The organism is Streptomyces sp. NPDC057280, from assembly GCF_042668605.1.
Classification (GTDB): Bacteria; Actinomycetota; Actinomycetes; order Streptomycetales; family Streptomycetaceae; genus Streptomyces.
In genome coordinates this window covers 1-55,141 of record NZ_JBHUYR010000007.1, presented here as the reverse complement: position 1 = coordinate 55,141, position 55,141 = coordinate 1, and the positions used below count along the sequence as shown (strand labels likewise).

General features: G+C 70.1%; 53 protein-coding genes and 2 pseudogenes (1 of these 55 cut by a window edge). 32 read left to right on the top strand and 23 right to left on the bottom strand.

Annotation, left to right across the window (positions count from 1 at the left end; translation table 11 throughout):
- The 7 genes from ACFUO4_RS32625 to ACFUO4_RS32595 form a co-directional block, all read left to right on the top strand.
- On the top strand, window positions 1-507 hold the 3' portion of the coding sequence (locus ACFUO4_RS32625) for a TetR/AcrR family transcriptional regulator (RefSeq protein ID WP_079306016.1). Its footprint begins 96 nt before the window's first position; only the last 507 of its 603 coding nucleotides appear in the window; the start codon falls outside the window, past its left edge; it ends in the stop codon at window positions 505-507.
- Between the two features lie 254 nt (window positions 508-761).
- On the top strand, window positions 762-1,574 hold the full coding sequence (locus tag ACFUO4_RS32620; protein ID WP_383491669.1) for an SDR family NAD(P)-dependent oxidoreductase: 813 nt from the start codon (window positions 762-764) through the stop codon (window positions 1,572-1,574).
- 52 nt (window positions 1,575-1,626) lie between these two features.
- Window positions 1,627-1,857: a tautomerase family protein gene (locus ACFUO4_RS32615; protein ID WP_059194211.1), complete on the top strand. Its 231-nt coding sequence runs from the start codon at window positions 1,627-1,629 to the stop codon at window positions 1,855-1,857.
- Window positions 1,858-1,908: 51 nt separating this feature from the next.
- Window positions 1,909-3,345 carry an MFS transporter gene (locus ACFUO4_RS32610; RefSeq protein ID WP_383491667.1) on the top strand — a complete coding sequence of 479 codons (1,437 nt, stop codon included), beginning with the start codon at window positions 1,909-1,911 and terminating at the stop codon, window positions 3,343-3,345.
- Between the two features lie 248 nt (window positions 3,346-3,593).
- Entirely contained in the window at window positions 3,594-5,225 is a 1,632-nt protein-coding gene (locus ACFUO4_RS32605) for an acyl-CoA carboxylase subunit beta (RefSeq protein ID WP_383491665.1), read from the top strand.
- Window positions 5,222-5,425, top strand: coding sequence for an acyl-CoA carboxylase subunit epsilon (locus ACFUO4_RS32600; protein ID WP_079306014.1), 204 nt, complete (start codon window positions 5,222-5,224; stop codon window positions 5,423-5,425). The genes ACFUO4_RS32605 and ACFUO4_RS32600 overlap by 4 nt, the downstream gene beginning before the upstream one ends.
- A gap of 83 nt (window positions 5,426-5,508) precedes the next feature.
- On the top strand, window positions 5,509-5,979 hold the full coding sequence (locus ACFUO4_RS32595) for a MerR family transcriptional regulator (RefSeq protein WP_383491662.1): 471 nt from the start codon (window positions 5,509-5,511) through the stop codon (window positions 5,977-5,979).
- Here the strand turns inward: ACFUO4_RS32595 and ACFUO4_RS32590 are convergent.
- Window positions 5,919-7,040 carry an acyl-CoA dehydrogenase family protein gene (locus ACFUO4_RS32590; protein ID WP_383491660.1) on the bottom strand — a complete coding sequence of 374 codons (1,122 nt, stop codon included), beginning with the start codon at window positions 7,038-7,040 and terminating at the stop codon, window positions 5,919-5,921. The two genes, ACFUO4_RS32595 and ACFUO4_RS32590, sit on opposite strands and share 61 nt — an antisense overlap.
- Before the next feature lie 91 nt (window positions 7,041-7,131).
- On the opposite strand from ACFUO4_RS32590, the gene ACFUO4_RS32585 reads away from it, so the two are divergent.
- Window positions 7,132-7,677, top strand: a complete 546-nt coding sequence (locus ACFUO4_RS32585) for a TetR/AcrR family transcriptional regulator (protein ID WP_079306011.1) — start codon at window positions 7,132-7,134, stop codon at window positions 7,675-7,677.
- Here the strand turns inward: ACFUO4_RS32585 and ACFUO4_RS32580 are convergent.
- A complete protein-coding gene (locus ACFUO4_RS32580) occupies window positions 7,647-8,768 on the bottom strand; it encodes a ScbA/BarX family gamma-butyrolactone biosynthesis protein (RefSeq protein WP_383491658.1) in 1,122 nt (373 codons plus the stop codon). The genes ACFUO4_RS32585 and ACFUO4_RS32580 overlap by 31 nt on opposite strands.
- 138 nt (window positions 8,769-8,906) lie before the next feature.
- Between ACFUO4_RS32580 and ACFUO4_RS32575 the strand changes: the two genes are divergently transcribed.
- Together ACFUO4_RS32575 and ACFUO4_RS32570 are read left to right on the top strand one after the other, a co-directional pair.
- Window positions 8,907-9,578, top strand: a complete 672-nt coding sequence (locus ACFUO4_RS32575) for a ScbR family autoregulator-binding transcription factor (protein WP_383491656.1) — start codon at window positions 8,907-8,909, stop codon at window positions 9,576-9,578.
- Between the two features lies 1 nt (window position 9,579).
- A complete protein-coding gene (locus ACFUO4_RS32570; RefSeq protein WP_079306008.1) occupies window positions 9,580-10,365 on the top strand; it encodes an inositol monophosphatase in 786 nt (261 codons plus the stop codon).
- A 4-nt stretch (window positions 10,366-10,369) separates the two neighbouring features.
- On the opposite strand, the gene ACFUO4_RS32565 is transcribed toward ACFUO4_RS32570, so the two are convergent.
- Window positions 10,370-10,912, bottom strand: coding sequence for a hypothetical protein (locus tag ACFUO4_RS32565; RefSeq protein ID WP_383491653.1), 543 nt, complete (start codon window positions 10,910-10,912; stop codon window positions 10,370-10,372).
- Window positions 10,913-11,721: 809 nt separating this feature from the next.
- On the opposite strand from ACFUO4_RS32565, the gene ACFUO4_RS32560 reads away from it, so the two are divergent.
- The 4 genes and pseudogenes from ACFUO4_RS32560 to ACFUO4_RS32545 all read left to right on the top strand — a co-directional run bounded on the left by ACFUO4_RS32560 (window position 11,722) and on the right by ACFUO4_RS32545 (window position 13,729).
- Window positions 11,722-12,573, top strand: coding sequence for a helix-turn-helix transcriptional regulator (locus ACFUO4_RS32560; RefSeq protein WP_383491652.1), 852 nt, complete (start codon window positions 11,722-11,724; stop codon window positions 12,571-12,573).
- Complete coding sequence (locus ACFUO4_RS32555) at window positions 12,533-12,736, top strand: DUF397 domain-containing protein (protein ID WP_383491651.1); 204 nt, start codon at window positions 12,533-12,535, stop codon at window positions 12,734-12,736. The genes ACFUO4_RS32560 and ACFUO4_RS32555 overlap by 41 nt, the downstream gene beginning before the upstream one ends.
- Window positions 12,737-13,062: 326 nt before the next feature.
- Window positions 13,063-13,113: pseudogene (locus ACFUO4_RS32550) on the top strand (hypothetical protein); the annotation flags it as partial.
- 83 nt (window positions 13,114-13,196) lie between these two features.
- Window positions 13,197-13,729 (top strand): annotated as a pseudogene (locus tag ACFUO4_RS32545) (DUF3500 domain-containing protein).
- Here ACFUO4_RS32545 and ACFUO4_RS32540 read toward each other — a convergent pair.
- The gene (locus tag ACFUO4_RS32540) at window positions 13,730-15,067 is read right to left on the bottom strand and encodes a hypothetical protein (RefSeq protein ID WP_383491649.1); all 1,338 of its coding nucleotides are present in this window, start codon (window positions 15,065-15,067) and stop codon (window positions 13,730-13,732) included.
- A gap of 114 nt (window positions 15,068-15,181) precedes the next feature.
- Between ACFUO4_RS32540 and ACFUO4_RS32535 the strand changes: the two genes are divergently transcribed.
- Complete coding sequence (locus ACFUO4_RS32535; RefSeq protein WP_383491647.1) at window positions 15,182-16,423, top strand: molybdopterin-dependent oxidoreductase; 1,242 nt, start codon at window positions 15,182-15,184, stop codon at window positions 16,421-16,423.
- 310 nt (window positions 16,424-16,733) lie between these two features.
- Here ACFUO4_RS32535 and ACFUO4_RS32530 read toward each other — a convergent pair whose 3' ends face one another.
- From ACFUO4_RS32530 to ACFUO4_RS32520, 3 genes are read right to left on the bottom strand one after another with little or no spacing between them, the layout of a single operon-like run.
- Entirely contained in the window at window positions 16,734-17,480 is a 747-nt protein-coding gene (locus ACFUO4_RS32530; protein WP_079306001.1) for a bifunctional 2-polyprenyl-6-hydroxyphenol methylase/3-demethylubiquinol 3-O-methyltransferase UbiG, read from the bottom strand.
- Complete coding sequence (locus ACFUO4_RS32525) at window positions 17,477-18,202, bottom strand: DUF2064 domain-containing protein (protein ID WP_383491645.1); 726 nt, start codon at window positions 18,200-18,202, stop codon at window positions 17,477-17,479. The genes ACFUO4_RS32530 and ACFUO4_RS32525 overlap by 4 nt, the downstream gene beginning before the upstream one ends.
- The gene (locus ACFUO4_RS32520; RefSeq protein WP_383491643.1) at window positions 18,199-18,891 is read right to left on the bottom strand and encodes a glycosyltransferase family 2 protein; all 693 of its coding nucleotides are present in this window, start codon (window positions 18,889-18,891) and stop codon (window positions 18,199-18,201) included. The genes ACFUO4_RS32525 and ACFUO4_RS32520 overlap by 4 nt, the downstream gene beginning before the upstream one ends.
- 122 nt (window positions 18,892-19,013) lie before the next feature.
- Between ACFUO4_RS32520 and ACFUO4_RS32515 the strand changes: the two genes are divergently transcribed.
- The gene (locus ACFUO4_RS32515; protein ID WP_079305999.1) at window positions 19,014-19,733 is read left to right on the top strand and encodes a response regulator transcription factor; all 720 of its coding nucleotides are present in this window, start codon (window positions 19,014-19,016) and stop codon (window positions 19,731-19,733) included.
- On the top strand, window positions 19,730-20,845 hold the full coding sequence (locus ACFUO4_RS32510; protein WP_383491641.1) for a sensor histidine kinase: 1,116 nt from the start codon (window positions 19,730-19,732) through the stop codon (window positions 20,843-20,845). Before ACFUO4_RS32515 ends, ACFUO4_RS32510 begins: the two co-directional genes overlap by 4 nt.
- 79 nt (window positions 20,846-20,924) lie before the next feature.
- Here ACFUO4_RS32510 and ACFUO4_RS32505 read toward each other — a convergent pair whose 3' ends face one another.
- The 4 genes from ACFUO4_RS32505 to ACFUO4_RS32490 all read right to left on the bottom strand — a co-directional run bounded on the left by ACFUO4_RS32505 (window position 20,925) and on the right by ACFUO4_RS32490 (window position 25,905).
- Window positions 20,925-21,923 carry an NAD-dependent epimerase/dehydratase family protein gene (locus ACFUO4_RS32505; RefSeq protein WP_383491639.1) on the bottom strand — a complete coding sequence of 333 codons (999 nt, stop codon included), beginning with the start codon at window positions 21,921-21,923 and terminating at the stop codon, window positions 20,925-20,927.
- Between the two features lie 93 nt (window positions 21,924-22,016).
- Window positions 22,017-22,784 (bottom strand): polysaccharide deacetylase family protein, encoded by a 768-nt coding sequence (locus ACFUO4_RS32500; RefSeq protein ID WP_383491637.1) that lies wholly within the window; start codon window positions 22,782-22,784, stop codon window positions 22,017-22,019.
- A gap of 107 nt (window positions 22,785-22,891) precedes the next feature.
- Window positions 22,892-24,628, bottom strand: coding sequence for a methyltransferase (locus ACFUO4_RS32495; protein WP_383491635.1), 1,737 nt, complete (start codon window positions 24,626-24,628; stop codon window positions 22,892-22,894).
- 77 nt (window positions 24,629-24,705) lie between these two features.
- A complete protein-coding gene (locus tag ACFUO4_RS32490) occupies window positions 24,706-25,905 on the bottom strand; it encodes a 4-hydroxybenzoate 3-monooxygenase (protein ID WP_383491633.1) in 1,200 nt (399 codons plus the stop codon).
- Window positions 25,906-26,059: 154 nt separating this feature from the next.
- Between ACFUO4_RS32490 and ACFUO4_RS32485 the strand changes: the two genes are divergently transcribed.
- The 5 genes from ACFUO4_RS32485 (at window position 26,060) to ACFUO4_RS32465 (ending at window position 31,021) form a co-directional block, all read left to right on the top strand.
- Window positions 26,060-27,370 (top strand): NAD(P)/FAD-dependent oxidoreductase, encoded by a 1,311-nt coding sequence (locus ACFUO4_RS32485; RefSeq protein WP_383491631.1) that lies wholly within the window; start codon window positions 26,060-26,062, stop codon window positions 27,368-27,370.
- Window positions 27,371-27,411: 41 nt separating this feature from the next.
- The gene (locus ACFUO4_RS32480) at window positions 27,412-28,176 is read left to right on the top strand and encodes a DUF1365 domain-containing protein (protein WP_383492243.1); all 765 of its coding nucleotides are present in this window, start codon (window positions 27,412-27,414) and stop codon (window positions 28,174-28,176) included.
- Window positions 28,173-29,432, top strand: coding sequence for a class I SAM-dependent methyltransferase (locus tag ACFUO4_RS32475; RefSeq protein WP_383491629.1), 1,260 nt, complete (start codon window positions 28,173-28,175; stop codon window positions 29,430-29,432). The genes ACFUO4_RS32480 and ACFUO4_RS32475 overlap by 4 nt, the downstream gene beginning before the upstream one ends.
- Window positions 29,429-30,232: a DUF1295 domain-containing protein gene (locus ACFUO4_RS32470; protein ID WP_383491627.1), complete on the top strand. Its 804-nt coding sequence runs from the start codon at window positions 29,429-29,431 to the stop codon at window positions 30,230-30,232. The genes ACFUO4_RS32475 and ACFUO4_RS32470 overlap by 4 nt, the downstream gene beginning before the upstream one ends.
- Window positions 30,233-30,301: 69 nt before the next feature.
- Window positions 30,302-31,021, top strand: a complete 720-nt coding sequence (locus ACFUO4_RS32465) for an alpha/beta hydrolase (RefSeq protein WP_383491625.1) — start codon at window positions 30,302-30,304, stop codon at window positions 31,019-31,021.
- A 33-nt stretch (window positions 31,022-31,054) separates the two neighbouring features.
- Here ACFUO4_RS32465 and ACFUO4_RS32460 read toward each other — a convergent pair whose 3' ends face one another.
- Together ACFUO4_RS32460 and ACFUO4_RS32455 are read right to left on the bottom strand one after the other, a co-directional pair.
- Window positions 31,055-31,807 carry an anti-sigma factor domain-containing protein gene (locus tag ACFUO4_RS32460; protein WP_383491623.1) on the bottom strand — a complete coding sequence of 251 codons (753 nt, stop codon included), beginning with the start codon at window positions 31,805-31,807 and terminating at the stop codon, window positions 31,055-31,057.
- Entirely contained in the window at window positions 31,804-32,388 is a 585-nt protein-coding gene (locus tag ACFUO4_RS32455) for a sigma-70 family RNA polymerase sigma factor (RefSeq protein WP_079305990.1), read from the bottom strand. Before ACFUO4_RS32455 ends, ACFUO4_RS32460 begins: the two co-directional genes overlap by 4 nt.
- Before the next feature lie 422 nt (window positions 32,389-32,810).
- On the opposite strand from ACFUO4_RS32455, the gene ACFUO4_RS32450 reads away from it, so the two are divergent.
- The 3 genes from ACFUO4_RS32450 to ACFUO4_RS32440 all read left to right on the top strand — a co-directional run bounded on the left by ACFUO4_RS32450 (window position 32,811) and on the right by ACFUO4_RS32440 (window position 36,837).
- Window positions 32,811-33,344: a SigE family RNA polymerase sigma factor gene (locus tag ACFUO4_RS32450; RefSeq protein ID WP_079305989.1), complete on the top strand. Its 534-nt coding sequence runs from the start codon at window positions 32,811-32,813 to the stop codon at window positions 33,342-33,344.
- Complete coding sequence (locus tag ACFUO4_RS32445; protein WP_383491621.1) at window positions 33,341-34,132, top strand: hypothetical protein; 792 nt, start codon at window positions 33,341-33,343, stop codon at window positions 34,130-34,132. Before ACFUO4_RS32450 ends, ACFUO4_RS32445 begins: the two co-directional genes overlap by 4 nt.
- A 191-nt stretch (window positions 34,133-34,323) precedes the next feature.
- Entirely contained in the window at window positions 34,324-36,837 is a 2,514-nt protein-coding gene (locus ACFUO4_RS32440; protein WP_383491619.1) for a non-reducing end alpha-L-arabinofuranosidase family hydrolase, read from the top strand.
- Window positions 36,838-36,914: 77 nt separating this feature from the next.
- On the opposite strand, the gene ACFUO4_RS32435 is transcribed toward ACFUO4_RS32440, so the two are convergent.
- Together ACFUO4_RS32435 and ACFUO4_RS32430 are read right to left on the bottom strand one after the other, a co-directional pair.
- Window positions 36,915-38,735, bottom strand: coding sequence for an RICIN domain-containing protein (locus ACFUO4_RS32435; protein WP_383491617.1), 1,821 nt, complete (start codon window positions 38,733-38,735; stop codon window positions 36,915-36,917).
- Window positions 38,736-38,850: 115 nt separating this feature from the next.
- Complete coding sequence (locus tag ACFUO4_RS32430; RefSeq protein WP_383491615.1) at window positions 38,851-39,507, bottom strand: TetR/AcrR family transcriptional regulator; 657 nt, start codon at window positions 39,505-39,507, stop codon at window positions 38,851-38,853.
- Window positions 39,508-39,626: 119 nt separating this feature from the next.
- On the opposite strand from ACFUO4_RS32430, the gene ACFUO4_RS32425 reads away from it, so the two are divergent.
- Both ACFUO4_RS32425 and ACFUO4_RS32420 read left to right on the top strand, forming a co-directional pair.
- Window positions 39,627-40,661, top strand: a complete 1,035-nt coding sequence (locus ACFUO4_RS32425; RefSeq protein ID WP_079305986.1) for a medium chain dehydrogenase/reductase family protein — start codon at window positions 39,627-39,629, stop codon at window positions 40,659-40,661.
- A 127-nt stretch (window positions 40,662-40,788) separates the two neighbouring features.
- Window positions 40,789-41,235, top strand: coding sequence for a hypothetical protein (locus ACFUO4_RS32420; protein WP_079306111.1), 447 nt, complete (start codon window positions 40,789-40,791; stop codon window positions 41,233-41,235).
- On the opposite strand, the gene ACFUO4_RS32415 is transcribed toward ACFUO4_RS32420, so the two are convergent.
- The 5 genes from ACFUO4_RS32415 to ACFUO4_RS32395 all read right to left on the bottom strand — a co-directional run bounded on the left by ACFUO4_RS32415 (window position 41,232) and on the right by ACFUO4_RS32395 (window position 44,495).
- Complete coding sequence (locus tag ACFUO4_RS32415) at window positions 41,232-41,501, bottom strand: hypothetical protein (RefSeq protein WP_079305985.1); 270 nt, start codon at window positions 41,499-41,501, stop codon at window positions 41,232-41,234. The genes ACFUO4_RS32420 and ACFUO4_RS32415 overlap by 4 nt on opposite strands.
- Window positions 41,502-41,847: 346 nt before the next feature.
- Window positions 41,848-42,051 (bottom strand): cold-shock protein, encoded by a 204-nt coding sequence (locus tag ACFUO4_RS32410; protein WP_028799214.1) that lies wholly within the window; start codon window positions 42,049-42,051, stop codon window positions 41,848-41,850.
- Between the two features lie 245 nt (window positions 42,052-42,296).
- Complete coding sequence (locus ACFUO4_RS32405; RefSeq protein ID WP_383491612.1) at window positions 42,297-43,109, bottom strand: hypothetical protein; 813 nt, start codon at window positions 43,107-43,109, stop codon at window positions 42,297-42,299.
- Window positions 43,110-43,140: 31 nt separating this feature from the next.
- The gene (locus ACFUO4_RS32400; protein ID WP_079305983.1) at window positions 43,141-43,887 is read right to left on the bottom strand and encodes a hypothetical protein; all 747 of its coding nucleotides are present in this window, start codon (window positions 43,885-43,887) and stop codon (window positions 43,141-43,143) included.
- Window positions 43,888-43,949: 62 nt separating this feature from the next.
- Entirely contained in the window at window positions 43,950-44,495 is a 546-nt protein-coding gene (locus ACFUO4_RS32395) for an RNA polymerase sigma factor (RefSeq protein WP_079305982.1), read from the bottom strand.
- Between the two features lie 72 nt (window positions 44,496-44,567).
- Between ACFUO4_RS32395 and ACFUO4_RS32390 the strand changes: the two genes are divergently transcribed.
- The 3 genes from ACFUO4_RS32390 (at window position 44,568) to ACFUO4_RS32380 (ending at window position 49,152) form a co-directional block, all read left to right on the top strand.
- On the top strand, window positions 44,568-45,473 hold the full coding sequence (locus ACFUO4_RS32390; protein WP_383491610.1) for a serine/threonine-protein kinase: 906 nt from the start codon (window positions 44,568-44,570) through the stop codon (window positions 45,471-45,473).
- A gap of 526 nt (window positions 45,474-45,999) precedes the next feature.
- Complete coding sequence (locus tag ACFUO4_RS32385; protein ID WP_383491608.1) at window positions 46,000-47,112, top strand: SGNH/GDSL hydrolase family protein; 1,113 nt, start codon at window positions 46,000-46,002, stop codon at window positions 47,110-47,112.
- Between the two features lie 1,479 nt (window positions 47,113-48,591).
- Window positions 48,592-49,152 (top strand): hypothetical protein, encoded by a 561-nt coding sequence (locus tag ACFUO4_RS32380; RefSeq protein ID WP_383491606.1) that lies wholly within the window; start codon window positions 48,592-48,594, stop codon window positions 49,150-49,152.
- Between the two features lie 157 nt (window positions 49,153-49,309).
- Here ACFUO4_RS32380 and ACFUO4_RS32375 read toward each other — a convergent pair whose 3' ends face one another.
- Window positions 49,310-49,696 carry a hypothetical protein gene (locus ACFUO4_RS32375; protein WP_383491604.1) on the bottom strand — a complete coding sequence of 129 codons (387 nt, stop codon included), beginning with the start codon at window positions 49,694-49,696 and terminating at the stop codon, window positions 49,310-49,312.
- Window positions 49,697-50,349: 653 nt separating this feature from the next.
- On the opposite strand from ACFUO4_RS32375, the gene ACFUO4_RS32370 reads away from it, so the two are divergent.
- The gene (locus ACFUO4_RS32370; protein WP_383491602.1) at window positions 50,350-51,333 is read left to right on the top strand and encodes an AAA family ATPase; all 984 of its coding nucleotides are present in this window, start codon (window positions 50,350-50,352) and stop codon (window positions 51,331-51,333) included.
- 20 nt (window positions 51,334-51,353) lie between these two features.
- Window positions 51,354-53,915 carry a S8 family peptidase gene (locus tag ACFUO4_RS32365; RefSeq protein WP_383491600.1) on the top strand — a complete coding sequence of 854 codons (2,562 nt, stop codon included), beginning with the start codon at window positions 51,354-51,356 and terminating at the stop codon, window positions 53,913-53,915.
- Between the two features lie 378 nt (window positions 53,916-54,293).
- Here ACFUO4_RS32365 and ACFUO4_RS32360 read toward each other — a convergent pair whose 3' ends face one another.
- Entirely contained in the window at window positions 54,294-54,677 is a 384-nt protein-coding gene (locus tag ACFUO4_RS32360) for a hypothetical protein (RefSeq protein ID WP_383492240.1), read from the bottom strand.
- Window positions 54,674-55,102, bottom strand: a complete 429-nt coding sequence (locus ACFUO4_RS32355; RefSeq protein ID WP_383492237.1) for an ATP-binding protein — start codon at window positions 55,100-55,102, stop codon at window positions 54,674-54,676. The genes ACFUO4_RS32360 and ACFUO4_RS32355 overlap by 4 nt, the downstream gene beginning before the upstream one ends.
- Between the last annotated feature and the right edge of the window lie 39 nt (window positions 55,103-55,141).

Below are 55,141 nucleotides of genomic sequence, written 5' to 3'. Positions count from 1 at the left end.
GACCGCATCGCCGAGCGCTCCGGCGTCAACAAGCAGCGGATCTACGCCTACTTCGGCAACAAGGAAGCCCTGTTCGCCGCCGTGATGACGAAGGTCTACGCCCATATGTCGGACGCGGTGCCCATCCCCGTCACGGAGGAGGGGCTGCGTTCGTACGTCGGCGAGGTCTTCGACTATCACCGCCAGTCCGACCTCGTACGGCTGCTGGCCTGGGAGGGTCTGCACTACCGCGACAAGCCGATCCCGGACGAGAAGGAGCGCGAGGCGTACTACGTCCACAAGACGGCCGCGCTCAGCCTCGCGCTCGGCGTCGACGACCCCGCCACGGCCGCCCGCGTGCTCATCGCCCTGATCGGTATCGCGTCCTGGCCGTTCATCGTGCCGCAGCAGCGCCGGCTGATGCTGGGGCCGGACGGGGAGACGGAGAGCGGGTGGGCGCTGCTGCGGGCGAGCGTGGTGGCCCACGGGCACTCGATCATCGACAACGTGCTCCAGGGGGCGGTCTGACGACCGTCTGACGTCCGTCGGGTCTGGGTGGGCTGAGGGAGTCCGGATATTTTCCGGGCTCCCTTTTTGCTGGTCGCAGGGGTGGGGGAGGGGTTCAACCATCTAGTTGGTTCTTAAAAACCAACTAGATGGTTGCGCGTGTTCCGCAACCGGGCTACCGTCTTCATCACCAGGCCGGACCCGCTCCGCTCGGGCCGCCGGTGGTATCTGACGCATCGTCAAGCCCCGTCTCGTGCCCGTGAATCGAGGACGCCATGACCCCCATCGCCACCACCTCCGCCACCTCCCTCGCCCCCGTGGTCGTCGTCACCGGCGCCACCGGCGGCATGGGTTCGGCCGTCGTCCAGGAGCTCGCCCGCTCGGACGCCACCGTGGTCCTGCTCGGCCGGGACGCGGGCCGCCTGGAGCGGACCCGGCAGGAGATCGACGCCCGCACGGGCGGCGCGGGCCGGCTCGTGACCTACGAGACCGACATCAACTCCGCCGCCTCGGTCGACGCCTGCGTCGCCGCCCTGGTCGCCGAGCTCGGCCGGGTGGACGGCCTGGTGCACACCGCGGGGGACGGCCCGCTCGCCCCGCTCGCCGAAGCCGACGACGCGATGTGGCAGGCCACGTTCAACGGCAAGCTGATGGGCGCCGTACGGCTCACCCGGGCGCTCGCCGGACCGCTGGCCGAGGGCGACGGCGGCTCGGTCGTGCTGGTCAGCGGCGTCTTCCGTAAGGACCCCGACCCGCTCTTCCCGGTGAACAGCGCGGTCAACGCCGCCCTCGCCGCCTTCGCCAAGGCGGTGTCCAAAGACCTCGGCCGCTCCGGCGTCCGGGTCAACGTCCTCGACCCCGGTGCCGTCCGCACACCCCTCTGGGACGAGATCGCCAAGGCGATCGGCGACCGCACCGGCGCCACCGCGGTGGAGGTCACCGCCCAGGTCGCCGCTCAGAGCCCGCTCGGCAGGCTGGCCGACCCGGCCGACGTGGCCCGCGTGGCGGCCTTCCTCCTCTCGCCCGCCGCCCGCCACATCACGGGCGCCGCCCTCACCCTCGACGGCGGAGCGTCCGCGGGTCTGTGACCCCGCGCGCCTCCCCGATCCTCAACCCCCGTACGCCACAAGGAGCTTCGCCATGCCCATCCTCTCCATGACCACCTGGCCGAACCAGACCGACGAGAAGTGCCAGGAGCTGATCGAGGAACTCACCGCGACCGTGCACCGCGTCATCGGGGCGCCCCTCGACAAGATCACCGTCTACATCCAGGAGATCCCGCAGAACCGCTGGGGCGAGGGCGGGGTGCTCGGCACGAACCCGGAGTTCGCCGAGCTCAGCCGCCGCCGCGCCGCGCCGGTGGACGCCTGACCGCACGCCACGCCCCTCCCCCCACCCCTTATCTCCAAGGAGAGAGTTCCCATGGCCATCCTGACCCGGTCCGCGCGGACCGACCGGCGCCCGGTCGAACCGGCCGGCGCACCGCCCGCCGCCCCCCGGTCCAGTTCCCCCACCACCGTCCTCGCCGCCGCCCTCCTCGCCTTCTTCGTCATCTCCCTCGACGGCTCGGTCGTCAACGTGGCCCTCCCGGCCATTTCCCACTCCCTGGGCGGCACGATGGCCGACCTCCAGTGGATCGTCGACGGCTACACCCTGATGTTCGCCGCGTTCATGCTGTCGGCCGGTACCTTCTCGGACCGGATCGGTGCCAGCCGCGCCTACGCCTGGGGCCTCGCCTCCTTCACCGTCGCCTCCCTGGCCTGCGGAATCGCCCCCAACCTCGGGACGCTGATCGGCGCCCGCATGGTGCAGGGCGGCGCGGCGGCCCTCATGGTCCCGGCCTCGCTCGCGCTGATCCGGCAGACCTACACCGACCCCGGCAAGCGGGCGCGGGCCATCGCGATCTGGACGGCCGCCGGTTCCGTGGCCGTCGCGGTCGGGCCGGTCATCGGCGGCATGCTCACCAGCGGGCTGAGCTGGCGTGCGGTGTTCTACCTCAACCTCCCGGTCGGCGCCCTCGGTCTCGCGCTGCTGACCCGCATCACGCCCTCGCCGCGCCGGTCGGCGCCGGTCGACCTGGTCGGCCAGCTGTCGGTGGTGGCGTCCCTGGCCGGTCTGACGTACGCCGTGATCGAGGGCGGGCGCGCGGGCTGGACGAGCGTGGACGTGCTGGGCACGCTGGCGCTCGCCGCGGTCGCGATCGCGGTGTTCGTGGTGACGCAGTCGCGGCGCGAGCAGCCGATGGTGCCGCTGAGCATCTTCAAGAACCGCACGGTCCTCGTCTGCCTCGCGGCCGGCTTCACCATCAACGCGGTCTTCTACGGCGCGATCTTCCTGCTCGGCATGTACTTCCAGCAGGTCCGCGGCGCCTCCCCGGTCAGCACCGGCGCGATGTTCATCCCGATGTGCGCGCTGATCTCCATCGTCAACATGGCGGGCGTGAAGCTCGCGGCCCGCAAGGGGGCGTGGGTGCCGATGACGATCGGGCAGCTGGTGATGACGGCAGGCTCACTGCTGATGCTGACGGTCACGTCCTCCACCTCGTACTGGGTCCCGGTGCTGCTGCTGGTCCCGATCGGCCTGGGCGGCGGGCTGGCGGTGCCGTCCCTGACGGCGGCGATCCTGGAGAACGTGGACGGCGAACGGGCCGGCACGGCGGCGGCGGTGCTCAACACCTTCCGCCAGGTGGGCAGTTGCATCGCGGTGGCGGCGTTCGGCGCACTGATCGCGGACACGGGGCACTTCCAGCGGGGCTTCGACACGAGCTTCGTGGCAAGCGTGGTGATGCTGCTGGCGACGGCAGCGGCCACGGCCGTCCTCCTGCCCCGCCTGACCAACAGGCCGGGCGACAAGGCCTAGGGGTACCGGACGTACCCCTGGACGGCCGGTCGGCTCCGACGCCCCCCGCCCACCGCACCGGCCACACGCGAAGACCCCGGCCCGGGTTCCACACCCGGCGCCGGGGTCTTCGTCGTGGTGAGGGGACGCTTACACCCCCGCGAAGACACCCTGCGAAAACGCCCCCGTGAGCGCCCCCGCGCAAACCCCTTCGCAAAGCCCCGTTAAAATACCTTCACGAAGGAATTTAAAGCAGGCAGGATGGACCCATGACCGTGATGGAAGAACGCACCCTTCCCCAGCCCCCACCGGACACCACACCCGCGACCTCCACCCCCGCTCCCACCCCCGACACCACCCGCACCCGCCTCGCCGAACTGCACCTCATTCGCGAGCTCGCCCACGACGGCCCCGCCCCCGGCGCCACCGAGCAGCAGCACGCCCGCGGCAAGCTCACCGCCCGTGAGCGCATCGAACTGCTGCTGGACCCGGGCTCGTTCACCGAGGTCGAGGCGTTGCGTCGGCACCGGGCCACCGGGTTCGGGCTGGAGGCCCGCCGCCCCTACACCGACGGTGTCGTTACCGGGTGGGGCACCGTGCACGGACGGACCGTCTTCGTCTACGCCCATGACTTCCGCATCTTCGGCGGCGCTCTCGGTGAGGCGCACGCCACGAAGATCCACAAGGTGATGGACCTCGCGCTGGCCGCCGGGGCTCCGCTGGTCAGCCTCAATGACGGGGCCGGCGCCCGGATTCAGGAGGGGGTCTCCGCCCTCGCGGGATACGGCGGCATCTTCACCCGCAACGTCGCCGCCTCCGGCGTCCTCCCGCAGATCAGCGTGATGCTCGGCCCCTGCGCCGGCGGCGCCGCCTACTCGCCCGCGCTCACCGACTTCGTCTTCATGGTCCGCGGCATCTCCCAGATGTTCATCACCGGCCCCGACGTCGTCCGCACCGTCACCGGCGAGCAGGTCAGCCAGGACGGCCTCGGCGGCGCCGACGTGCACGCCGACGTCTCCGGCGTCGCCGCCGCGGCCTACGACGACGAGGTGAGCTGCCTGGAGGACGTGCGGCATCTGCTGTCCCTGCTGCCGGACAACAACCGTGAACTGCCGCCCTACGAATCGCCCTCGGACGATCCCGACCGGCGCTGCGAGGCCCTGCTCGACCTGGTGCCGGCCGAGCCGAACCAGGCCTACGACATCCATCGCGTCATCGAGGAGATCGTCGACGACGGCGATTTCTTCGAGGTGCAGGCCACCTGGGCGACCAACCTGCTGTGCGCGCTCGCCCGGCTGGACGGGCATGTCGTGGGCGTCGTGGCCAATCAACCCTCCTCCACCGCCGGGGTGCTGGACATCGCCGCGTCCGAAAAGGGCGCGCGGTTCGTGCAGTTCTGCGACGCCTTCAACATTCCCCTCGTCACGCTCGTGGACGTGCCCGGGTTCCTGCCGGGCGTCGGCCAGGAGCACGCCGGGATCATCCGGCACGGCGCCAAGCTGCTGTACGCGTACTGCAACGCCACCGTGCCGCGCATCTCCTTGGTGCTGCGCAAGGCCTACGGCGGCGCCTACATCGTCATGGACTCGCGTTCCATCGGCGCCGACCTCGCCCTCGCCTGGCCCACCAACGAGATCGCCGTGATGGGGGCCGAGGGGGCCGCGAACGTCGTCTTCCGGCGGGAGATCGCCGCCGCGGACGATCCGGAGGCGGTGCGCGAGCGTCGTATCAAGGAGTACAAGTCCGAGCTCATGCACCCCTATTACGCCGCCGAGCGCGGTCTCGTCGACGACGTCATCGATCCTCGCGACACCCGGGCCGTGCTCGTCCGGGCGCTCGCGATGCTCCGGGCCAAGCATGCCGACCTGCCCTCCCGCAAGCACGGGAACCAGCCCGTATGAGCGGCACCGAGGAGCCCCTGCTCAAGGTGGTGCGCGGCGATCCGTCGCCCGAGGAGCTGGCCGCCGCCACCGCCGTCCTGCTGGAAGTGGCCCGGCGGGCGCCTGCCGCGGAGGAGCCCGCGCCCGCCCGGACCGCCGCACCCACCTGGTACCGGCCGGCCCTCACCGCACACCGCGCCGCCGCGTCCTGGCGCCACTGAAGCCGCCCGGCCTTCCAGGCCTTCCAGACCCCGTCGGCTGTCCCGACCGTCCCGACTCTCCCGACCGAAGGATCACCATGTCCGTGAGCGACACCACGACCGAGTACGCGGGATACGACCGCAAGCGGCCCACCGCCTACGTCACCACCCACGCCGAGACCTACTCCCTGGAGGAGGTCGTCCGCATCAGCGGCCTCGACGCCGACACCCTCGGCTGGTACGAGCGGCAGGGGCTCATCGAGAGCGCCGAGGAGGACCCGTACGGGGTGCGCGCCTACAGCCCGATCCATCTGCGCTGGCTGGAGTTCCTCAACCACCTGCGCAGCACCGGGATGTCCCCGGCCGACATGAACCACTACGTCGAGCTGTACCGGGCGGGCGACTCGACCATCGCCGCCCGCCGTGAACTGCTCGCAGCGCACCGGGAGTTGCTGCTCCCGCGGGCGGCCGAGTTCGCCGCCACGCTCCGCTACCTGGACTGGAAGATCGGGTTCTACGCGGAGCGGGAGGCCGTGCTCGCCCGGTCCGCCGCGGCGAGCGCGGTGGAGGCGTAGGCGGCGGCGGTCGGCTCGAGGCGGAGCACACCGTGCGAGGCGACCGTGTGGACGTCCCGCCACAGGCGGGTGAGGTCGCCGGAGGCGTCGCGGATGTGGGCGCCGGTGCGGAAGAGGCGGTCCACGGCGTCGGCGAGGAGGCCGGCGGCCACGGCCGCGTCCCGCTGGTTGCCGGTGACCAGCGCCGGGGTGACCGGCTCGGTGTCGGCGCGCCGCGCGGCCCGCTCCAGGAGCAGTCCGGCCGCGTCGATGTGGGCCGAGGCCACGGCGAGCGTCTCGCGCACCGCCGCACTGTCGTGCTGCGGGCGGCCGCTGCCGGGCGCCTTGGAAGCCGCCCACTGAGACCACACCGCCAGCGCCCGGCGGGCCGCGCCCAGCGCGGGCGCGCAGAACATCAGCCCGCCGGCCAGCTGGGCGGGCGCGGTGTGACAGCGGGGGAGGTCAGGGGCGGTGGCCCCGCGCATCAACTCCGCCATGGGGAAGGACAGTTCGTGCGGGACAACGGCGTCCCGTACGACCGCCGTGTGGCTGCCGGTGCCGCGCAGTCCGGTGGCGTCCCAGGTGTCGAGCACGTCGACGGCGGCGCCCGGCACCGCGAACACCCGCGTCTCCCCGTCGTCCGCGACGGGCGCGGCGACCAGCACCCACTCCGCGCTGTCCGCGCCGCTCACGCAGCCCCAGGTGCCGGTCAACCGCCAGCCGTCCGGGGCCGGTTCGGCCCGGCCGGCCGGTGGCATCAGGGCCGCCGATATCGGTACGTCGGGGGAGGAGCCCCACAGTCTGCGCCGCCCCTCCTCGGGCAGCAGCGCGGCGAACCGGCCGTGCGCGGCCCACAGCATGCCGACCCAGGCGGCCGACGTACAGGCCTCGCCGACCGCGGCGACCTCGTGCAGAAGGACCGTGAACGTGCCTTCCGCACCACCCCAGCGGGCGGGCACGAAGTGCCGGGCCAGGCCGGAGGCCGCCAGCGCGGCGACCGCCTCGCGCGCCAACCGGCGGTCGCTGTCGGCGGTACGGGCCTGTCGGGCGATGGTGTCGAACGCGGAGGGTGTGGGGGGCATGTGGCTGCTCCTAGTCATCTCTGTCAGGATCAGGTAAAAAAAGTGCGTTCAAGAAGGTATTGTTCGAGGCAAACGGACGAAGGGGCCCGTGATGGCGAAACAGGCGCGCTCGCTGCGCACCCATGAGCTGGTCCTGGACGCCGCCGCGGCCGAGTTCGTCCGGCATGGTTATCCGCGCGCCAACCTCCAGCACGTGGCGGCCCGCACCGGGCTGACCAAGGGCGCCCTGTACGCCCACTTCGCCTCCAAGGAGCACCTGGCGCGGGCGCTCACCGACCACCTCGACCAGGTCGTCGACGAACTCCTCGCCCGGTACAAGGACACGGACCTCCCGGCGAACGAGCAGTTGCGTGCCGTGTGCTGCGCCCTCGCGGAGCGCGTGGAGTCGGACGTACGGTTCAACGCGGCGCTGCGCCTGGTGATGGACGAGGCCCAGTCGGCGCCCGAACCCCCGCGGCTCCCGGCCGACTTGCGGGCACTGTCAGCGGAGTCGCTGGCCGATCTGGCCCTGGTGATCCTGGTGGGCGCGTACTACACGGCCCCCGATCCGGAACGGCGCGGACTGGCCGAGCGGGTACGGGGGCTGTGGGAGGCGGTGGACGGGCGTCAGGCCGTGGAAGAAACGGGCGCCCGGTGATCGGCGCGAGCGGCGCGGTGCGCCGCCTGGGTGCCCCACAGGGTGCGGCAGGTGGCGACCGAGGTGCCGTTCTGCACGGCGTCCAGGGTCAGCCGGGTGGTGCCGGAGCCGGTGTCGGGCTGCCGCTCGCGCACCACCAGGTCGATGGGGGCGTCCAGTTCGCCGAAGGCCTGGCAGTCGACCTCCATGCCGAGCAGGCCGTGTCCGGCGCCGCGGGCCATGTCACCGGGGTGCAGCAGGAGGTGGCCGAGCTGGCGGAAGCCCTCCAGGGTGACCATCAGCGGGACGTGGTCGCTGGGGTGGTCGAAGAAGATCGGGTGCTCGACGTCGATGAGCAACTGCCAGGGCGTGTCCGTGTGTTCGCGCACCAGCACGCTGTCCTTGGCACGCAGGCGCCCCACCGCGGCCGGGTGCACCCGCTCCAGCGCGCGCGGCGCCGGGCCGGTGACGGCGACGCCGCGCGGCTTGGCGCCCCGGCCGCGCAGCATGGCGTACCGCTTGTCGTCGACCGCGACGACGTGCAGCGCGCCGCGCCCGCAGGTCCGGCCGCCCACGGTGAGGACGACGTCGAGGCGCATGCCGAAGCGATGCGGCGGACGGTTGCCGACCCACGCCCACTCGGCCTCCAGGACCACCGGGACCGGTTCGCCGCCGATGCGCAGGGCGGCCGGGTCGGTGATCTCGAACTGCGAGCCGAAGCCGATGAAGCGGTGGGTGAGCGGCACGTCGTAGTAGGCGTGCGCGAGGTAGACCAGGGCCTGGCGGATGGTCTCCATGAACAGCAGCGGGTCGCTGGTGCCGTCGCTGCCCGGCGAGTAGAGGGCGTGGTCGCGCGGCCACTGGGCGGCGACCAGGAAGGAGTGCTCGTCGGTGCGGACGGCGTCGGTGAGGAAGACCTCGGCGATGGCGGCGCGGTGCACCATGTGGCGCGGGACCGGCTGGAGGTAGCTGAGCTGGGGGTGCGCGGGGTGTGCGGGGGCCTCGGGGCCCGGCGCGAGAAGCAGCGGACCGCGGGATTCCGCTCGTGCGGCGGTCGAGCCGACCGTGGCGCGTATGGGCGTGGAGACAGGTGTGACGACAGGCTGATGCATGGTCTGTACCCCCAGTGAACGATTCACGCAGACAGCAACACCGGCACAACACCGGCACAGGACGTCCGCCGGTCGGGCCGGGACTTACAATACATTCCCGAAGGTATATTTCAAGGAACGCCAGAGGATCGGCAGAGGATGGACAGCATGGCCGTGGAACGCAGCGCAGCCAGGCCCCGGCCCGCCCGGGACACCGCCCCCCGGCACCGGGACACGGGCCTGAAGCAGGAGCGGGCCGTGCGCACCCGCGCCCAGGTCCTCGACGCGGCGGCGGAGGCCTTCGCCACCCAGGGGTTCCCCGCGGTGACCGTGCAGGACGTGGCCGCACTCGCCGGAGTGACCAAGGGCGCGGTCTACTTCCACTACGCCAACAAGGAGGCCCTCGCGCAGGCCTGCGCCGAGGAGTTCTACCACCGGATCGGCGTCATCGGGCAGGAGGTCGAGGAGGCCGACCTCTCGCCGCTGCGGGCGGTGACCGAGCTGCTGGAGCGCACGGCGAGGGCGTTCCGGGACGAGACGATGGTCCAGGCCGGCGCCCGCCTCCAGATCGAACGTTCCCTGATCGGCGCCGAGATGCCCATGCCCTACCTCGGCTACACCGAGTCCCTGACGGTCTGGCTGCGCCAGGCCCAGGAGGCGGGCCAGCTCCCCGCGGGCACCTCCCCGGAGGCCACCGCGCGCGTCCTGGTCTCCGCCTTCTTCGGCGCCCAGCACATCTCCTGGGTCCTCAACGACCGCGCGGACATCGCGGACCGGGTGCAGGAGATCCTGGCGGCGGTGGTCCCGATGGCGACGCGGAAAGCGGGATGAGATGACGGCCCGCGTGGACCTGGACCGCGCCCTGGCGGTCGCGACTCAACTGGCCGACGAAGCGGCGGAGTTGATCCGCCGCCCACGCCCCGACGCGGTCCGGGAGAAGGACGGCCCCGCCGACATCGTCACCGACACCGACGAGGCCGTGGAGCGCCACGTCCGCGAGACGCTCGCCGCGGCCTTCCCCGGGCACGGGATCGTCGGCGAGGAGTACGGCGTCACGGCGGGCGCCCCCGACGCCCCGCACTGGGTCGTCGACCCGGTCGACGGCACCACCAACTACGCCCACGGCATCGGCTGGTGCTCCTTCTCCCTGGGCCTGGCCGCCCCCGACGGCACCCCGCTCCTCGGCGTGGTCGCGGACCCGTGGCGCCGCGAGACGTTCACGGCGCTCAAGGACCGCGGCGCGCACCTCAACGGCACCCCGGTCCACGCGGCCCCGCACACCACCCTCACCGGCCACGTCTTCCTCACCGAGTGGGCGGCCCACGCCCACTGGCCCGGCCTGGACACCCTGCTGTCCGACCTGGCCGACCGCCATTGCACGGCCCGCGTCATGGGCTCCACGGCCCTGTCCCTGGTCCAGGTGGCGGCGGGCCGCGCGACGGCGGCGGGAATCGGCTCCTTCCACCATGTGGACGGACTGCCGGCGTTGCTGATCGCGAGGGAGGCGGGCGCGGTCGCCGTGCCCGAACTCCCCTCGTACGGCGAGCCGTTGCTGCTCGCCGCACCGGGGGTGGCGGAGGAGGCGCTGGAGGTGTGGCGTCGGCGCCTGACCGCCTGAGGCGTCAGACCGTCGGAGAGGCGCTGAACAGGTGCTTCTGGTCGCCGCCGCCGTCGCTGTCCCAGTCGAGGTGCAGCTCGCCGTCGCCCAGCCCCTTGCCGGAGCCGATCCTGTAGCTGATCGTGCCGGTGGTGTACGAGTTGTTGTAGTTGCCGTTGGAGGTGCTGTCCTCCAGCTTGGCCTCGATGCCGTGGAAGTTCTTCGACGTCTTCACCGGGTCCGTGCCGGACTGCGACTTCTTGATCTGGACCTTGAAGTAGGCCGAGTCGAAGATCGTGTCGTCGTCGACCTGGCCGTACGCCGGGCCGTCCCAGCTGATCTTGGCGTAGCTGTAGACGGTGGAACCGGAGCGCTTGGCGCACACCTTGACGGTGAAGTCCCAGTTGTCGGCCCACGGGCCCGAGTACGAGGGGTCGTCGACGGACTTCGTGCTGGTGGTGCACTTGTAGTCGGCGGCGGCAGCCGGGGTCGCGGCCGTGATCGCCGTGGTGCCCGCGAGCGCGGCCACGACAACCGCGGCGGACGTGGCGCGCTTCAACTTGCGCATGATGGGGGGGCCTTTCTCGGTGCATGGGGGGATCACTCGCTGCACAGGAGGTTGGGGGAGTACCTCGGGCGTGACCGCCCTGCGCGCGTCGTCATGCAGCGGGCTTGATCGTAACCGGCACATGATCAGAAGGGGTTGCCGTACCTGCGGGCGCTCTGATCATTCACGAGAAGCCCGTGAGCTTTCACCGCGCGATCACGGGACGACGTGAGTGGCATGGCAGAGGCGGTCCGTGGAGAGCGCTGCGATGGGCTGGGGGCCCACGTGCTCTCCGTGGAGAATGGTTGCGTCGCCTGTCGTCTTGCCCACGACGGAGCCCTCCCACATCCGCGCGGCAGCTGGCAGCAGTCGTTTCGCTTTGCGCTTGGTGTAGTCGCGGCGAATTACCTTGGTCGGCCCGCGCCGCCCGCCCGCGAAGGCGTGACCGTCGGCGTCCGGTACCCCTGCCAACCACCCGGCAATGCGGGTGTTCTCGGGCTCCCACGGGCGGCCGAGGCTGTGATCGTGCCCTCTGTGGTGGTGATGCGATATGAGTCCGTGGTGGCCAGCTCGTTGCAGGTGACAACTCCACGCCGATAGCGCCGTCCGCCGTTCACGTTGCCGACCGCCCGCCCCCTCAGTCCGAAGATTCGCCCATCGCATCAAACGACCGCTGCCCTCGCAGGTCACGCATTCGACGAGCGAACAGCGGCCCACTCCAGGGGCCCGGGCTGACTTTATTTGGAGGACGATTATGTGCTTCCCGCCGCCGGAGTGTCACCGAGTGGCTACGCTCGGCTACGAGTCGAGCATGCGAGGGGTGACCGCCCATGGCACACGTCCGCCGAGACCTTGATCCCAGCGCGTCCCCGCTGGACTACTACGGCTACGAGTTGCGGCGACGCCGCGACAGCGCGGGGCTGACCTTGGGTGAGCTGGGGTCGATCATCTTCTGCACGGGGTCGCTGGTGGGCCAGATCGAGTGCGCGCAGAAGGTGCCGACGCGGGAGTTCAGTGAGCGGGTGGATGCGGCGCTGGGGACGGAGGGGTTCTTCTCGGGGTTGGTGGGGCTGGTGTTGCAGAGCCAGTTGCCGAGCTGGTTCCAGCCGTACGCGGCGATGGAGGCGAAGGCGACGTACATCTCCACGTTCCAGTGTCAGGTGGTGTACGGGTTGTTGCAGACCGAGGAGTACGCCCGGGTTCTGCTGAGCGTCGGGCACCCGGACGAGGTGGATGAACAGGTGGCCGCGCGGCTAGAGCGCCAGCGCATCCTGAGGCGGGAAGTGCCGCCACCGCTGTGGGTGGTGCTGTCAGAGGCGGTGCTGCATCAGCAGGTCGGTTGCTCTGAGGTCATGCGGGAGCAACTGGAGTACCTGTTGCACTTCGCGAAGAACCCGTGGGTCCAGATCCAGGTGCTGCCGTTCTCGGTCGGTCAACACCCCGGGATGATGGGTTCGTTCAACCTGCTGCGCTTCGATCGCGACCCGGACCTCTTCTACGCCGACGGCTACGACCAGGGCTATATGACGGCCAACCCGCAAGTGATCAGGGAGCGTTCGGTCGGTTACGCTCGCTTGCAAGCCTGCGCCCTCTCCCCGGAGGACTCGGCGGAACTGATCGGGCGCGTCATGGAGGATCGCTATGGGCACCAACCAGGACCTGACCGGAGCACCGTGGCGTAAGTCGTCGTACAGCGGCACCAGCGGCGACTGCCTGGAGGTTGCCCAGATCCCCACCACCCACATCGCCATCCGAGACTCCAAGCACCCCACCCTCGGCCACCTCCGCGTCACCCCCGCCACCTTCACCGCCTTCGTGGCCGCAACTGCGCGCGGCGCCCTCTAGGGCGATCCACAGCTCCCTGCCACGTTGGCTTTAAGCGGCGGCGAAATCGTCTCCGCCATGGCCAACTCAACGCACGGACACAAGCCCCGCACCCCCGCAGCGCACCGCTCGCGCCGTTGGTTCCTGAACAAGTCGCTCCTCGCCGGCGGCGTCTCCGCCGTCGCGGTGATGGGCGGCTACGCCGCAAGCCAGGCGGGCGCCGAGACGACGGCCCGGCGGTGGCTTCGGGCAGACCATCGCCTACGACGACTTCGTCGGCGTCACCACGGACGGGACCGTCATCGACGACCGACTCCAACGACCGCGACGGCCTTGCCCTGCGCGACATGACGGAGAAGCAGTACAAGCTCGCGATCAAGCTGCTGAAGGCTGCCCTCTCCGCGCGCGGACTCGAGAACGCCACCCAGATCCGCAAGCTCAACCACTACCTCGGCGAGGCCAGTGGCGACACGACCTCGTCATCAACTACTTCGTCCTCGGCGACCAGGTCGTCGCCACCCCGACCTTCCGCGGCTCCGAGCCCACGAAGATCACGTACGACGGCGTCGACTACCACCTGTTCAGGGAGGAGACCGCCGCCGGCCTCAAGCTGCTGCGCTCCCTCACCGACACCCAGCTCGCCACCGCCGCCCCCGGCACCGCAAGCAGCAGAAGCTGCTCCTCGACCTCGTCGAGGTCTACACCGGCACCATCGACGACGGCCACTCCCGCGTCTGGCTGCGGGACATCGAGGAGCACCTCGACGACACGTACTTCTACTGGATCGGCGAGTCCGAGGACGACTCCGCGTTCTACTACCGCGTCCACAGCCCCGTCGTCCTGATCGAGTACGACGCCGAGTCCCCGCTCGCCTACCACGAGGACGGCGACACCAGCTCGGGCGGCCCCAACGGCACCCCCACCCAGCAGCACATCCACACCATCATCCGCACCCCCAACGGCAACGATTACGGCGTCGACCTCCTCAAGCTCCACCTGGAGACCGACCACTGATCACCACCCCGTGCGCAGCAGGTGGTTGAGGAGCAGCGCCAGCACCGCCTGCGCGGCCAGCCACGCGCGCGGGTGGGTGAGAAAGGCACCCGCCGGGAGCAGCCACACCGCGAACGGCAGCCAGATGCGTTCCGTCTCCGCCTTGCTCATGCCGGACAGGTCGGCGACCAGCAGGGCGAGCAGGGCGGCGGCCACGAGGAGCGCGAGACGCCGCGCTCCGGAGCGGTCGCCGCCCTCCCGTCGTACCAGCAGCACGGCACCGGTCCGGCGCAGGCCCGCCACCGTCGCCAGGCCGGTGATGAAGACCGTGCAGGCCAGGTTCGCCCACACCCAGTAGCCGTACGGGCGGATGCCGCCCGCTCCCTGGTCGTAGCGGGTGACCAGCAGGCGGTACGCCTCCCACCAGTCGAACCCGGCGAGCGTGAACAGGGTGGGGACCACGGCCAGTCCGGCGAGCAGCGGTAGCAGGAGCGCGGGGCGCGGGCGGGCCGGCAGGAGCACCGCCGCCGCGATCAGGGCGACGAGCGTGAGGCCGTAGGAGAGATAGCAGGTCAGGCCGAAGAGCAGGCCGGACGCGCCCGCGCACCACAGCGAGCCCCGTGTCACCGCCAGCGCCAGCAGCGCTACTGCCCAGGCCGCGACCGCGGCGAAGTACGCGTCCGCCGACGTGCCCATCCAGACCGCGGCCGGGGCCAGGACCAGGAAGGGGGCCGCCCGGCGGGCGAGGGTCTCGGAGGCGAGAGCGCGGATCGTGACCAGGACGGCCACGCACGCCGTCGCGCCGACCACGATGCACCACACCCCGGCCCAGCCGCCGCCTCGCAGCCCGATGCGGTCGAGGAGGACGAAGGTGAGGGTGGCGGCGGGCGGGTGGCCGGCAATGTGGGCGGGCCAGTGGTCGGGGGAGCCGAGGAGGATGTGGTCGGTGAAGGTGCGCAGGGTGGCCGGGATGTCGTCGAAGCGGTCGATGACCTGGAGATATTCGTAGCGGGTGGTCAGCCGGCGGGCGATGCCGCGGTGCCAGCCGTCGATCAGGGCGAGGGAGAAGATCCACGCCGTGGCCGTGCCCCAGGCCGCGGGCAGCAGCGCCCGCCAGGGGAGCCGGGCGGCGAGGGCGGGGCCGTAGGCGATGGTCGCGGCGGCGACGAGGACGGCCGCCGGGGTGCCGGGGCCGAGGTGCGGGTCCCCGTTGGCGAACAGCGGCGGCCAGCTCACGAAGAGCGTGTGGCGGGTGTCCTGGATGTGGCGGCCGACCAGTACGGCGGCCGTCACCAGCAGGGCCGCGGCACCGGCGGCGTACAGATCACGGCGGAGGGCGCGGGAGGGCGAGCGGGTCACGCCGGAGACGCTAGGCGGGGTGGCGGCCCGTGACCCGTCTCCCGGGCCGGACGTCAGCGTTTCGTCATGGGTCGCGCACCCTTTCTTGGGGTGGTCCCGGCCTACGGTCGGCCCATGCGAGACGATCCGCGGCTTCCTTCCACTCCCGGTTTCTGGCGCAGCCCGCTGCGCGGTCCCTGGTTCACCTCGGTGCTGGGCCTGGTCCTGCTCGTCGGCATCACGGTGCTGTTCGTGACGGGACTGCTCTCGTACGCCGCCTACAACCCGGACCTGTCGCCGGTGAACGACAAGACCCCGGACAAGGGTGTTCTCGGCTTCTATCTTTTTGCTTGGCCGACCCATCCGCACTGGCTGTACCGGCTCAACCAGGGCGTGCACGTCACGCTGGGGATCACGCTCATCCCCGTGCTGCTGGCCAAGCTGTGGTCGGTGGTGCCGAGACTGTTCACCTTGCCCCCCGCCCGCTCACTCGCCCACGCCCTGGAGCGGATCTCGCTGCTCCTCCTGGTCGGCGGCGGCCTGTTCGAGTTCGTCACGGGCGTCCTCAACGTCCAGCTCGACTACGTCTTCCCCGGCTCCTTCTACCCCCTGCACTTCTACGGCGCCTGGGTCTTCTTCGCCGCCTTCGTCGCGCACGCCTGCCTCAAACTCCCTGCGGCGCTACGGGCCTTGAGACACCTGCGGGACGAGCGGCCCGGCAGCGACCTCGTCTCCCCGCGTCCCGCCGCGCCGACCGTCTCCCGCCGGGGTGCGCTGTGGTTCGTCGGGGGCGGCTCGCTGCTGCTCTTCGTCACCACCGTCGGCCAGACCCTCGGCGGCCCCCTGCGCCGCACCGCCCTCCTCGCCCCGCACGGCGGCAGCGACCCCGGCACCGGCCCGAACGGCTTCCAGATCAACAAGACGGCCGCCTACGCCGGGATCTCCGCGAGCGAGACCAGCGCGGAGGCATGGCGCCTCGTCGTCACCGGCCGCACCGGCACCGTCCGGCTGAGCCGCGCCGACTTGCTCCAACTCCCGCTGCACAGCGCCGCGTTGCCCATCGCCTGCGTGGAGGGCTGGTCGACCTCGGACCAGTGGTGGCGCGGGGTGCGGCTGCGGGACCTCGCGGCTTTGGTCGGCTACGACCGTGACGATCCGCCGGACGTGTTCGTGGAGTCGCTGCAACGCCACGGCGCCTTCCGCCGCGCCGCCCTGCGCGCCAACCAGGTCGCCGACCCGCGATCCCTCCTCGCCCTCTACGTCAACGGCGAGGAACTGTCCCCCGACCACGGCCACCCGGCCCGTGTCATCGTGCCCGCGGCACCCGGTGTGCTGAACACCAAGTGGGTGGCCCGGCTGACCTTCGGAGACCTGTGATGCGCAAGCTGGTTGTCGGCAGCCCGCTTCAGATCCTGTTGCTGGCCTGCTCGTTCGCGCTCGCCGCCTACGCCGGGGTACGGCTGCTCGCCGACGACTGGTTCGGGGTGGCGCTGTGGCTGGTGGGGGCGGCGCTGCTGCACGACCTCGTGCTGCTGCCGGTCTACGCGGTCGCGGACCGGGTGGTCGTACGGGGGCTCGGCGCGGCCGGTCGCCGGGAGTGGACGATGTACGTCCGGGTACCGGCCGCGTTGTCCGGGCTGCTGCTCCTCGTGTGGTTCCCGCTGATCAGCGGGATGGTGGACCGGCGTTACCGGTCCGCGACGGCGCTGTCCCCGGACGGCTTCCTCGGGCGCTGGCTGCTGATCACGGCCGTCCTGTTCGGCGGTTCCGCGCTGCTGCTCGCGCTGCGGGTCCGCAGGGCGACGAAGCTGCGTCCGCCGGCCGACCACTGACGTTCCCGCTCCCAGCCGCGCGCGTGGCGCAGCAACGCCGGGGTGCCCAGGCGCGCCCAGGGGAAGGGAGCGCCGGTGGTGGTGCGGGCGTCGGTGAGGTGGACGTGGACGCGCTCGTCGACGTCCACCGGTGCCGTTTCGGCGATCAACAGGCCGCCGGGCTTGAGGAGTTGGGCCACTCGGTCGAGCAGGGCGCTCGGATCGCCGCCGATGCCGACGTTGCCGTCCATGAGGAGCACCGTGTCCCAGCGGGCCTCGCCGGGGAGCGGCTCGAAGACGGAGCGGCGCAGGGCTTGCCCGCCGAGGCGGAGGGTGTGGGCGACGGCGGCCTCGCTGACGTCGATGCCGAGCGCTGCGCGGGCTTGTGCGGCGAGTTCGGCGACGAGGCGGCCCGGGCCGCAGCCGACGTCCAGGACGGTGCCTTCGCAGTGGGCCAGTACGTCGAGGTCCACGGCGTCGGCGCGGGCGCACCAGCGTTCCACTTCCAGGGGGAGGAGCCAGCCGTCGGTTCGGCGGAGGAAGAGGGGGCCGTGGCCGGTGCGGAGGGCTTGTGCGTAGGGGTCGGCTGTGGCCCAGGCGAGGGTGGTGGGCGGGCTGGTCATCGTTTGGCTGCGGGTCGGTGGGGGCTGGTCGCGCCCCGCGGCGGAGCCGCAGATTGATACAGCCCCGCGCCCCTAGGTGCGCTGCGGTGGTCGCCGGCCGATGAGCCACCCGGCGCAAGAGCCCCGTAGCCCGCCAGCCTCGCCGCGAACCGGCCGTGTGGAGCCAGCTCCGCCACCGCCTCTGCATCTCTCGCCGTGTCCACATCCCTCAGCGGCGGCAGATCCCGTACCCGCAACCCCGCCGCCACCAGCCGCTCCCTTTGCACAGCCCCCGTCCTCGGCGTCGACATCGGGACCCCCAGGAGCAGCCCCGGATCGGGAGTCGCCAAGCCCAGCGCCCAGAAGCCCCCGTCCTCCGCCGGACCGAAATACGCGTCGCAGTCCGCGAAGTCCACGGTCAGCAGCTGCGGCGTCACCTGCGGGGTGTCCATGCCGATCAGCAGGGTCGGGCCGTCGGCGCGGGCGAAGGCGTGGGCCAGGCGTTCGTCGAGGCCGCCCGCGCACTGGCGGACGACCTCGAAGCCGGGCGGCAGCCAGGGCCCGGGCTCGCCGGCGAGGACCAGGACTCTGCGGTCGGCCGGGGTCGCCGCCACCGTGTGCAGGGTGTCGGCGAGGGACGCCTCCGCGAGGGCGGCCGCCTCCTCGGGGGTGAACGGTGGCGTCAGCCGGGTCTTCACCCGGCCCGGCACCGGTTCCTTGGCGATGACGAGCAGCGTGGTCACCGTACGGCCCTCCCCGCGGTCGGAGCCTCGCCGAGGACGCGGCTCATGTCACGTACCGCCTGCCAGGTGCCGCGCCAGGTGCCCGTCACCTTCGAGGCGCCGGTGCGCGGCAGGTAGGGCACGTCGTGCTCGGTGATCCGCCAGCCGGCGTCGGCGGCGCGGACGACCATTTGCAGCGGGTAGCCGCTGCGCCGGTCCGTGAGGCCGAGGGCGAGCAGGGGCTCGCGGCGGGCGGCGCGCAGGGGGCCGAGGTCGTGCAGACGCAGGCCGGTGCGGCGGCGCAGCATGCGGGCGAGGGCGAGGTTGCCGGCGCGGGCGTGCGCGGGCCAGGCGCCGCGGGCCTGGGGGCGCCGTCGGCCGAGGACCAGGTCGGCCTCCTTCTCCTGGACTTCGCGGACGAAGGGGATGAGGAGGCCGGGGTCGAGGGAGGCGTCGCAGTCGCAGAAGCAGACCACCTCGGCGGTGGCAGCGGTCAGGCCGGCGTGGCAGGCGGCGCCGAAGCCGCGGCGCGGCTCGTGCACGACGGTCGCGCCGAGACTGCGGGCGAGGTCGGGGGAGCCGTCGGTGGAACCGTTGTCGACGACGAGGGCGCGCCAGCCCGCCGGAATCCGGCTCAGCACCCAGGGCAGGGCCTCGGCCTCGTCCAGGCAGGGCAGCACCACGTCGACGTCGGAAGGTGTCGTCGTCACGGTTTCACCCTACGAACGCGAATCAGGCATATCGGACTCCTGCTCCTTACGAAACGCGGACGTCCGAGGCCGGGGCACCCTCGGACACGGCATCGGCGGGCGCGTGGTGCCAGGCTGGAGGCATGCAGCAGCCGAATGTGGACGGTGGTCCCTCCCGGATCCTCGTCGTGGACGACGATCCGACCGTGGCCGAGGTCGTCGCCGGGTACCTGGACCGCGCGGGATACCTGGTCGACCGGGCCGACGACGGGCCCACGGCCCTCGCCCGCGCCGCCGCCCACCGGCCCGACCTGGTCGTCCTGGACCTGATGCTGCCCGGCATGGACGGCCTGGAGGTGTGCCGCCGGATGCGCGGCCACGGCCCGGTGCCGGTCATCATGCTCACCGCCCGGGGCGACGAGGACGACCGCATCCTGGGCCTGGAGGTCGGCGCCGACGACTACGTCACCAAGCCCTTCAGCCCCCGTGAGCTGGTGCTGCGGGTGGAGTCGGTGCTGCGCCGCAGCAGGCCCGCGCCCTCGGGGCAGCGGCTGGGCGCGGCCGGTCTCGCCGTGGACCCCGAGGCCCGCCGGGCGACCAAGAACGACTCCGAACTCGCCCTCACTCTCCGCGAGTTCGACCTGCTGGCCTTCTTCCTGCGGCACCCCGGGCGGGCGTTCGCCCGGGAGGACCTGATGCGGGAGGTGTGGGGCTGGGACTTCGGCGACCTGTCGACCGTCACCGTCCACGTCCGCCGCCTGCGCGGCAAGATCGAGGACGACCCGGCCCGCCCCCGGCTGATCCAGACGGTGTGGGGCGTGGGCTACCGCTTCGACCCCACGGGCACGGAGGAGGCCTCGTGAACGACACCCTCCTCATCGCCCTGTACGCGTTCCTCGGCGCCGCGGGCACCGGGCTGGCCGGGGCCGTCGTGCTGCGGGTGGTCCGGCACCGCTCGCTGACCGTGTCCATGGCCGTGGTGGCGGCCGTCGGAGTGGTGGCGATGCTGGCCGGGACCCTCGCCGTCGCCTGGGCGATGTTCCTGTCCCCGCACGACCTGACCGTGGTCACGACGGTCGTGGCGATGGCGGCCGTGGTCTCCCTCGCCACCGCGTTCCTGCTGGGCCGATGGGTCGTCGCCCGCAGCCGCGAGCTCGCGGTCGCGGCCCGCTCCTTCGGGGACGGCGGCAGCTTCGCGGCCCCCTCCGTCCCGGCGACGGCCGAACTGGAGTCGCTGAGCCGGGAGTTGGCCGCCACCAGCGCCCGTCTGGCCGAATCCCGCGAACGTGAGCGGGCGTTGGAGACGTCCCGGCGTGAACTGGTCGCCTGGATCTCGCACGACCTGCGCACCCCGCTGGCCGGTCTGCGCGCGATGTCGGAGGCGCTGGAGGACGGGGTCGCCGCCGACCCCGACCGCTACCTCCGCCAGATCCGCACCGAGGTCGAGCGCCTCAACGACATGGTCGGCGACCTCTTCGAGCTCTCCCGCATCCACGCCGGCACGCTGCCGCTGTCGTACGCCCGGATCTCCCTCTACGACCTGATCGGCGACGCCCTCGCGGGCGCCGACCCGCTGGCCCGGGAGCTGGGCGTACGGCTGGTGGGCGACCGCATCGAGCCGGTGCCGGTGGAGGTGGACGGCAAGGAGATGAGCCGGGTCCTCGGCAACCTGCTGGTCAACGCCATCCGCCGGACCCCGGCCGACGGCACGGTCGCGGTGGCCGCGGAACGCGCCCCCGACGGCGCCGTCGTCGTCTCCGTCACGGACGGCTGCGGCGGCATCCCCGAGGAGGACCTGCCCCGCGTCTTCGACACCGGCTGGCGCGGCACCCACGCCCGCACGCCTCCGGCGGGGGCGGGCCTGGGCCTGGCGATCGTGCGGGGGATCGTGGAGGCCCACCAGGGCCGGGCAACTGTACAGAACATCCCGGGGGGCTGCCGTTTCGAGGTAACACTACCGACGGCGACTTCCTGAGTCGGGGCACTGCAACGCCGTTTGGGGGCGCGGGGAACTGCGCGCCCAGCCACAGCGAACCCGCACTCGAAAACGGTCTTCACCCACCGTTTCTGCCCGCCGCGAACTCCGCCATCCCCTCCCGGAACCCGACCTCCGCCTTCCACCCCAACTCCCCCCGCAGCCGCGCCGAGTCCGCGGTGATGTGCCGGACGTCCCCCAGGCGGTACTCCCCGGTGACGACCGGCGCGGGCCCACCGCAGGCGTCGGCGAGCGCACAGGCCATCTCCCCCACGGTGTGCGGCTCACCACTGCCGGTGTTGTACGCGACGAGCACCCCCGAGTCCGAACCCCCTTCCAGAGCAACCACGTTGGCGGCGGCCACGTCCCGCACATGCACGAAGTCCCGCCGCTGGAGCCCGTCCTCGAAAACGCGGGGCGCCTCACCACGAGCCAGCGCGGACCGGAAGAACGAGGCGACGCCCGCGTACGGCGTATCGCGCGGCATCCCCGGCCCGTACACGTTGTGGTAGCGCAAGGAAACCGCCGACCCACCGGTACACCGGGCCCACGCGGCGGCCAGATGCTCCTGCGCGAGCTTGGTGGTGGCGTACACGTTCCGTGGATCGACGGCCGCGTCCTCCCCGACGAGCCCGGGCACGAGGTCGGCCCCGCACACCGGGCACAGCGGCTCGAACCGCCCCGCGTCGAGGTCGCTCACGGCCCGCGGCCCGGGCCGCACCACCCCGTGCCGGGGACACTCGTACCGCCCCTCCCCGTACACGACCATCGACCCGGCCAGCACCAGCCGCCGCACGCCCGTCTCCGCCATGGCGGCGAGCAGCACGGCGGTGCCGAGGTCGTTGTGGGAGACGTAGTCCGCGGCGTCGGCGACCCCGTTCCCGAGCCCGACCATGGCGGCCTGGTGGCAGACGGCGTCGACACCGCGCAACGCCCGCCGGACACCGTCCGGGTCCCGCACATCGGCACCCGGATCGACCCGGACGTCGTACACGACCGCCTCGTGCCCGCGCGCGCTCAGCGCCGCGACAACCTGTGACCCGATGAACCCGGCACCGCCGGTGACCAGTACACGCATACGGCCACGCTAGGTCCGCACGGGTACGCGGCCAGGGGAGCGCGCGGGTACGTCATGACTCCGTAAGGGGTTCAGCGCAGGTTCAGTGCCGGTTCAGCGCACCGGGAAGCCGAAGCTGTACCCCTGCTCCTTCAGCCAGGGCAGGACCTGGCGCAGGGCCGCCACCGTCTGGGAGCGGTCGCCGCCGGCGTCGTGGAAGAGGACGGTCGGGCCGCCTGCGATCTCCTGCTGGACCGTGGTGACGATGGCCGCCGTGCCGGGGCGTTCGAAGTCCTTGGTGTCCACGTTCCAGCCGAGCGGGCGCATGCCGTGGGAGGCGGCGAGCTTGCGGCTGTACGGGGTGAAGGCGCCGCCGGGAGCGCGGTAGTACATGGGGCGTACACCGCCGGACGCCTCGGTGATCATGCGTTCGGCGTCGAGGATCTGCTGGGACTGATAGGCCTCGGACTTCTTGTCCATGGTGGTGTCGTGGGACACCGAGTGGTCGCACAGCCGGTGGCCGGCCGCGACGACCTTCTTCACCAGGTCCGGGTGGGCCTGGGCCTGCGTCCCCACCATGCAGAACGTGGCCTTCACCCCGTACTGCGCGAGCACGTCCAGCACTTGGGGGGTCCACTCCGGGTCGGGGCCGTCGTCGATGGTGATGTTGACGCCGCGCGGGCCCTTGTCGGAGGCGTGCACGATGGTCACGTCCACCGGCTTCACGGCCGCCGGCTTCGCGGGCGCGCTCGCCTTCGGCGACGAGCCCACGGCACCGGCCTGCGCGGTCCACATCGAGGCGCCGGTGGCCAGGATCGTCACCCCGAGCGCCGCCCCGACGACCTTGCCGTACCAGCCCCGCCCAGCACCGTGCCGCGCCATGTCCGCCCCACTCTCCCGCAGTTGCTCGCCCGACCCTCGCATGGCAGGACGGGCAACGGCGGCCCCAGGATCCGTCCGTTACCGATCACGGACAATTCCGGGGAAGTTCACGGACAACCGAGGGGTGCCGAGGACGACGTCGTCGCCGGTGCCGCCACCGCCTGCGCCTTGCGGACGTGCAGCACATAGCCGTCCAGGGGCAGCGGGGAGCGGTCCACCAGCGTGAGGCCGGCGTCGGCGAACAGTCGGGCGTAGTGGTCAAAGCGGCGCTCGCGGCCGCCGACGTTGCACATCATGTGGAGATCCCAGGCGGTGGCCAGGGACACCGAGCCGTCGTCGGGCAGGACGCGCTCGATGACGAGCAGATCGGCGTGGGCGGGCATCGCGCGGGCGCAGTGGCGGAGGATCTCGCGGCAGCGCTCGTCGTCCCAGTCGTGCAGGACGCGGGAGAGGACGTAGACGTCACCGCCCGCCGGCACGTCCGCGAAGTCACCGGTCAGGAAGGTGCACCGGGTGTCGTGGCCGGCCTGCTCGAACCGGTGGCGGGCGGCCGCCACGGCGTGCGGCCGCTCCAGCAGGATCCCCCTCAGGCGCGGGTGCGCGGCCAGGACGCGGCCGAGCAACTCCCCGTTGCCGCCCGCGACATCGACCACCGTCGCCCCGGCGGCGGACCCGGCCGCGGCGGTGAGCACCGGGTGCGCGGGGACCGGGTCGAACATGGCGGAGCCGGCGGCCATCGACTGGTCGAAGAGGTCGGCGAGGTGGGGGTCGCGCGCGAAGTGGTCGAAGTGGTTCTCGCCGTAGACGTGCTCGAAGGCGGGCTCGCCCGTGCGTACGGTGTGCCCGAGCTCGCCGAAGGACCGGTAGAACGGGCCGCCGTACATCAGCGCCAGCGCCCGCATCGACCCCGGGGCGTCGCCGCGCAGCAGCCTGCCCGGACCGGTGAGGCGGAAGCCGTCGCGGTCCTCCGCCACCGCGCCCAGCATCACGAGATAGCGCAGCAGCGTCGCCAGGTTCTCCGGCCGCGCGCCGACCCTCCGCGCCAACTCCCCGGTCGGCGTGCCCCGTTCGCCGTCCATCGCGTCGGGCACCCGGAGCCGGACGAACGTGGCCAGGGCCTGTGTCGTCCATGCCCCGGTCAGCAGGCGCAGGACCGTTTCCGCGGGGTGCCGGGCGCGGTACTCGTCGAGATGCGCGGCCAGCAGGTCGCGGTGGTCGCCGGGGACGTACAGCTCCATGCGCCGGTACCCGGTCTTGCCTTCGGCGGGCGTGCCGAAATAGAAGACCGTGCCGTTCTCGTGCGGGTTGTAGCCGCCGCCGTCCGGGACGGCCCCGTACCGCGCGAAGCTCGCGCACAGCCCGCGCAGCACCAGCGGATCAGGCGCTACGACGTCGAAGGCGACGTGCGCCTCGTGCTGGCCCTCCCGCTCGGCCGCGGCGATCGCCTCCAGCCCCGAGCCCGGCGGCACGGTCAGCGCGAACACCTCGACCGTCCGGCGCGCTCCGTCCCCGCCGGTCACCCGGGGGCGCAGGATGCCGACGTCCAGCTCGGCGGCCGGCCGCCGGTGCCGCAGGGCCAGCCGCTCGCGTACGACGACACTCGGCCGCGGCGGTGCCCCGGCGGCCAGCCCGCAGTCGGCGAGCATCGCCGCCAACTCCCTGTCGTCCGAGGGGAAGACGAGGAGCGCGGCGTGCGAGAAGCGGCACTGCTCGGCGACGCTGCGCAGCTCGGGGCCGTCGAGGCCGGGAAGGAGGAGCGGGAGCAGCGTGGTGGTGTCGTGCTCCTGGACGAAGTCGACCGTGGCGGACAGGCGGGACGTTTCGCCTGACAACGTCGTGATCATGGGGGGAGTCCTCAATAGGGGAGAGGGGAGAGGGGAGAGGGGAGAGGGGAGAGGGGAGGGGAAAGGAACGGGCGGGGTCACACGCCGACGTAGTGCTCGGCGAACCAGTCCTGTCGGCTGCGGGACGTACGCAGCGAGGAGAGGCGGGACTGCCGTAGCGCCTCATGGAACGGCGAGGGCCGGTCCGCACCGGACGGGCCGTGCAGCAGCGCGATCATCCAGTGCGAGAACTCCTGCGCCCGCCAGATGTGCGTCAGGCACCGTGCGGAGTAGGCGTCGAGCCCTTCGGCGTCACCGTGGCGGAGGTCGTCGATCAGGGCGCGGGCGAGGAGCTCCGCCTCCAGTACGGCGAGATTGGCGCCCTTGGCGGCGGACGGGCTGATGAGGGCGGCGGCGTCGCCCGCCAGGAACAGCGATCCGTGGCGCAGCGGTTCGAGCACGTCGGACTCCAGGTCGACGACCGTCCGCTGGACGACCGGCCCCCGGTGCAGCGGGCCGTACTCCTTCGTCCGCATCCGCAGTGCCAGCTCGTCCCAGATCCGCTCCTCGGACCAGGCCCCGGCCGGGGTCCCGCGCTCGCACTGCACGTAGTAGCGGGTGATCTCGCTGGTGCGCGCCATGTGCCCGGCGAAGCCGCGCTCGTGCACCGCGTATCCGACGGCGTCCAGGCTGGGCGGCGCCTCGGCGAGCAGTCCGAGCCAGGTGACGCCGTGGGCGCAGTCGTAGCGGCGCACCGAGCCGGGCGGCAGCGACCGCCGGGCCGCACCGTGCCGCCCGTCGCACCCGGCGACGTACCGCGCCCGCCGCCGGCCCGGCCGGCCGTCGGCCTCGCGCACGGTCACCGAGGGGCTGCCGGTGTCGGGGTCGACGACGGCCACCGCCTCGGTGCCGAACTCGACCCGGCCGCCCCGGTCCAGGAAGCGGGTCAACAGGTCGGTGACCAGCAGCTGTTGGGGGTAGACGGTGTGCCGCTCGCCGCGTCCGAGCCCGCTGTAGTCCAGCCGGAACCGGCCGTCCTCGGTGCGGAACTCGCAGGTGCTGTGGGCCTGTCCGTGCCGGCGCAGCCCCTCGGCCAGCCCGTGCCGCTCCAGGATCCGTACGGTGTGGGCGGCCAGGAACCCGGCACGCGCCCGCGTCTGGACGTGCGTGCGCCCGGCCCGCTCCAGGACGACGCAGTCGATCCCGGCGTCCTGGAGGAGATTGCCGAGCACGAGCCCGGCCGGCCCGGCACCGAGGACGAGGACCTCGGCCGTACCGCCGTTCTTCCTGTCTGTCACGAGACGGGATGTTAAGTGGCCACAAGATCACCACTTGACCGAATTCACCTGAATGCGGCGCCTGACGCGATGACCGCCGGTCGGGCCAATCCATCGCCCGAGCAGCTCCGGATCACAGGTGACAGCCCTGATGACGGCTCGCGGAAGGACAGAGATGACGCGTACATCCCCGGCGGTGTCCCCTGCGCCGGAGAGGGCGAGGGGGGTGCGGCGTACGGCCGTGCTGGGTGCCGGGGTGGCCGGACTGACCGCCGCCCACCTCCTGGCCCGCACCCGCCACGTCACCCTCTACGAGGCCGACGACCGGCTCGGCGGGCACGCCCACACCCACGAGCTGACCTCGGCGTACGACGGGCGGACGCGCCGCGTCGACTCCGGGTTCATCGTCCACAACCGCCGCACCTACCCGCACTTGCTGCGGCTCTTCGACGAACTCGGCGTCACCACGCAGGAGTCGGAGATGAGCATGTCCGTGCGGTGCGAGGGGTGCGGCCTCGAGTACGCCGGTGCCCGTGGCCCGGCCGGGCTGTTCGCGCAGCCCCGCAACCTGCTGCGCGGCCCCTATCTGCGGCTCCTGTCGGAGGTCCCGGCCTTCCACCGGGCGGCCCGGCGACTGCTGGCCGAGGGTGGTGAAGACACCCTGACCCTGGGCGGGTTCCTCGACCGGCACGGCTTCTCCGCCTACTTCCGCGCCCACTTCACGACCCCGGTCGTGTCGGCCGTGTGGTCCTGCGACGCCGCGACCGCGCAACGCTACCCGGCGGCCTATCTGTTCCGGTTCCTGGAGCACCACGGCATGCTGTCGGTCGGCGGCTCACCGGTGTGGCGCACGGTGCGCGACGGCTCGCGCACGTACGTCGACCGGATCGCCGAACGCCTCCCCGAGATCCGCACCGGCACCCCCGTACGGGCCGTGCGCCGCCACGCCGACGGGGCGGAGGTGACGGCCGACGACGGGACGACCGCGTCCTACGACTCCGTGGTGATCGCGGTCCACCCCGACCAGGCGCTGCGGCTGCTCGCCGACGCCACCCCGCAGGAGAAGGAGGTCCTCGGCGCCTTCCGCTACTCCCGCAACTCCACGCTCCTGCACACCGACACCGGCCTGCTGCCGCGCGCCCGCGGGGCCCGGGCCTCGTGGAACTACCTGATGCCGGCGTGCGAGGCGGGCGCCGACCGGGTGCGGGTCAGCTACGACATGAACCGGCTGCAACGCCTCGACGCCGCCGAGACATACGTGGTCACGCTGGGCGGCGACGACCGTGTCGACCCCGGCCGGGTGCTGGCCCGGATGGTGTACGAGCACCCCGTCTACACCCCGGAGTCGGTGGCCGCCCAGCACCGGCTGCCCGAACTGAACAGCCCGGTCTGCGCGTTCGCGGGCGCCTACCACGGCTGGGGTTTCCACGAGGACGGCTGCCGCTCCGGCGCCGAGGCGGCGGCGACCCTGGGGGAGCCGTGGTAATCCCGGACCCCACCTCCACCACCCCCGCACCTGCCGACCGCGTGTCCGCCGCCCCGGTATCCCCCGCCCGCGCCAGCCCCGTACCCGCCCTGTACCCCTGCACGATCACCCACGTCCGCACCACCCCCCGGCGCTACACGCTGCGGCACCGCACCTATCTGTGGCTCATCGATCCCGACCGGCCGCCCCGGCTGCCCCGGGCGCTGCGAGGGCTCGCCCGGTTCGATCCGCGGGATCACTTCACCGGGGACCGGACCTCGGTCCGTGCCGGGCTCGACGACTTCCTCGCCGGCCACGGCATCCGCCTGGACGGCGGGCGGGTGCTGATGCTGACGCAGGCCCGGGTGTTCGGGTACGTCTTCAACCCGCTCACCCTCTACTGGTGCCACGGCCCCGACGGCCGCCTGCGCTGTGTGGTCGCCGAGGTGCACAACACCTACGGCGGCCGGCACTGCTACCTGCTGCACCCGGACACGGCCGGGACCGCACGCGCCGACAAGCGCTTCTACGTCTCGCCGTTCTTCCCGGTCGACGGCGGCTACCGCATGCGCGTCCCGCCGCCGGACCACCGCCTCGACCTGACCGTGCACCTGGACCGCGAGGGCGGCCGGGCCCTGACCGCGACGGTGCGCGGCACCCGGCGCGCGGCGAGCGGCGCGGCGCTGCTGCGACTGGCGCTGCGCCACCCCTGGGCCCCGCTCCTCGCCTCCGCCGCCATCCGCGTCCACGGCATACGCCTCTACCTGCGAGGGCTGCCCGTCCAGCCCCGCCCCCATGACCACCGCACACCGGAGAACGCCCCGTGAGAGCAGCAGAACCCCGCACGGCCCCGCAGAGGCCCGCCCTCGCCGTCGACCCCGTCCGCTGGCCGGACGTCGCGCACGTCCCACGCGTCTCGTGGCCCCGTGTCGCGGTGACCGAGGCCGTCGTCCGCAGGGCGCTGCGGGAACTGCCGTTGCGGGCCAGGTTCGCCGGCGGGCCCACGCTCGGCCGGGGCGGCCCGCTGCTGGACGTGCGCGACGCGAACGCCTTCCACACCCGGCTCGGCGCACAGGGCCTGGTCGGCTTCGGCGAGTCGTACATGGCACGCGAGTGGGACGCCCCCGACCTGGTGGGCGTGCTGACGGTGCTCGCCGCACACACCGCCGATCTCGTCCCGGCCCCGCTGCAACGCCTGCGCCGCCTCTGGGCGCTGCGGCAGCCGGAGGGCGAGCGCAACACCCCGGACGGTGCCCGCGCCAACATCGGCCGTCACTACGACCTGTCCAACGACCTGTTCGCCCTGTTCCTCGACGACACCCTCACCTACTCCGCCGCCCTCTTCCGGGGCTTCCCGGCCAACTGGGACCTGCTCGGGGCGGCCCAGCACCGCAAGATCGACCGGCTCCTCGACCTGGCCGCCGTGGGCGAGGGCACCCGGCTGCTGGAGATCGGCACCGGCTGGGGCGAACTGGCCCTGCGCGCCGCGGCACGCGGCGCCCGGGTCACCTCGCTCACCCTCTCCCGCGAACAGCAGGCCCTCGCACGGGAGCGGGTGCGCGCGGCGGGCCTCTCCGACCGGGTCTCGATCGAGCTGTGCGACTACCGCGAGGCCCGCGGGGAGTACGACGCGGTCGTCAGCGTGGAGATGATCGAGGCGGTCGGCGCCGAGTTCTGGCCGGTGTACTTCCGCGCCCTGGACGAGCGGCTGGTCCCCGGCGGCCGGGCGGCGCTCCAGGCCATCACCATGCCGCACGAGCGGATGCTCGCGACCCGGGACGGCTTCACCTGGATCCACAAGTACGTCTTCCCCGGCGGTCAGATCCCGTCCACGCGGGCCGTCGAGGAGTGCGTCCGCGACCACACCGGGCTGACCGTCGCCCGCCGTGACGCGTACGGCGCGCACTACGCCGAGACGCTGCGCCTGTGGCGGGAGCGGTTCACCGAGCGGGCCGACGAGGTCGAGGCGCTGGGCTTCGACGAGACGTTCCGCCGCCTGTGGACCTTCTACCTCGCCTACTCCGAGGCCGGTTTCCGCTCCGGCTACCTCGACGTCCACCACTACCTGCTCGCCAAGCCATGAACGACTTCCCGTGGGGCGCCTTCGCCCTCAACCTCGCCCTCGCCGCCGCCGCGGCGCTCGCCGTCATGCTCGGCACGTTCGCGGTGGCCGTCCGCAGGGGCGTGCACCGGATCGTGGACGTCGCCTGGGGCGTCGCCTTCACGGCCGTCGCCGTCGTCACCTTCGCCGCCTCCTCCGGGGACGGGGACCCGGCCCGCCGGACCCTGGTCACCGCCCTGACCGCCGTGTGGGGGCTGCGGCTGGCCGTGCACATCGCCCGGCGCGGTCGCGGCCACGGCGAGGACCCGCGCTACGAGGCGATGCTGGCCAAGGCCCCCGGCAGCCGCAACGCGTACGCCCTGCGGTCCGTCTACCTCCTGCAGGGCGGCCTGGTGTGGCTGGTGTCCCTGCCGGTCCAGGCCGCGCAGTACGTGCCCGGCGACCTGTCCCCGCTCGCCCTCGCCGGTACGGCGCTGTGGGCGGTCGGGCTCTGCTTCGAGGCGGTCGGCGACGCCCAGCTCGCCCGGTTCAAGGCGGATCCCGCCCACCGCGGCCGGATCATGGACCGGGGCCTGTGGGCGTGGACGCGGCACCCCAACTACTTCGGCGACTTCTGCGTCTGGTGGGGCCTGTACCTGCTGGCCTGCGACGAGCCCGCGGCGGCGGCCGTGTCCCTCGTCTCCCCGGTGGTGATGAGCCTGCTGCTGACGAAGGGCAGCGGGAAACGCCTGCTGGAACGGCACCTGCGCGACCGCCCGGGCTATGCCGAGTACACGGCCCGTACCAGTGGCTTCTTCCCCCGCCCGCCCAAGTCGCGGTGAACTGGGGGCAGCGGCCCGCCGCTGACCGTCGACCGTCGACCGTCGACCGTCGGAGCAAGGAGCGTCACCGTGCGGCGGAACCGAAATGACCAGGAGGCTTCCCTGCGCGCGCCCGTCAGCCCTCTCGTGCCCCGCCTCCTCCCGGCCCGCCCCCGGGCCGCGGTGCTGCTGCTGCACGGCGGACGGGAGGCCGGCCTCACCCCGTCCCGCCCCTGGCACCCGGCGGTGCTGCGCATGCGCCCCTTCCACCGGGCGATCGAGGCCGCGCTGCCCCACGGGGACGTCGTCCTCGCCCGGGTCCGCTACCGGCTGCGCGGCTGGAACGACGTCCGGGCCGACCCCGTACCGGACACCCTCGACGCGCTGAACCGGCTCGCCGAACTGGTGGGGCCGGTGCCCACGGTGCTGGTCGGCCACTCGATGGGGGCCAGAGCTGCGCTGCACGCCGCCGGCCATCCGCAGGTGTGCGCGGTGCTGGCGCTGGCGCCGTGGTGGCCGTCGGGGGAGCCCGTGCACCAGTTGGCGGGCCGTCAGGTCGTGGTGCTCCACGGCGAGGACGACCGGGTCACCTCACCCGTCGACTCCGCCGACTGCGTGCGGCGGGCGCGGGGCACCGCCGCCGGTGCGGCGATGGGCGTGGTCCGCGACGGCGACCATGCGATGCTCAGGCGCCACCGTTTCTGGCACCGCACCGCCGCCTCCGTCGTGGCCCACCTCCTGGACCCGACCGCCCACCCGGACCCGCTGCCCGGGCAGTGCTACGGGCCGGGCGACGCGCCGCTGCTGTGACGGCGGCCGCACGTGCGGCCGCCCTTTCCCAGGTCAGGCCGGGAAGGTCAGCAGGGCGAGCGGGGCGGAGGTGGGCTGCGCGCTGCCGCCCGCCGGTTCGACCGTGACCCCCACGCCCGAGGCCCCGTCGATCCCGCCCCGCAGCAGGACGGCCTGGTCGGTCCGGCCGGGGTCCATCAGACCGGCCGACCGCATGGCGCCGTCGTCGTCGAACCACAGCTGGTAGACCTTGCCGCGCGCCGGATGCGGCATGCCCGCGACGACGAACACGGCCTCGTCCCTGCTGCGGGAGACGACCACCGTGCCGGTGGACCCGTCGCCGAACGCGGCGGCCCGTGTCCTGGCGTCCGGTGCGGCCAGTACGGCGGCGATCTCGTCCGTCGCCTGCTCCGCCCGGCGGGCCTGACGGTCCGCGTCCTCGGCCCGCTGGTGCTGCCAGACCGCCGTACCGCCGAACGCGGCGGCGCCCGCGAGGCAGGCGGCCAGCGCCCACCGGGACAGCATCCGGCCGCGCAGCGGGGCCCGGCCCGGGCGGGCCGGACCGGCTCCGTCCGGTGGCTGCTGCCGGACGGAGCCGATCCGGCGCAGCACCTGTTCACGCAGGGCGCCGGGGGGCGGCACCGTGACGGCCAGTCCCAGCCGGGCCGCGGTGGCGGACAGTTCGGCGGCCTCCTGGGCACACGCCTCGCAGCCCGCGAGGTGCCGCTCGAACGCGGCCGTCTCCGTGTCGGACAGCGCGTGCAGGGCGTAGGCGCCCGTCAGCCGGTGCAGATCGGTGGTCGTCACGCGGTCACCCCCAGACAGTCGCGCAGCCGGATGAGTCCGTCCCGCAGCCGGGTCTTCACGGTGCCCAGCGGAAGCGACAGCGCCTCCGCGACCTGGCGGTAGGTGAGCCCGCGGTAGTAGGCGAGGGTGACGGCCTGGCGCTGGATCTCGGTCAGCGTGCGTACACAGCGCCGCACCTGCTCCCGCTCCAGCCGGGTCTCGACCTGCTCGGTCACCTCGTCGTACTCGGGCGTCCGGTCCAGCAGGGCGGCCTTGTGCTCCCGCGCGGCCGCGGCCTCCACCGACCGCACCCGGTCGATGGCCCGCCGGTGCGACAGCGTGAGGATCCAGTTCATGGCCGTCCCGCGGTCCGGCCGGTAGCGCGGAGCGGTACGCCACACCTCCACCAGCACCTCCTGGGCGACCTCCTCCGACTGCGCCTGGTCCCGCAGGACAGCCCGGACGACCCCGAGAACGGGGCCCGCGACGGCGTCGTACACGGCGGCGAACGCCTCCTCGTCACCCAGGGCCACCCGGCCCACCAGCTCCTGGAGGCCTGGCTTCGACGAGGGGTTCGTGCCGATGTGCACGGCTTCTTTCACTGGGTGGCCTCCGCGGTCGGGACGTCTACGGACGTAATCCGAGCCGGACGCGCGGACGGATTGGTCTCCGTACCACCCGAAACCGCGGGTGGGTGCGCGGCGGTACCGCGCGGCTCCCGAGCCCGGCGCCCTGCCCACCTCGTCCTTCGGTTCGACCGGCCGTCCCGGATGCAGGTGTTCAGCCGTCATGCCGCCGGCCGCCGGGCGGCTGGAAAAAAACCGGCATCGGGGCGGCAACCTTGTCTTCCTCCGCGGCAACTGGGAGCCGGAAGTCCGATTCGAACAACCTGGATGGACGGGCATGAGGGCAACGAACGACGCCGCGCGGCGACCGTGGCACAGGAACTGTTAGGCTGCGCCCCCCGTTGTTGTTTAATGCGCAACTAACGCACCCATCATGGCAAGGAGAGGGCGACCGGGGGATGGTCCTCGATGACGCGTCCGTGGAGTTCCACGAATTCTTCGAACGCCACTATGCCGAGCTTGCCCGTCTGGCATACCTCCTGACCGGCGAGAGCGACGCGGCGGACGACCTCGCGGCGGATGCCCTGGTCGCCCTGTGGCAACGCTGGGACCGCTTGCAGCAGGCCGACCATCCGGTCGCCTATGCCCGCGGTGTGGTGGCCAACCTGGCGCGGGGACGGATCCGCAGCACGGTCCGGGAGCGACGCAGGATCACGCTGTTCTGGTCCCGCAGCCCCGAGAAGGTGGAGGGGCCGGACACGGCGGCCGTCCTGGACGTCCGCGCCGCGCTCGCCCGGCTGCCCTACCGCAAGCGTGCCTGCGTGGTGCTGAGACATGCCATGGATCTGTCGGAGAAGGAGACGGCGGCAGCACTGGGCATATCGGTCGGAACGGTGAAGAGCCAGACCTCGAAGGGAATGGCGGAGCTGGAAAAGCTCCTGGGCGCACACGCGGCCGGGGACTTGGTGCCAGGGAGGAGGAGGAACCGGTGAACGAGGAAATCGACCGTCGCCTGCGCGAGGCCGCAGAGGCCCACAGGCCGGACCGTGCGCGGATACTGGCGCGGGTGGAACGCGGCATGGCCGGTCCCGCCGTCCGGCACCGCGCGCGACCGTTCGCGAGGTCCGGTACCAGGGTCGCCCTCGCCGGGCTCGCCGCCGGCGGCATCCTGACGACCGGCGGCCTCGCCGTCGCCGCCATCGTCGCGAAGCCGTCGCCGTCGCCCACCGTGACCACGCCCACCACCCTGGCCCCGGCCGTCAGCTCCCCGCCCCCGAGCTCGGCCCGCCCCACTCCGAAAGCACCGCCTCCGGCCACCACCCCGGGCAGCTCGCACCCGACCCCGTCGGCCACCAGTGCCAGTCCCTCGCCGACCGCAGACGAGAGCCAGGACGGGCCGCTGTCGTCGGTCGGCTCGCTGGATGCGAAAAGCACCGTCTACTGGACGCAGAGCAACCTCGTCCTCAAGACGAAGCAGCCGCTCAGCTCGCTCACGGTCGAGATCCGGATCGTGCAGACCGGCGAGGCGAAGAGCACCGGCACCTGGCAGACCCTGCCCGGCGACGACTTCACGGTCACCGTCCAGGAGACCGGCGGCGCGCTGGTCTACCGCTGGGTCCTCAAGCCGGGATCGACCGTGCCGGCCGGGAACCACGAGTTCGCCGCGCAGTTCAACAACGGCGCCGGCAAGCGCAGCGCCGCGGGCGACGGCTACCGCGTCGACGCACAGGGTCCGGGCGGCTCCGCGTCGGTCCGGGGAGGGTTCGTCCCGGCACGGTGAACGCCGCCGCACGGCAGAAGATGACGGCGGCGGGGCGACGACGGCGGGGCGATGACAGGGGCGGAGGCGACGGCGGCGGGGCGATGACGGGGGCGGTGCGCACTTTTCCCCCGATCGCGGCAACTTCTGGGCACGTGGCGGCAACTGGCGGATGACCGGGACGGGATCAAGTCCCGCTGCGCCAGAAGGACATGCCGTTGTCAGATCAGAACCGTTCTCATCGCCGCCGCCCGGCGACCCGCCGCGTGATCGCCGCCTCCGTGGTCCTCGCCGCCGCGGGCGCCGCCGTACCGCTGGTCGCGCTCGCCGCACGCACGCCGGATTCCGCGGCACCGGCCACGGCCGCCGACGCGGCGGCCGACAGCGGCCGCTACTTCGGCACCGCGGTGGCCGCGGGCAGGCTCGGCGACTCCACGTACTCCGCCATTCTCGACCGGGAATTCAAGATGATCACCCCGGAGAACGAGATGAAGTGGGACGCCATCGAACCCTCCCGCGGCAACTTCACCTTCGGGTCCGCCGACCGGATCGTCGACCACGCCTCCGCGCACGGCCAGCGCCTGCGCGGCCACACCCTGGTCTGGCACTCCCAACTGCCCGCCTGGGTCAAGTCCATCACCGACGCCGGCACCCTGCGCACGGTGATGAAGAACCACATCACGCAGGAGATGACCCACTACAAGGGCAAGATCTACGCCTGGGACGTGGTCAACGAGGCCTTCGCCGACGGCGGCAGCGGCCAGCAGCGCAGTTCGGTGTTCCACGACGTGCTGGGCAACGGCTTCATCGAGGAGGCGTTCCGCACCGCCCGGGACGCCGACCCCGCCGCCAGGCTCTGCTACAACGACTACAACATCGAGAACTGGTCCGACGCCAAGACCCAGGGCGTCTACAAGATGGTCAAGGACTTCAAGTCCCGCGGTGTGCCCATCGACTGCGTCGGCTTCCAGTCCCACTTCGGCGCCGGCGGCCCACCGGCGAGCTTCCGGACCACGCTGTCCAACTTCGCCGCACTCGGCGTGGACGTGCAGATCACCGAGCTCGACATCGCCCAGGCGTCCGCCACCGCGTACACCAACGCCGTCCAGGCGTGCGTGGACGTCGCGCGCTGCACCGGCATCACGGTGTGGGGCATCCGCGACAGCGACTCCTGGCGCACCGGTGAGAACGCGCTGCTGTTCGACGCGAGCGGCAACAAGAAGCCCGCCTACAGCGCGGTGCTCAGCACTCTGAACAGTGTCGGCAGTACGGGCAGCACCGGCGGCACGAGCGGCACCGGCACACAGGCCGGGGAGATCACCTCCGGTACCGTCTACACGCTCTCCAACGCGGCCGCCGGACGTGTGCTCGACGAGCCCGCGGGCCAGAACGGCAACGGCACCGAGCTCCAGGTGTGGGACGCCAGTGGCGCCTCCAACCAGCAGTGGAAGGCCACCAAGAACAGCGACGGCTCCTACACCCTGACGAACATCGCCAGCGGCCGGGTCCTGGACGAGCCGGCGGGCCGGACGGCCAACGGGACGAGACCGACGGTCTGGGACGCCAACGGCGGCTCCCACCAGCACTGGAAGGCCACCAAGAGCAGCGACGGCACCTACACGCTGACCAACGTCGCCAGCGGCCGCGCGCTGGAGCTCCCCGGCGGCAAGACCGCCAACGGCACCCCCGTCCAGATCTGGGACACCAACAGCGGCGCCAACCAGCGCTGGACCTTCCAGCCGGCCGCGGCGCCGAAGAGCGACACGACGGCTACGCCGACGAGTGCCACGACCGGGGCGCCGAGCGCCACGTGCGCTCTTCCGTCGACGTACCGGTGGACCTCGACGGACGCGCTGGCGCAGCCGGCGAACGGCTGGGCCTCACTGAAGGACTTCACCACCGTCACGTACAACGGCAAGCACCTGGTCTACGGGTCCGACTTCTCGGGTTCGTCCTACGGCTCGATGGCGTTCAGCCCCGTCACGAACTGGTCGGACTTGGCATCGGCCCGCCAGACCGGCATGAGCCAGAAGGCGGTGGCGCCGACGCTGTTCTACTTCGCGCCCAAGAAGATCTGGGTGCTGGCGTCCCAGTGGAGCGGCGGCTGGGCCTTCAACTACCGCACCTCCAGCGACCCCAGCGACCCGAGCAGCTGGTCCGCGCCGCAGCCGCTGTTCACCGGCAGCATCCCCAGCGGCGAATCCGGCACCGGTCCGATCGACCAGACCCTGATCGCCGACGACAAGAACATGTACCTGTTCTTCGCCGGTGACAACGGCAAGATCTACAAGGCGTCCATGCCGATCGGGAACTTCCCCGGCAGCTTCGGCTCGTCGTACACGACCGTCATGAGCGACACGACGAAGAACCTCTTCGAGGCGCCGCAGGTTTACAAGGTCCAGGGCCAGAACCAGTACCTCATGATCGTCGAGGCGCGCGGGGCGAGCGAGCAGCGCTACTTCCGCTCCTTCACCGCCACCAGCCTGAACGGCCCGTGGACCGCGCAGGCCGCCACCGAGTCCAGCCCCTTCGCGGGCAAGGCCAACAGCGGCGCCACCTGGACCAACGACATCAGCCACGGTGACCTGGTCCGCACCAACCCCGACCAGACCATGACCATCGACCCCTGCAACCTGCAGTTCCTCTACCAGGGCAAGGCCCCCAACGCGAACACCTCCTACGACAACCTGCCGTACCGCCCCGGCATCCTCACCCTGAAGCGCTGACCCTCAGCCCGACGCAAACAACGAAGTGCGCCCCCGTCCAAGAGACGGGGGCGCACTTCGTCGTCTGTGGCGGACCGCTACTTAAGCGCCGTACCGCCCGCGTTGTGATAGGCGATCGTCTTGTTGAACAGGTTTCCGCCGTCGGTCTCGGGCGTCGTCTGCTCCGTCCACCCCGCACCGAACAGCAGGCCGGCGATGTGCGCGTCCGCCACCTGGTTCATGTGCGAGAAGAACCAGTCCACCTTGTCGTCCTTGTAGTGGCCGGACGTGTTGTTCCCCGACATGTTGCCCACGGGGATCTGCCACAGGACGACCGGCTTGCCCACGGACTCGGCCATCGTCTTCCAGAACTTCAGCGAGGCGGCGGCCTTCTGGTCGTTCCAGAACTTGTCGAGGCTGCCGTGGGCCGGCTGCGCGTACCAGCCCGCGTCGCGGTCCGACACGTCGGTGACCAGGAAGTCGGCGTTCTTCGCCCCGAGGTCCGCGTAGTCCTTGACGCACTTCTGGAGGTTGCTCTCCCAGTCGAAGCAGGAGAGGTGCAGTCCCACGGCGGTGTTCGGCGCGTACTTGTGCGCCATCGAGATCAGGCACTGGGCGAGTCCGGAGGCGCTGTTCTCCTGCGATCCGCAGTCCGTCGGATTCGAGGCCTTGACCTGCGCGGGAACGTCGTGCAGGTCGCCGAGCGACCGGGCGAAGCCCCAGAAGTCGGGCTCGAGGTCGATCGCGTCGTGCGACGTGCCGATCTTCTGGAGGAAGAAGCGGTAGTCGTTCAGGTACTTGGTGAGCAGGTCGGTCCGGTTGATGGCCTTGACCTCGCCCGGGCCGTCGCCCTCGCCTGCCGCGTCCCCGAGGTCCCGCAGGGAGTACCAGGTCCACAGATACTTCTGCGGTCGCGACTTGCCCTGGTAGGTCGCCTTGGCCGCCTCGGCGTCCTGCCAGGTCACCTGGTTGCCGGGCGCCGTGCTGGTGCCGCCCCAGCAGCCCCACCAGTTCGACCACTCAGCCTTGCACTTCGCCGCCGTATAGGCCTCCGACGAGGGCGCGGGCTGGCTGTGGATGTAGGCGTAGCGCACGTCGAACGGCGCGGCCTTGAACGAGGCTTCGGTCATCGAGCCGCCGATGAGCACCTTGTCACTGCCCATGAAGCTCTTCGCCGACGTGCCGTTGGTGGCGGCCGGCGACGTCGGCGAAGACGTCGGGGTGCTGCTCGGAGCCTGGCTCGCCGGAGCGCTGGCGCTGGGCGTGGGCGTGCTGCCGGAGCCGCCCGGGTTGCCGGTGTTGCCGACGCTGCCGGCCTCGACGAGCTTCCACTGCTGGTTGGCGGCGGCCTTGTCGCGGTTCTGGACGATGCCGCGCCCGTTGGCCTTGGCGGCGCTCTTCACACCGACGGCCATGCCGCTGAAGCGATTGACCAGACGCACGTAGCCGTTCGCCGACTTGGCCAGCTTGAACTGCTGGTTGCCGGCGTTCAGGTCGCTCCACTGCACGATGGCCGAGCCGGCGGTCTTCGACCAGCCGAGGTCGTCCAGCACCTTGCCGGAGCTCCGGTTCTGCAGCCGGTAGTAGCCGTCACCCGAGTCGACGAACCGCCACTGCTGGTTGGCCCCGCCGTGACGGCTCCACTGCACCATCGCCGCGCCGTCGTTCTTGGCGGAGCCGCGGTCGTCCAGCACCTTGCCGCTGTTGCGGTTGACCAGCAGGTACCACTTCTTCAGATCCGGGGTCTTCTTCTGATCTGCCGAAGCCTGGCTGACCACGACAGCCGAGCCCGCCACGACCACCATGGCGAGACCGCCCCAGAGCCCCCGGCGCGCGAGCAGCCGGCGACCACGATGCTTGCGACGGCCACCGCGCGTGGGCGGAACAGGGACATGTCTGCGCTCTGGTTCCAGGGGCATGCCTGTGCTCTCTTTCAACTGGTGCATCTGACCGGACCACTTGGCCGGACGCCACTCAGTGACCGGAGAGGCCGGAAAGGTTGCCGCGAAGATCCCCGGAATTTTTTTCTGCCGGTCAGTTCGCCGGCGCACCCGCCAGGTCGGCCAGCTCGGCGGCGAAGAGCTGCGCGGGGTCGATTCCCATACCGGTGAAGTGGCCGGCGAGTTCCAGGGACAGGACGCCGTGCAGCCGGGTCCAGAAGGCCAGGGCCCGATGGAGGGCCGCGGGCGGGGCGGGATGGCCGTCGGCCCAGTCCCGGTGGTCTTCGAGGTGCGCGTCGAACGGCGTCGCCGGTCCGCTCGAGGGGGACGCGGCACACGCGTCCAGGAGGGTCGCCATGATCTCGGACGAGATCGCGGTCGTGTCGTCGGGTGCCTGGTAGCCGGGGACGGGCGTGCCGTAGATGAGGAAGTACCGCTGTGGGTCGCGCAGGGCCCATTCCCGCAGGGCGTGGGCCAGCGCGGTCAGGTCGGCACCGCTCTGGGAGGCCGCGCGGAAGGTGTCGGCGAGGCTTCGGTACGCGTCCCTGACGAGCTCGGTGATCAGCTCGTCGCGCCCGCCGAAGTACCGGTACAGCGCGGGTCCGCTCATGCCCATCTGCTTGGCGATCGCGTTGAGGGAGAGCGCGGACGCGCCCGCCGTGGCGATCTGCTCCCACGCGCGCTCCTTGATCTCCGTACGCACCTGGGCGCGGTAGCGCGCGCGGGGGGTCTCCGCTTCCGAGTTCACCATAGTTAGAGGTTATCACTGAAGTTATTGACACTCGCGATCCCGTGCGGTTATAACTTCTAACGAACACGAAGCCATGTAACGGCTGAGGGCACGTCACTACCGACTCTGCGGAGGTCGCCATGAACAGCACCGAGGAACTCGTCGAGGTCGTCCTGCCGGGCAAGGTCGAGCCCGAGGGACTCCGGATCCGGCACGGAGCCGTACCCGCCCCGGGCCCCGGCCAGGTCGTGATCCGGATGGAGGCGACCGGCGTCTCCTTCGCCGAGCAGCAGATGCGACGCGGCCGCTACTACGACCAGCCGCCCTTCCCGTTCGTGCCCGGCTACGACCTCGTGGGTACGGTGCTGTCGACCGGCGGGGGAGTCGAGCCGGGCCTGGCCGGCACCCGGGTCGCCGCGCTGGTCAAGGTCGGTGGCTGGGCCAGTCATGTGGTCGTCGACGCGGCGGACATGGTGCCCGTGCCCGACGGGATCGCCGCGGCGGAGGCGGAGGCCCTCGTTGTCAACGGCATCACCGCCTGGCAGATGCTGCACCGCAAGGCCCGCGTCCGCGCGGGGCACACCGTCGTGGTGCACGGCGCGAACGGCGGCGTCGGATCGATCCTGGTCCAGCTCGCCCAGGCCGCGGGCGCGCAAGTGATCGGCACGGCGTCCACGCGCCACCACGACTCCCTGCGGGAACGGGGAGTCGCCCCCGTCGACTACCGCACCCACGACCTTGCCGCACGGATCCGCGAACTCGCCCCCGACGGGGTGGACGCCGTCTTCGACCACGTCGGCGGCCGCGGCATCGTCGACTCCTGGCGCCTTCTCGCCCCCGGCGGCACGCTCGTCTCGTACGGCAGTGCCTCGACCCGGGACGACGAGGGCTCCAAGCAGTGGCCCGTCCTCAAGCTGCTCGGCCGGGTGTGGCTGTGGAACGCCCTGCCCAACCGCCGCAGCGCGTACTTCTTCAATGTCTGGGCCGGCCGGGCCCTGGCCAAGACCCGCTTCCGCGCCCGCCTCCGCACCGACCTGACCCAGGTCTTCGCAGCCCTCCAGCGCGGCGAGATCACCGCGCAGATCGCCGCACAACTGCCGCTCACCCGTGTCGCCGAAGCCCTGCGCCTGGCCGAGTCGGGCACGACCGCCGGAAAGATCGTCCTGAACCCGTAGCGGCGGTTGTCGGCTCCTGGGCGAACATGAGGGCATGGAAGCGTCCTGTGGCCCGCCCTCACGGTGTACTTCCACGACGCCGAAAACTGATCCGCGCCTTCACCCGGCGTGGCGGAGGATGGTCCGCATGCGCACACCCTTCGACCCCCCTGAGCCCCGCCCCGTACCGCCCGGCGAATACCCCGTGTGGGAGCAGGCTCTCGCGCTCCTGAACCGGGACCTGGCGGCGACGCTCCCCCGGCAGGGACCCCTGCGACTGCTGGCCCTTCCGCCCTACGACGAGGACGAGCCGGAGTACGTCTACGTCGCCACGGCCGACGGCGAGTGGCACGGCAGCCACCTGGCCCCGCACACCCAGGCCGGCTTCGCCTCCGCACTGGCGACCGTCGCCGACGCCGCGCAGGAAACGGTCACGGAACGACTGTGGCAGGCATGGCCCCTGTGCCCCGAGCACAACCTCGGCATGCACCTGAGGGAGGACGCGGAAGAGCGACTGTCCTGGTGGTGCGCGGGAGAACGGCTGCGTCACGGCCCGGGCCACATCCACGCGGCCGTGGGCGCGCTCGGGGCTTAGGGAACGGACGCGGTGGGGACGGGAATTCCGTCCTTCACGTCCCGCAGCCGGATCCGGTCCGTGTACGAGGAACTGTCGCGGAGCAGGGCGAGCCGTACCAGGGTGATCAGAGCGGTGCTCTGGTCGTCCCCGTCGCATACGGTCAGGTGCTCGACCCGGGCACTCGCCATGACGGCCAGAGCCACCTCGACGGTCATGTCGTCGGATACCCGCAGCCCGTGCGCGTCGAGGTCCTCGAGCGCGGTCACGGAGGTGGGGCGGGGCATGGCGTACTGCGTCCGCGCTGGCGTCACGGATGTCTCCTTCGGTAAGGGAGCAGGAATGGGCACAGCGGCTGGTGCGTCGGCCTGAGCGGCCGAGTCGGTGCCGGGCGTATGTGCGATGGGCCCGTGTGCGATTAATGCGCGTGCGACTGCCACGTGCGCGGCTCACGCGGAACCTTCCTCGATGCGGGCGCGCATCGAGGAATGCCCGCAATGGAATGAGCGGGGCAGAAAATCGCGAGAACGGGGCGGAAAACGGCGGGGGCGAATCACCCGGGAATGAAGCGAGCTGGGGCCCGCACCCCAAGGTGCGGGCCCCAGCTGCGAAGTGTGCGGCAGTGCCGGTGCGTCAGGCGGGAACGATGTTCTCGGCCGTCGGGCCCTTCTGGCCCTGCGCGATGTCGAACGACACCTTCTGGCCCTCCAGCAGCTCACGGAAGCCCTGGGTGGCAATGTTCGAGTAGTGGGCGAAGACGTCGGCGCCGCCGCCGTCCTGCTCGATGAAGCCGAAGCCCTTTTCCGCGTTGAACCACTTCACGGTGCCAGTAGCCATGTTGTTTCTCCTTCGGAGGCGGGTACGGGAATACGCCCTGTGCGCATTCCGTGTCGCCGTGATGAGCAGCCGTCGGAAAAACCTTCTGGCAACCACACCTGCAACTGAGTTCGACAGTAGCACGGTGCGACCGGCCGTGCGCGGTACATAATTCCGCTCCGCCGGGCGGCCGAGAAATACTCGCCGTACCCCGCACCTATTTCTCATTTCACGGATACAGATATTGTGTGCACCGCTACGACGGCTCAGTCGGCCAGCCGGTCGACGGCAGCGGCGGTGATGCCTGCCATGTAGCCGGGGTCCTTGCCGGGCTGACCGGTGAGTTCGACGATGCCGAACCTGTGGCCGCTGCGGATCACCGCGACACCGCCGGCGACCTTGCCGTCACCGTTGAAGGCCGGGTACCAAGTGCCCTTGCCGGTCTTGACGGTGAGCGCGTGTCCCTTGCCGTAGTGCCAGTGGCCCTGCGGCTCGTCCTGGCAGCCGCGCACCATCTTGTTGAGCTTCTTCTCGTACGACGCCGCCGACGCGTCGGCGGAACCGTCCGCGGCGGATTCGGTCAGCGCGGTGCGGTCGGTGTCGAAGGACCAGGTCACGTCGGCATAGGCGGCGGCCTTGCCCTTGGTCAGCGCGCGCATCGTCTCCTCCCCGGAGCACGCCGAAAGAGCCTGCTTCCCGGTCAGGTTCACGCTCGCACCGACCGGGGCCAGCCCCTGCCGGACGAGGTCGTCACTCTGCAGGAGGGCGGCGGATCCGAGGCCGGGCGCGGGGGCGGCGCCGGCTGCGGGAAGCGCGCCGATCCCGACCACGAGGACCGCGGCCCCGACGGAGGCGGCTACCCCTGCGGCACGAAGGCGACGCGCGAACTTCCTGCCGGCTGCCTGGTTGGCGCGGGTGCCGCGGGTGCCGCGGGTGCCGCGGGTGTCACGGGTGCCGTGGTTGTCGAACATCTCATCCCCCTGTCTGGTCGCGACGCGGTGGGCGTCGTCGTACACCTGGGAGATGCCGGAGGTGCGGGGGATGTTGGATGGCGGCCGACGGTGTTGGGTGTGATCCACGTCACGCAGGCCCATGGAGCGTTGAACGATCTCAGAGCCTTGTCACAGCCGCGCGCACGATCCGCGTCATCGCGGCCGTGTCCAGGCAGGCCTGCACCTCCAGGACCCCGTAGTGCGAGCCGTTGCGGAGTACGGCGATGCCTCCGCACGGCTCCTTGCCTCGGGGTGCGGTGCCCGTGGTGTTCAGCTCGCCGGCGTACGCACCCATCCAGCTCGCGGTGATGTCCGCGGCGACGTCGATCGTGTGCGTCGGTCCGTAGACCCAGTGGGTGGCCGGTTCGCTCTGGCACGGCACTTCCTCCAGCAGCAGGCGTTCGGCGAAGTTCCGGGCCAGCGCCCGGCTCCCGGCGTCGTCGGCGACCTCGCGGGCGACCTGATCACCGATGTGCGCCGCCGTGGTGGGATCGTCGCTGCCCGTGTCCTTGCTCGTCACCAGCCCGCGGAAGTGCGCGTCGTACGAGCCCAGCGTCTCGCCGAGGGTCCTCTCACCGGTGCAGGCGACGTTGGCGTAGTTGCCGTCTCCGACACGGTCCCGCACGTGGATGCGCTCGGAGAGTCCGACCTTCTTGAAGTCGGCCGCCGTCAGCAAGTGCCGCTCCGTCAGGGGGCCGCTCGCGGGTTCCGGCGGGGGAGAGCCGTTGCCCGGCGAGGAGGCCGAGGCGCCCGGCGTCACCGCCGGGGTGGCGAGAGCGGACGGCGGAGGCAGGGCGAACCGACCGGTCAGCAGCCCGAGCACGGCGGCCACCGCGAGGATGACGAGGAACGTCCGGCGCCGCACGGCAGCACCTCCCGGCCGCTGGTCAGGCTGATACCGGTCGGAAGCGGAGAGTCGCAGGCGTCTCAGAACCCACCGCCGAGACGGTCCCGCATGAAGCGACGAGCCTGATGGATGCGGTCCTTGACCGTGCCCAGCGGAGCTCCGGTGACCTCGGCGACCTGAAGATAGGTCAGGTCGCCGAGATCGCGGAGCACGAAGGACTCCACCAGGGCCGGGTGCCGCTCCTCCAGCGCGGCCAGCGACTCCATCAGGTCCAGGCGGGTCCCCGCGATGACGCTCGTCGTCCGGGGGTCGACCCCGTCGGGAACGACCGCATGACTGTCCTCCGCGCGCCGACGCATGGAGCGGTACGTGGACCTGGCGGCGTTCGACGAGATCACGGTCACCCACCCGAGGAACGAGCCTCGCCCGGCGTACTCGTGCAGATGGGTGCTGATGGACAACAGCGCGTCCTGCGCGGCCTCTTCGGCGTCGGCGTGGTGCGGCAGGAACCTGGAGCAGCGGCGCATGACCATGGGCCGGAGCCTGACGAGGAGGCGGTCCAGGGAGGCCCGGTCACCTGCCTGGGCGGACGTCACGAGCTGCGTCAGCTCATCCTCTTCGAGCACCGTGCTGTCCCCCGATATCGTCCGATCTGGATCCCACAAGGCCGCACAGTAGTTCAGGGAAAATGTTGCCCCATGCAGAAGCTAGGTCGTTATCTCCTTGAGGACAGGCTGGGGGCCGGTTCGTTCGCCACTGTCTGGAGGGCATACGACCCCGAGCTCGACACCGATGTCGCGGTGAAGGTGCTGGCCGACAACTGGGCCACGAACGCCGATGTGCGGCAACGCTTTCTGGCGGAGGCGAGGCTGCTCCGCAGGATCTCCAGCCCCCGTGTCGTGCGGGTGCACGACGTCGGTGTCGACGACGACCGACCGTACTTCGTCATGGACTACGTCCGGGGCGGCACCCTGGCCGAGAAGATAGGTCACTGCCGACCCGACCAGGCGCTCCGGCTGGCGGCCGAGGCCGGGTACGCCGTCCAGGTGCTCCACGACGCGGGCGTCATCCACCGCGACATCAAACCGTCGAACCTCCTCCTCGACGCCGACCGCACGCCCGTGGCCGTACTCGTCGCGGACCTCGGCAGCGCCAAGCAACTGGCCGACGCGTCGGGGCTGACCGTGACCACCGGCACCCCCGCGTACATGGCGCCCGAACAGGCCTTCCAGACCGGCGGGTTCGACGGTCGAGCCGATGTGTACGCCCTCGGTGTCGTCGCATTCGAGCTGTTGACCGGGACCAAGCCGTTCGGCTCGGGCGGCCGCGCCCTCCTCGTGCCGCAGGGCTCGGCGACGTCGTCGTCGCCGACGATCCCCGGAGAGCTGGGGGTTCCGGACGGCGTCGCGGCACTGCTTCGTGCCGCGCTGTCCGCGGAACCCGAGGAACGGCCGCACACCGCGCAGGAGTTCGCGGACGCACTGCTGTCACGAGGAGACGAAGAGCGGCCGCCCGGGCCGTCGGGGCCGACACGCCTCGTGGTCTGGCTCGCGGCCGTCGCCGTGTTCCTGATGACAACGCTGCTGACATGGCTGGTCCGCTGAACTCGGACGACGGCCGGGGAGCGCGAGCCATCTGAGCGGCTGGGCGCGGAGCCGTCCGCGGCGTTCATCATCCGGTCCTCGAACCGGCAAGGCCTCCGACCTGCTGGACTCACACAGTGGTGCGGGGGCCGGAAGGCCACCCCCTGGTCGATCACTGAGCGACAGGCTACCGACGGGTTCGGTTATCGATTGCTAATTGATGGGATCTCTATGACAGTTACACGTGTCCTCAGTGATCGACTCTTGTCGCCTCCCGCCACGCAAACGTGGCTGTCAGACCGCTAGATTGACGCCCGCGCCTCCAAAGTGAAGCCGGATCGATCCCGCGATCGCCTGGAGGCAGAAATCCCACCTATGCCTTCACCGAGGCTTCTTCTGGCGGAAACCGCAGTGGCTGGTTTCCTTTGCTTCCCCTCTGCATGCCCCCACCTCTTGCCGTTCGGCATTTCGAACCCCCACTGACTGGAAGCGCACGCAAGTGATGAGATCCCTTCAGCGTTTCGGCCCCCCGCTGGCCCTCTCTGCCATGACGCTCGTGCTGAGCACGTCCGGTCTGGCCACCGCTGACGCGGCGACCGACGAGAAGGACGCCACGTACTACATCTCGCTCGGGGACTCCCTGGCGACCGGCTACCAGCCGGACGTCGACAAGGACACCGACGTCGCCTACACCGACCAGCTCTACGCGCAGCTCAAGCAGCGTGACCCCGGACTGGAGCACATACGCCTCGGCTGCACCGGTGAGACCACCGAGTCCCTGATCAACGGCGGAAAGTGCCACTACCCGAACGCCACGTCCCAACTGGACGCCGCCCTCAAGGCCATGGCCCAGCACCCCGGCAAGGTCGCCTACGTGACCCTCAGCGTGGGCGCGGATGACATCCTCCTCAACTGCGTCAGCCCGGCGGGCACCCTCGACGGGGCATGCCTGAACAGCAAGAGCCGGTCCATGGCGAAGAACCTCGCCCAGATCGCGGGCGCGCTCCACAAGGCGGGCACGGACAACACCCAGTTCGTGGGCTCGACGTACTACAACCCGTTCCTGGGGGCCTGGCTGCAGGGCGAGGCGGGACAGCAGGCCGCCAAGGAGTCGGCTCCCCTGGTCAAGGCCGCCAACACGGGGATCACCCAGGTGTACAAGGCCACCGGCTTCAAGGTGGCGGACGTGGCCGGGGCCTTCTCCTCGGACGACTTCACCACCCAGGTGAATGTGCCCGGCGCGGGCGAGGTGCCGGCGAACGTGGCCGAGATCTGCCGACTGACCTGGGCGTGCACGAGGAAGGACCCCCACCCGAACACGGAGGGTCACCAAGTGATCGCCGGTGCCTTCGCGGCGGAACTCAAAGATGACGACGCGCCCGGTGCAAGCGCCTCCCCGACCCCCGGCGCGAGCACCTCCCCGGCCCCCAGCGAGTCGCCCACGCCCGGCGCGAGCGCCTCCGCGGCCCCCAGCGAGTCGCCGACGCCCGGCGCCGGCACGGACACCGGGGGGAACACCCCTGCCCCGAACGGAGATCTCGCCGAGACCGGCGCGTCGAGCAGCACTCCCGTCCTGGCGGGTGCCGGTCTCGCGGTCGCGGCGGCCGGTGCCGCGGCGGTCTACTACGCGCGCAGGCGCCGTACCGGCGAGGAGAGCTGACAAGCCGCTCGATGCGCCCAGCGCTCATGGTGCGCTGGTAGTACGCACCCCGCTCACCGGTCTGGACAGCAAAGAACCCCCGGGTCATCGATCCGGGGGTTTCAACTGGAGCGGGTGACGAGAATCGAACTCGCGCTCTCAGCTTGGGAAGCTGCGATCATACGGAACTGGTTCGGGTGCTGACCTGGCCAAACCCTTGGTCTGCCGACTCGTTGGGCTGCGCCGCTTTCACCGTGATTCCCCGCTGTTCCCCGCCCTATCTGGTGCGCCTGTGGTGCAAGGGCGTTGATGTCAGTGGCTGCCCGTACGCTGCGGAGCGTTGGGTCGGTCTGCTGTCTCGGCAAGGAGAGCGCGCGGCCAAGGGGGGTGGCTCAGAAGAGATCCCCGAGCCACTTCGGTCCGGGAGCTCGTGAAGCTTCGACACCACCCCCCTCCCCAAGACCGCTGCCGAGAGGTCCCGGACGGCGCGCGGATCATTTCTTGCGGCGCCTGCTCGCACGCTTCTTCAGTTCGGCTTGGCCACGCTTCGTCCAGTCACCCTGATGGAGGTAGCAACGTGCCGTGCCCTTCAGCGTCTTGTTCTGACAGCGGCCACCGGCCGCCGTCGGCCAACCGCATTTCCCCTGTTTCCACTCACCCACGGTTTCTCCCCCTCCTGCTGGTTCGCTTCGCGTCCGGGCATCCAGCGTGTGGCCCGTAGCCGGCACAGGGCAGGGCGCACTGTCAGCGGCGTCAGGCGATGCGGGCGTACGCGGGTCAGTACGTCAGGAGCGCTCTGCTGGGTGCACGCTTTCCAACTGTGGGGGTGGAGTGGCGGTCTGTGTACAGGGCCGTTCACCTGAGTTCAGGGGCGGCTGGCCACTCACTCGACGACGGCCTCCGGACTTCCCTGAACATCCGTGAACCGTGCTGAATGAGACGGAAATTGAGACGGACTATGGAGACGGATTCGATGTATCCCTGCCGTTGAGGAGGCGCCGTGGCACTCGGCCGTAAGTGAGCACGGCGCATAGTCGTGGACGGCACGTCCTGCCGGTGGCGGCTGCGACGTAGGCCGACCTACCTTCGGGCATTGGCCTGGACGCCGTGCACGTTCGCGGTCGATCAGGCAGACGCCCCGGGGGGACGACAACGTGGTCTCCACCAACTGGCCGCATCCGAGCAACTGGTTCGGGCGGGAGGCCAAGCCCGTGCTGCCGTCCGACGTCGCCCGCGCCATCGACCTTGCCCTTCGCGAGGGATGGGTGCCAACAGAACCTGGCTCCCCGTTCTGCCTCGACCTGTCCGCCGGCTTTACGCCCTCACCCTGAGCAAGGCAACAAGACCTGAGCTTTGGGAGCTGCAATCCTTGGAGTCTCGTTTCTCGGAGACTCAGAGGCGAGGACGGGGCAGACTAGATCCAGATCTCGAGAGTCGGGGGCAACCGTGAGCGGCTGGTTGGGGTGGGACTGGGGAACCGTGCCAGCGTGGGTGGGCACCGTGATTACGAGTGGCTCGGCGGCTATTGCTGCCGTCTCCTACCGCCGCAGTGTCCATGACAAGGAACGCGAGCAGGCCGCCAAAGTGGCGGCCTGGACCAGCGTCAGTTATGAGCCTGATGAGGTGGAGAGAACTTCGAAGAGAGTGCGTCGCCTATACGTGCACAACTCCAGTGATGCCCCGGTCTATGAGGTGACGGTTACGCCTAAAGGGGCCAAGAAAGTGACCGCGCCTGAACTGCAGGCACGTGGACTATTAACGTTCGATATCCCCTCCAGTACGCCTGGACGTCGATCGTATGCCCCTATGGCTAGCGTGAAGGTTTGGGTAATTGGTGTTGAGGTAGGAACTGTCACCGAGATCGTTAAGCAAGAACCCACCGTCCTGGAATTTCGAGACGCCGTAGGCCGGTGGTGGGCGCGCGGTTCGGATGGCAAGATCCAATCGATTCGCACTCGCTCCGTCACCGGCACCTATACCCGCACTTGGCAGAAAGGGTGGTTCCGACGCAAGACGGTGGACGGTGAACTTCGACGAACGCCGCCGCACAGCGACGAATGACAGGGAAACCGTACGACCCCTCACCGGATCCACAGAGGTGATTCAGGCGACGGAGCACGGGGCTCTCAGCTTGGGAAGCTCGTGTGCTTTGGCCCCGTCTCCTGTCCTGACACGCCGTAGCTCTGCCCCTTGTCCGAGATGCGGCGTGCACCATGCTTCAGGCGTTGACGATCTTCTGGACCTCGCGAAGTTTCTCCTCCGCAGTCAGCGATGAGTAGTCGCCGCTCACCAATCCGTCCAAGGCGCTTCGTACGTTGTAGGACTGGGGGCGAAGAACAGCATCCAGGACGCGGGAGCGCTCACCCCCATCGCGTGTGTACACCCACACCTGCTGATCCTTACGCGGTTCTGTGTTGCACCGAGGGTCCAAGACGGCGAGCGGGAAGTACCCGAGGCCAACAGCTTCGAGTTCACGAGCGATGGAGATGAGAACATGCTTGCCGAGCCTGTCGAATCCCAATGCGTTCCGCAGACGCCCCAAGTTGTCCTGCATCAGCCCGCCCTCGTCCTCGCACGCCCCAGCCGTCTCCTGGAGATCAGCCACTTCACCCTCCCCTTGTGTGGTGCTGAGCTGAAGAGCGTATAGGGATCAAGGAAATAAAACCTGTGATCTCCCAACAAGGCCAGCTGCTGGCCTGGTCGGAGAAGTAGACCTCCGGCGCTGAGGCGATCGGTACAGGGTCCTCATGACGCTCAGCGACCTTCATCCGTAGCTCCAGCCAGATCGGTCAGCGACGGCCACACGGGTCCCTACGAAGCCCATAGGGCCCTACGGGGACAGGAACGGTTGCCGTAGTTGCGGTATGGCGCTGCTGTAAGTGCGTGCTCAATGCAGTTGCTAGGGCGGGTCACCCTCGTACGGCCCCCAAGCAGCCAGGCAAGGCGCACCCTGGAGAGGGCGGATGTGGACGTTGTGGGACTGAGTGGGTGGTTTGCCGAGTGAGGGCGGTCGGTGGCCGTCAAGGCTGACGGTGAGCGACGTAACGAATCCAGAGCCAGCGGCACACTCGGACGTCAGGAACCTGTCGCCCCGTCATCAGATCGGGGTACGTATTAAGGCGGACTGCCTAGCGAGGCGGGGAACGTTGCCCGGCTGGCCTCCAAGGCGTCCCAGAGTAAGTCCTGACGTTCGCTGCTAGGCCGACGGCGACTATGGTCGATGCTAAGAGCGCAGGGAAGGCGAGGGGGTGACGGCAGATGGCAACGGCGGACCAGGTAAAAGCGCTGGTGAAGAGCCACGGAGAAGGCGACAGCGCGCGGTTCTACTCAGTGGCCCTACAGGTAGCTGCTAAGGCGGCACGCAGCGGCCAGCCCCACTTCGCTCAAGAGCTCAAGGCACTGGTTGACACTCTCAGAGAACAAGAGGGGAGCACCAGCAAGCAGCCAGTGTCTCGCCTCACGCCAGTAGCGCAGCCGCGTGGCGAGCTAGCAAGCTTGCTGACTGTCACCTACCCGAGTCACCAGATGTCGGAAATGGTCCTAGAGGGTTCAGTTCAGGATAAATTGGACCAAGTCCTGCTTGAGCAACGTCAGCGTGACAGGCTTCGTGAGCACGGGTTTCACCCAGTCCGACGGTTGTTGCTCGTCGGTGCGCCAGGGACCGGAAAGACCATGACGGCCAGCGTCCTGGCTAGCGAGCTAAGGCTTCCCCTCTTTTCAATTCGACTTGAAGGGTTGATTACGAAATTCATGGGCGAGACGGCGGCTAAGTTGCGACTAGTCTTCGATGCCCTTTCTGAAACTAGAGGTTTGTACTTCTTTGATGAAGTAGATGCGCTTGCGGGAGAGCGCTCATCAAGCAACGATGTCGGCGAAGTTAGGCGTGTCCTCAATTCCTTCCTTCAGTTCCTGGAGCAGGATGAGTCTGAGAGTCTGATTATTGCGGCCACGAATCATCCCCGACTCTTGGACCGTGCGATCTTTCGACGATTCGACACCTTGGTGAACTACCCCCTTCCGAGTCCGAATGTTGCCCGAAAAGTAATCAGAAATAGGCTCGCTGGATTCGACCTGGCTGCCATTGATTGGCAGGAACTCGACAGTGCGATCAGCGGCTTGAGTCACGGCGAGATTACTGTAGCTGCAGAGACTACCGCCAAGAAATGCATTCTCTCTGGCGGTAGCATCAAGACGCGGGATCTAGCGATGGCTCTAGAGGAGAGACACTCGCTTAGTGCTTGAGAAGGGTCAAAACTGCACCTATGGTTATGCGCCGCGACCGCCCTCATTTGTTTGTGCGTCGACCCGCAATTACAGAGACGTATACCCGCCCGGAGGGAGGCGGCGGTGGCGGCAAGAAACCGCCGGCCCCTGCTGATCGCGAGGTTCATGCCTCTGCACTACTGAACGACCTGCAAGCCACGGAAGCGGCAGGTATCCAACTGCGGGCGAACCGTCTGGCGGAGGTTCCCGGTGCTTTGGATGGAGTCTACGTCGAGTTTGAGAGCTTTCCTGGGGTCGAGCTAGCGACCCAAAGCCTTGATCCTCGAGTCGGTAAGTTGCACCCAGAATTGGTGTCGGTTCGCTCCGTTGAGACAAGTATCGGCGCATCCGAACGGGCGACCGTATTTGTTCCGAGTGGAAAACTGGGCTACTTCGTTAAGAAGATCGACGAGTACCTAAGTACCGCCGATCAAGCCACGGTTAAGAACAAGAATTTGGTGGACAGGATCAGTGAGATCCGGCTAGCATCAATTTCTGCTCTCTGGACGGATGACCCTGCTCTTCTGCCGGACCGGTCCCTACTCACCTGGTGGGAAGTTTGGCTTCGGGTTCGGGATGGTGGAGAAATCGCCAGATTTCAAACCTTTGCGCAGAGCGCAGGCATTAGGCTCCATAGGCACACGATGAAGCTTCCTGAGAGTGTCGTCCTGCTTGTATTTGCTTCTCTAGATCAACTTTCTCAAGCCCTATTGGTGCTTGATGATCTAGCCGAACTGCGCCGCCCAAACCATGCCGCGGAAGTGCTGGCCATGGAACCTCCCGAGGAACAGGCATCTTGGGTTTCTCAGTTGGCGGAGAGGCTTCAGCCAGCTCCTGTCTCGTCTCCCGCCGCCTGCATTCTGGATACGGGTGTCTATCGGCAGCACCCTTTGCTGACTGCTTCCCTGGACAACAGAGATTGTCATGCGGCCGATCCAATCTGGCAGAGCGGTGACCACGCAGGTCACGGAACCGAGATGGCAGGCCTGGCCCTCTTCGGTGACGTAGGTCAAGCCCTCCTTGCGGACGGGCCGATTCGCCTTAGGCATAGGTTGGAATCCGTCAAGATCCTTCCCCCTCCCCCTGGGAGTAACGAGCCAGACATCTACGGATCTGTGGTGGCAAGAGCTACCGATCAGGTTGAGATCGAGAAGCCTTATCGGCGTCGAGTCTTCTCCATGGCTGTCACCGCCACTGGTGGCACCCAGCGGGACGGTTCGAGCGCCGTCATGTATGGGCAGCCGACGTCGTGGTCGGCATCCCTGGATGCATTGGCTTTTGGGCATAGCGTTGATGTAACTGAGGATGGCGTAACCGAATTCCTGCGCGATGATGAAAATCCAGTCCGTCGTCTCTTCATCGTCTCGGGCGGTAATGTCGGAGCCTTTGAAGTAGATCATCTAGTGCGTAGCGATTTGGAGCCCATTGAGGATCCTGGGCAGTCATGGAACTCGCTGACCGTCGGGGCATATACTGAGCGCGATGACATGAGTGAGGCTCACTCGGGGTATTCTGGTTGGTATCCGCTTGCTCAACGGGGTGATCTTTCTCCGCTAAGCCGAACGGGTGTTTCCTTCAGTCGACTTTGGCCTGCGAAGCCCGACTTCGTTCTGGAGGGAGGCAATGTGGCTGTTTCTCCCGACCATACCTCGTTCGATACGCCCGAGAACCTTCAAGTGCTTACCACGAAAGCACCGACCCAAGGAAGTGCGCGACAACTGACGGTAACTGCCGCCACTAGTGCGGCCACATCGCAAGCTGCAAATATTGCCGCTGGCATCATGGCGGAATATCCTAGCCTTTGGCCTGAGAGCGTCAGAGCCCTCATGGTTCATTCGGCAGAGTGGACCCCAGTCATGAGGACGCGAATTGAGTCACTAGCTCGAAAAGCCGACCGTCTCACGCTGTTGCGTCGGTACGGCATGGGGGTTCCCGATCTTTCTCGCGCCACTCAAAGTGCCGCTAACGCGCTGACCCTGATTGCGCAAGAGGTAATTCACCCTTTTGATGGGAAATCTCACACGCGCGAAATGCATTTGCATGACCTGCCGTGGCCTGGCGAAACTTTGCTCAACCTGGGACCGGCAAAGGTGCGACTCCGCGTCACTCTCTCATACTTCATTGATCCCAATCCCGCCCGCCGTGGCTGGAGACGCAGATATTCCTATGCTTCGCACGGACTGCGTTTCGATATACGGCGAGCAACTGAATCGAACGACGATTTCAGAAAGAGAATCAATAAGCAGGCGCTGGCGGAAGATGAGGATCGCCCTGCGAGTAGCACGGAAACCGGAAAATGGCTGTTTGGTGTTAAGCATCAGCAGGCTCCTGGTTCACTTCACAGTGACATTTGGGTTGGTGACGCCGCGGAGCTGGCACAGCGTGGTGCGCTGGCCGTATACCCGGTGTCCGGCTGGTGGAAGGAGAACCCGAAAAGGGACGGGAGTGAGGCTGGCGCGCGTTATGCAATGGTAGTCTCGATTGAGGCGCCCGAACAGGATGTGGATATTTGGACACCTGTGGCTCAGCAGATTAGTATCCCGATTAGTGCCACCGGCTAGATCGTCCAGCCGCGACGTACTGCTCTTTGATCCGGAGCTTCAGGTTCTGGCCTCGGCCGACGACAGCCAGCCACGACGGCGGGTGCGACGCCCGATTGGGCGCGCGTGTGTTCGAAGAACCCCCGCCGGCCTTAGCCACGCTAGTAGTCTTTGAGCGTGGTGTTGCAGTGAGGGTTCACGCTGACCGCCGGACAAGCACGGCACATCGGCAGAAACTTCGCGTGCCCACTATTGCCCTGGCTGCCAATTGCTCCGGGCGCGGCACGGACAGCGGCCGGGCTGGAGCGGGGCGGAGACAGGAGCGCAGGCCCGGCCGGGGGCCGGGCCGCGCGCGGGGAGCGGAGCGAGCCGCCTTGAACTAGTAGAGAAAGTTGTAACTCAGTCGGGCGTGTGGGGCTTGAAGTCGTCTGCGCAGGCTGGGAGTTCGGCGCCCTGGCGGTGGGCGAGCGGTAGGAAGGTCGCTGGTCGGATCGTCCAGGTGATGCGGGTCTGGTCCTGGGTGATCGTGACCGTGCAGGGCTCAGCGCGTAAGAGGGCTTGCCGGGTTGCGATGCGGCCCTGGGAGAGCCACGCCCACGCCAAGTCCGAGGCGTCAGAGTCCAGCGCGGGGGAGATCGTGCGGAGCGTGACCGCTACCCATCTGTCCGCCTGGGAAGCCGAGTAGGCATCAAGGGATGCCCGGAGTGTCGGCCGTTCCTCCTCGGTGATGTCTTGGGTCCAGCACTCGCACCAGAAGCCGCGTCGGGGTTCAGTCGTCGTCAGCACGGGTGGCCTCCCGTACGGGCGTCGGTGAAGAGTTCCGCGGTGACCGTGTGGCCGCCGTCGCTGTCGTGGACCACCACCCGGTGAGCGATGACGCTGACCATGCCCAAGCCCCGGCCGTGCTCTGCCTCCTGGTCCTGGTGCTCGACCTTCGGGGCTGTCCCGGTGCCGCCGTCATCGGTGACCGACACTGCGACTACCTGCGCCGAGACCGCCACGGCCAGATGGAAGCTGCCCGCCCCCTGGCCGCTGGCCGTGTGCAGGATCGCGTTCGCGCTCAGCTCGCTCACGATCAGTTCGGCGTCCTCCGCGAGTGGCGATCCGCGCAGGATGTCGCGGGTCCAGCGGCGGGCTCGGCTCACCTCTTCGGGAAATCCTGGGCAAGTGAGCCCCCAGACCCGGGTCTCACTCGTATACTCGTGCATACAAGTTCCTTCGTGCTGGTAGGCCGCCATGTGCAGCGG

Excerpts from the sequence above, each read along its gene's own strand:
- ACFUO4_RS32610 (WP_383491667.1), top strand. The coding sequence starts at position 1,909 with ATGGCCATCCTGACCCGGTCCGCGCGGACCGACCGGCGCCCGGTCGAA.
- ACFUO4_RS32390 (WP_383491610.1), top strand. The coding sequence starts at position 44,568 with ATGCAGAAGCTAGGTCGTTATCTCCTTGAGGACAGGCTGGGGGCCGGT.
- ACFUO4_RS32355 (WP_383492237.1), bottom strand. The coding sequence starts at position 55,102 with ATGCACGAGTATACGAGTGAGACCCGGGTCTGGGGGCTCACTTGCCCA.
- ACFUO4_RS32430 (WP_383491615.1), bottom strand. The coding sequence starts at position 39,507 with ATGGTGAACTCGGAAGCGGAGACCCCCCGCGCGCGCTACCGCGCCCAG.
- ACFUO4_RS32500 (WP_383491637.1), bottom strand. The coding sequence starts at position 22,784 with ATGGCGCGGCACGGTGCTGGGCGGGGCTGGTACGGCAAGGTCGTCGGG.
- ACFUO4_RS32495 (WP_383491635.1), bottom strand. The coding sequence starts at position 24,628 with ATGATCACGACGTTGTCAGGCGAAACGTCCCGCCTGTCCGCCACGGTC.
- ACFUO4_RS32505 (WP_383491639.1), bottom strand. The coding sequence starts at position 21,923 with ATGCGTGTACTGGTCACCGGCGGTGCCGGGTTCATCGGGTCACAGGTT.
- ACFUO4_RS32585 (WP_079306011.1), top strand. The coding sequence starts at position 7,132 with ATGGCGAAACAGGCGCGCTCGCTGCGCACCCATGAGCTGGTCCTGGAC.
- ACFUO4_RS32590 (WP_383491660.1), bottom strand. The coding sequence starts at position 7,040 with ATGCCCCCCACACCCTCCGCGTTCGACACCATCGCCCGACAGGCCCGT.
- ACFUO4_RS32515 (WP_079305999.1), top strand. The coding sequence starts at position 19,014 with ATGCAGCAGCCGAATGTGGACGGTGGTCCCTCCCGGATCCTCGTCGTG.
- ACFUO4_RS32600 (WP_079306014.1), top strand. The coding sequence starts at position 5,222 with ATGAGCGGCACCGAGGAGCCCCTGCTCAAGGTGGTGCGCGGCGATCCG.
- ACFUO4_RS32580 (WP_383491658.1), bottom strand. The coding sequence starts at position 8,768 with ATGCATCAGCCTGTCGTCACACCTGTCTCCACGCCCATACGCGCCACG.
- ACFUO4_RS32605 (WP_383491665.1), top strand. The coding sequence starts at position 3,594 with ATGACCGTGATGGAAGAACGCACCCTTCCCCAGCCCCCACCGGACACC.
- ACFUO4_RS32565 (WP_383491653.1), bottom strand. The coding sequence starts at position 10,912 with ATGCGCAAGTTGAAGCGCGCCACGTCCGCCGCGGTTGTCGTGGCCGCG.
- ACFUO4_RS32450 (WP_079305989.1), top strand. The coding sequence starts at position 32,811 with ATGGTCCTCGATGACGCGTCCGTGGAGTTCCACGAATTCTTCGAACGC.
- ACFUO4_RS32370 (WP_383491602.1), top strand. The coding sequence starts at position 50,350 with ATGGCAACGGCGGACCAGGTAAAAGCGCTGGTGAAGAGCCACGGAGAA.
- ACFUO4_RS32385 (WP_383491608.1), top strand. The coding sequence starts at position 46,000 with ATGACGCTCGTGCTGAGCACGTCCGGTCTGGCCACCGCTGACGCGGCG.
- ACFUO4_RS32425 (WP_079305986.1), top strand. The coding sequence starts at position 39,627 with ATGAACAGCACCGAGGAACTCGTCGAGGTCGTCCTGCCGGGCAAGGTC.
- ACFUO4_RS32485 (WP_383491631.1), top strand. The coding sequence starts at position 26,060 with ATGACGCGTACATCCCCGGCGGTGTCCCCTGCGCCGGAGAGGGCGAGG.
- ACFUO4_RS32535 (WP_383491647.1), top strand. The coding sequence starts at position 15,182 with ATGCGAGACGATCCGCGGCTTCCTTCCACTCCCGGTTTCTGGCGCAGC.
- ACFUO4_RS32470 (WP_383491627.1), top strand. The coding sequence starts at position 29,429 with ATGAACGACTTCCCGTGGGGCGCCTTCGCCCTCAACCTCGCCCTCGCC.
- ACFUO4_RS32440 (WP_383491619.1), top strand. The coding sequence starts at position 34,324 with ATGCCGTTGTCAGATCAGAACCGTTCTCATCGCCGCCGCCCGGCGACC.
- ACFUO4_RS32530 (WP_079306001.1), bottom strand. The coding sequence starts at position 17,480 with ATGACCAGCCCGCCCACCACCCTCGCCTGGGCCACAGCCGACCCCTAC.
- ACFUO4_RS32555 (WP_383491651.1), top strand. The coding sequence starts at position 12,533 with ATGGGCACCAACCAGGACCTGACCGGAGCACCGTGGCGTAAGTCGTCG.
- ACFUO4_RS32620 (WP_383491669.1), top strand. The coding sequence starts at position 762 with ATGACCCCCATCGCCACCACCTCCGCCACCTCCCTCGCCCCCGTGGTC.
- ACFUO4_RS32615 (WP_059194211.1), top strand. The coding sequence starts at position 1,627 with ATGCCCATCCTCTCCATGACCACCTGGCCGAACCAGACCGACGAGAAG.
- ACFUO4_RS32435 (WP_383491617.1), bottom strand. The coding sequence starts at position 38,735 with ATGCCCCTGGAACCAGAGCGCAGACATGTCCCTGTTCCGCCCACGCGC.
- ACFUO4_RS32575 (WP_383491656.1), top strand. The coding sequence starts at position 8,907 with ATGGACAGCATGGCCGTGGAACGCAGCGCAGCCAGGCCCCGGCCCGCC.
- ACFUO4_RS32560 (WP_383491652.1), top strand. The coding sequence starts at position 11,722 with ATGGCACACGTCCGCCGAGACCTTGATCCCAGCGCGTCCCCGCTGGAC.
- ACFUO4_RS32415 (WP_079305985.1), bottom strand. The coding sequence starts at position 41,501 with ATGCCCCGCCCCACCTCCGTGACCGCGCTCGAGGACCTCGACGCGCAC.
- ACFUO4_RS32420 (WP_079306111.1), top strand. The coding sequence starts at position 40,789 with ATGCGCACACCCTTCGACCCCCCTGAGCCCCGCCCCGTACCGCCCGGC.
- ACFUO4_RS32570 (WP_079306008.1), top strand. The coding sequence starts at position 9,580 with ATGACGGCCCGCGTGGACCTGGACCGCGCCCTGGCGGTCGCGACTCAA.
- ACFUO4_RS32365 (WP_383491600.1), top strand. The coding sequence starts at position 51,354 with ATGGTTATGCGCCGCGACCGCCCTCATTTGTTTGTGCGTCGACCCGCA.
- ACFUO4_RS32410 (WP_028799214.1), bottom strand. The coding sequence starts at position 42,051 with ATGGCTACTGGCACCGTGAAGTGGTTCAACGCGGAAAAGGGCTTCGGC.